Consider the following 56,092-nt stretch of genomic DNA (forward strand, 5'->3'; position numbering starts at 1 on the left):
TCGTTTCCTCACCTGGCAATTCGTGGACGTGATCCACGTACGGGAGCTTGGCTTCTACACCCCATTGGATGGTCGGGGCGATCTCCTCGGGGTGGTCGAATGTGGCGATGGCGAGGGCCACCCCGTCGGGCGCTTCGAAGGTCAGCGGCGTGCCGCATTCGGCGCAGAAACCGCGCAAAGCCGCGTTGGACGAGCGGAAGCGTTTGGGCTCACCGCGCGTCCAGTCCAGCCTTGCGCCGCGCACCGAGACCAGCGGCAGGTAGAAATTGCCGCTCGCCTTCTGGCACATGCGACAATGGCATACGGAAGCATCGCCGAGAGCTCCTTCGACGCGGAAGCGCACCGCGCCGCACTGGCAGCCGCCTGTATAGACCGGTCTGTTGTCGAGGCTCATCGCGCACTACTCCGGGGCATGGCAAACCGCCTCGACATTGTTGCCGTCGGGATCGAAAACAAAGGCGCCATAATAGTTCGGATGGTAGTGCGGGCGCAGGCCCGGCCCGCCATTGTCCTTGCCGCCGGCGGCAATCGCCGCGGCGTGAAAGGCATCGACCTCGGCGCGGCTGCGAGCGGTGAAGGCGACATGCTGATGATCCTTCGGCTTGTCCTTGCCGGCATGCAGCCAAAACACCGGCCGGTCGCGGCCGTAGCCGCCGACCTTGGCGCCGCCGGTATATTCCTGCGGCACCATGTAAAGCAGCGAGGCGCCGAGCGGCGCTATCGCCCTGTCGTAAAAAGCCTTCGACGCGTCGAAATCCGAAACGGTGATGCCGAGATGATCGATCATCTTTTTACCTCCCAGGTGGTGATGCGTTCGCCGGTGACGGGGTCCTTGCCGTCCTTCAACTGGATGCCTTGCGTCAGCAACTCGTCGCGGATGCGGTCGGCCTCGGCCCAGTTCTTGGCGGCGATCAGCGCGAGGCGTTTGGCGATCGCCTTGGCAATGGCGTCTTCATCCACCTTGGCTGTTGCGATGTCGAAGCCGAGGAACAGAAGCGATGCCTTCAGTGAAGCGGCAGCATCGTTGTCTTCGGCGGCTGCCTTGCCGCTACCTGCGTTGAAATCAACAGCATCACCAGCCAACTGCGTCAGCAACTGGAATGCGGCATAGGTGGCAAGGTCATCCGACAGCGCTTCGATCACATCCGCCGGCACCGGCTTTGCCGTCGGCGGCGCCAGATCGGCCGCCCGCTTCCATTTGCGCAGCGTATTCTCCGCCTCTTCCAGCTTGCGCACGGAAAAGTCGATCGGCTCGCGATAGTGCGTCATCAGCATCGCCAGCCTGAGCACCTCGCCCGGCCATTTGCGGCCGCCAAAGGTATCCGTTTCCAGCAATTCGGTGATCGAATAGAAATTGCCCAGGCTCTTGGACATCTTCTGGCCCTCGACCTGCAGGAAACCGTTGTGCATCCAAATCTTGGCCATCGTTTCGGTGCCGTGGGCGCAACGCGATTGCGCGATCTCGTTCTCGTGGTGCGGAAAGATCAGGTCGATACCACCGCCATGGATGTCGAACACCTCGCCGAGATAGGCGGCCGACATCGCCGAGCACTCGATGTGCCAGCCGGGCCGACCCCTGCCCCACGGGCTGTCCCAGCCCGGTTCCTCGGGCGAAGACAATTTCCACAGTACGAAATCCTGCGGGTTCTTCTTGTGCGAATCAACGGCGACGCGGGCGCCGGCCTGCTGCTCGTCGAGATTGCGCTTCGACAACTGCCCGTAGTCCGGCATGGAAGCGGTGTCGAACAGGACTTCTCCAGCCGCGACATAGGCATGGCCGCGTTCGATCAAGCGTTGAATCAAGAAGATCATGTCGACCTTGCCGTCGGGCCTGGGCTCGACGAACTCGGTGGCGCGCGGCTCGACCGTCGGTTCCAGGCAACCGAGCGCCGCAACGTCCTTGTGGAACTGACCGGCGGTCTTTTCGGTGACCCGCCTGATCGCTTCGTTCAGCGACAGCTTGCCAGAGGCAATCTCGCCGCCGAAATCGCGCAGTGCGCGGGCGTTGATCTTGTCGTCGACGTCCGTAATGTTGCGCACGTAAGTGACGTGCGCTTGCCCGTAGAGATGGCGCAGCAAACGGAACAGCACGTCGAAGACGATCACCGGCCGCGCATTGCCGATATGGGCGAAGTCGTAGACCGTCGGGCCGCAGACATACATGCGCACGTTGCGCGGATCGATCGGGAAGAAATCGTCCTTGCTCCGCGTTAGCGTATTGTAGAGGCGCAGGCTCTTCGATGCGTCAGACATACGTGCGTTCCCGGTGCGTTACTTTGGCATGATCTTTTGGGATCGTGCTCTGGATGGAGTCGGTTACGCCGAGGCGCAAATCGGGGTCCAGCCTGCTGGCCGGGGCGTTTGTCCAATCTGGGAGGAGATGAGGCGAAAACGTCCAGGACCAGCGCGAGGCTAGCCGATAATGCAAATGCCACAAATGGCGAAAGACGTTTTCATGGCCGGCTTTATCGCCTTGCCCGGTGTTGCCGTCAAGTCGCTACCTTCGCCAAAAATATCGTTGGCTCACAGGAATTGAGCCACTGAAACATTTTATTAAACAGGTCGGCACTGTGATGAAACATTCGCCGGCTAGATCAGCAAGCGTCACGATTTGGTCGGATTCGGCCAGCAAACGCAGACACGAAGACGTTACCAGGGAAGAGAACAATGCCTAAGCAAGAATCCAACCGCGCCAAGCAACCGGCGCTCGCCAGCCACTACCGGGCGATCGGCCCGGCAGCAATCGTCGCAGCTCTTCTGCACACCGCGAAGAAGAAGAAGCCGGCGCAGAAGATCGTTTCGCCGCGCGCTGCCTGAGAATGCCGTCGGGAAGGTTGAGGCGCTCACGGCGCACCCAGCAATAGTAGCTTTTGCTAAAATAAATTCATCTGACTGTCGTTCGCGCCGGACTTCTGGCGCCTGACCTTCTTAGGCTCAGGCTCGACGACGCCCTTCTCCTGAATCTCCGGCCCGGTATTGGCGACCTTGTTGACGAGGTCGGAAACCGGGATCGCTTCGAAGAAATCGGGCTGGGCGGGTCTCAGCAGATGGGCCACATCGCGCGGCTCGAGCGTGCTGCAATCCAGCCAGCGCGCGAAATCTTCGGGATGGATCACCACCGGGATGCGGTCGTGGATATGGGCAGTATCGGCATTGGCGTGGGCGGTCAGAATGGCGCCGGTGTCCATTTCCGAGCCGCCCGGCTCGGCATAGGTCTCAATCAGCCCGGCGAAGGCGACAAGCCCGCCACGCCTTGGCCGCACCCAATAGGGCTGCCCTCTTCTGCCACCGGTTTGGTGCCATTCGTAGAATCCCGAAGCCGGTACCAGGGCGCGGCGATGGCGCATGGCAGCGCGAAACGACGCCTTTTCCGAAGCCCCCTCAGAACGCGCGTTGAACAGCAGCGGGAAGTTACGCGTATCCTTGACCCAGGCCGGGATCAGGCCCCAGCGCACCAGCATCGAGCGGCGGTCGGGCAGGTTCGAGCCCGGCGCCTGCGGCAATCCGGCGAGCGCCATCAGCACCGGCTGCGTCGGCGCGATGTTGTAGCGGGCCGGAAACTCCTCAAGTTCCGCCAGGCTGAGAAAGGCGGCGGTCTGGTCCGGAGTGGCGGTCAAGGCAAAGCGTCCGCACATGAATTCAGCTCTCGAATTGGTGGCATGTGAAAGTGGCCATGGAACCCGCCTTTCGCAACCGCTAAAGCTGTTCGCCGACGGCCGGTCCACAACGGGCTATGCCAATCGAGCGATCCGAAGCCCATGGAAGCACGCAAGATCATTCCGGCAGTCTCGGTCTGCGTCGTGCGCGAGAACACGGTGCTGCTGGTCAAGCGGGCCAGGCCGCCCTCGCAAGGCCTCCATGCCTTTCCCGGCGGCAAGGTCGAAGCCGGCGAGACGCTGGAACAGGCAGCACGGCGCGAATTGCTGGAAGAGACCGGATTGCAGGCGCGCAGCTATCGGCCGCTGCGGGAAATCCACATCGACGGCAGCGGCGACGGGCATCCGGTCGACTACTGGCTGACGGTGTTTGGGGCCGATTATGCTGGCGGCGAGGCGGTGGCCAGCGACGACGCCGAGACCGCGGCTTTCTATACGCTGGCCGAAATGACAGCGATGCCGCTCGCCGATGCGGTGTTTGAAATTGCGGACGATCTACTCGGTCCCAACAAAGACGGCGGGACCTGAGCCAGAGAATCGCCTTGCAGGCGACAAATTGTTTCAGCACAAGGACTCATGAGCCGCACGTCTTCGTTTCTCGCCGCATGCCTCGCCGTCAGTGTGGTTGTCGGTGCGCGCCCGGCGATTGCCGCCGAAGCACCGTTCGAGCCCGGGCTGATGCGGCTGGCGGAAGTGCTCGGCTCGCTGCATTTCCTGCGTAATCTGTGTGGCGAGAAGGGCGATCGGTGGCGAGCCGAGATGGAAAAACTGATCGCATCGGAAAATCCGAACCCGGAGCGGCGCGCCCGCTTCATCGCCAGCTTCAACCGCGGCTACCGGTCGTTCGGCGGTACTTATACGCAATGCACCGCCTCGGCGACGGAAGCCATCAGCCGCTACATGAAGGAAGGCGAGACGCTGTCTCGCGACATCGCTTCGCGCTACGGAAACTGACGACGGCAGCTGCCGTTCCGGCAAACCGGCATCAACCGCCGGCGCTGTGGCGGCGGACGCGTTCGACACTTCTCCGCTTGCCTCGGGTGAGGTCTTGGTGCAAACCTGATGTTGCACTTTTGCAACTATGTTAACGAAACGTTAGCGCGCGAATGTGAAATTAACTCAAACTGAAGGTTTCCGTCCCCTTGGCCGGCCTAATCGGCTAAGTTTGAATCGGATCGGACGCAGGTTTGCTGGACGCGACGGAATTTGTAGAAGACGACCAAAAAAATGTCGTATTTACAAATACTTACTGCGCCTGCGTGTAAAAGGGACAACTCAAGCTTGATCCCTGTCCAACGGATCACCGCTTGAAAGGGTGGAAATCGCAATGGAACATGGCGTCAACGACATCGACGCGCTGGTCAGGGAAGAAAAGCGCCTGACCGCCGTGGAAAGCCACAGCGAAGCCTGGGCAGAAGGATTGTCGGCCGGGATCGAGCCGGAAATCATCGCCGAGGCAGCCCTCGAAACGGCATTCGGCGAAATGCTGCGCACCAATGGCGAGACCTCGGCGCTTGCCCTGCTCGATCGCATGCGTGAAAAGGTGATTGCCGGGGCCTTCGAGCCCGAAAGACTGCGGCACTGACCCCGGTTCTTTGACGACGGCGCGCCGCCGGACATCATGTCCGGGCACATGGATGGGCTGGAACCAGGGAGTAGCAGGCGGTGAATTTTTCGATATCAGGCAAGCCGCGCGGCCTGGTCCTCAGCATTTGGCTTACTGTTTCCTGCGCCACGATTCCCCTTGCACTGTTTCTTGCGAGCAGTCCCGCTCACGCCCTCAGCGAGATCAAGCGCGAAGACCTGCCTTCGCCGGTCACGCCGCCGCCCGACGGTGACATGTCGCCGCCTGGAAGTACCGTGCCGATGCCCGGCCCGCTCGGCACGACGCCACCACCGGCCAGCCAGCCGACGCCATCCGACGAGCCGGAACAAACCGAACCGAAAGGGCCGGCCAATGATGGCGGCGTGGCCAATCCGCATGTCGATCCCGACGCGCCTGTGCCCGAAGTCGTCTACGACCTCGCCAAGTTGCCGGAACCGGTCAGGCGCATGCACGATCTGATCGTCGAGGCGTGCAAAAGCGGCGACATCGAAAAGCTTCGGCCGCTGATCGGCACGGGAGACATGATGACCCAATTGTCGCTGGGCGACATGGAGGGCGACCCGATCGCCTTCCTGAAAGGCCTTTCCGGCGACACGGAAGGCCAGGAGATCCTCGCCATCCTGGAAGAGGTGCTCAATGCCGGTTTTGTCCATGTCGATGCCGGCACGCCGCAGGATCTCTATGTCTGGCCCTATTTCTTCGCCCTGCCACTGGACAAGCTCGATGCCAGGCAGCGGGTCGAGCTGTTCAAGATCGTCACCGCCAGCGACTATGACGACATGAAGCAGTTCGGTGCCTACATTTTCTACCGCGTCGGCATCACGCCGACCGGACAATGGACGTTCTTCGTCGCCGGCGATTGAGTGGCTAAGCATGGTCTCTTGGAGACAGGAGCTTAGCCCGCCAACGCCTCGGAAAACTCCACCGCCCTACCCTGGCCCGGCGCGACGATCTCGCCTTCCCACATCACGCGCCGGCCGCGAACGATGGTGCCGACCGGCCAGCCGGTCACCTGCCTGCCGTCATAAGGCGTCCAGCCGACCTTGGAGCCTTGCTGGGCGTTGGCGATGGTCTCGCGGCGCTTCAGATCGACGATGGTCAGATCGGCATCGTAGCCGGCGGCAATACGGCCTTTCCTGGCGATGCCAAAAATACGCTGCGGGCCGTGGCTGGTCAGGTCGACAAAGCGCTGCAACGTCAGCCGGCCGGCGTTGACATGATCCAACATGATCGGCACCAAAGTCTGCACCCCGGTCATGCCGGACGGCGACGCCGGATAAGGCTTTGCCTTCTCGGCCAGCGTGTGCGGCGCATGGTCGGAGCCGAGCACATCAACGATGCCTTGCGCAACGCCGTACCAGACCCCGTCGCGATGGCGCGTGGCGCGCACCGGCGGGTTCATCTGGATCAGGGTGCCCAACTGCGCATAATCATCGGCGCTCAGCGTCAGATGATGCGGCGTCGCCTCGCAGGTCGCGACATCCTTGTGCTGTTCGAGGAAGCCTATCTCCTCGGCGGTCGAGATGTGCAGCACATGGATCCGGGCGCGGACCTGGCGCGCGATTCGCACAAGGCGCTCCGTGCAGCGCAACGCAGCGATCTCGTCGCGCCACACCGGATGTGAGGACGGATCGCCGGCGATGCGCTCGCCAAGCCGCTCGCGCAGCCGGAACTCGTCCTCGGAGTGAAAGGCGGCGCGGCGGCGTGTGTTCCTCAGGATCGAGGCAACGCCTTCGTCGTCCTCGACCAGCAGGTCGCCGGTGGACGAGCCCATGAAAACTTTTATGCCGGCCGCACCAGGCAGCCGCTCGAGATCGCCAGCGTCTTTTGCATTGTCGCGGGTCCCGCCGACCCAGAAGGCAAAGTCGCAATGCATGCGGCCGGTGGCACGCCGTACCTTGTCGGCAAGGGTTGCCTCACTGGTGGTCAGCGGATTGGTGTTCGGCATCTCGAAGACGGCGGTGACGCCGCCGAGCACCGCTGCCCGCGAGCCCGTCTCCAGATCTTCCTTGTGCTCCAGGCCCGGCTCGCGGAAATGCACCTGGCTGTCGACGACGCCCGGCAGGATGTGCAGCCCACGGCACTCGATCGTCTCACCGGCCGACGCTTGGCGGAGGTCGCCGATGGCAGCGATGCGCCCACCATTGATGCCGACGTCGCGAAAACCCTGGCCGTCGTGATTGACCACGGTGCCGCCTGTCAGGATGAGATCGTAGATGAGGGCCATACGGATCCGGTCTCTTGCGGGGGAAGTGCCAGCGGCTTACGTAATGGCCGATAGTTTTGCAAGATCAGGCTCGTTTTCCCACCATGCCCTTTGCCTCGCTCAGAGATCGCGCACTCGTTTCCGTGTCCGGGCCGGATGCCGAGCACTTTTTACAGAACATCCTGACCACCGACCTCGACGTGCTCGGCAGCAGCGAAGCAAAGCCCGGCGCGCTGCTAACGCCGCAAGGCAAGATCCTTTTCGACTTCCTGATCTCGCGCGCCGACGAAAATGCTTTCCGACTTGAATGCCGTACCGAGACCGCCGATGATTTCATGCGACGGCTGACGCTCTACAAATTGCGCGCCAAAGTCGAAATTGCCAAGCTGGATCAGCCGGTTGTGGCCGTCGCATGGGGAAGCGATTCAACCACTTCGCAATTTGAATCAGCACCGTTTGCTGATGCGCGGTTTGTCGATACTGCCGTCAAGCGCTTCTATGATGACACCGCAGATGGCGGCGACCTTGCCGCATGGCAAGCCTTTCGCATCGCCCATGGCATTGCCGAAAGCGGTGCGGACTACCAACTCGGCGACGCTTTTCCGCATGACGTGCTGCTCGACGAGATCGGCGGTGTCGGCTTCAAGAAAGGCTGCTACGTCGGCCAGGAGGTCGTCTCGCGCATGCAGCATCGCGGCACTGCCAGGCGTCGGGTGTTGATTGTCTCGGCCGAACGCACCCTGCCCACTTCGCGCGCAGAGTTGACCGTGGAGGGGCGACCGGTCGGCACGCTTGGCTCGACCGCGGCCAGGACAGGCCTTGCCATTGCCCGCATTGACCGGGTCAAGGCAGCGCTCGACGCCGGCCTGCCGATCCTGGCGGAGGACGTCGCCGTGTCGCTCGCTATCCCGTCCTGGGCGAAATTCAGCTTTCCGCAGGAAGCCATCGGCGCGGAGGACGCCTGATGGCTGCCGATCGCGCCGGGGCGCCGCCGCGCGCCTGGCAGCGCATGCTGTCCGGCCGACGGCTCGATCTGCTCGATCCCTCGCCGCTCGACATCGAGATCTCCGATATTGCCCATGGCCTTGCCCGCGTCGCACGCTGGAACGGCCAGACCAGAGGCGAGCACGCCTTTTCGGTCGCCCAGCATTCGCTGCTGGTCGAAACGCTTGTCGGCGAGCTGATGCCGGATGCCGACGCCGACGCGCGGTTGGCGGCGCTGCTGCACGACGCGCCGGAATATGTCATCGGCGACATGATCTCGCCGTTCAAATCCGTGATGGGCGGCAGCTACAGGGATTGCGAGATCAGACTGCAGCGCGCCATCCATCTGCGCTTTTCACTGCCGGCCGAACTCGACGCGGGACTGCGCAAGGAGATCAAGCGAGCGGATCAGATCGCCGCTTATTTCGAAGCAACGCTGCTTGCGGGTTTTTCGACGGCAGAGGCGACGGAGTTCTTCGGGCGGCCGCGCGGCTTCAACGCCGAGCGCTTCGACGTCACGCCGCGCTCGGTGACTTGGGCGCAGAATGCCTTTCTCAAACGCTTTGCGGCGATCGAAAAGTCGCGACGCCAGACTGCCGTTCCAGCCGGCTGAAAACGGTAAATTAACCGGCAGGGACAACAGTGCCATGGTTAACCATGGTCCATAGGCTTGCCTCATGCCCGTTGCCGGTATCAAGGCTGGTTCGTCCGTCCGCCGACGGAGGGCCAAAGGCGTCGGTCAGCCGCGACCTATTGAAGACGAGCTACGCGAACAGAACGAGCGTTTTTCGGCAGCGGTCGAGAACATGTCGCATGGCCTGTGCATGTTCGATGCCGATGAACGGATGATCATCTGCAACAGGAACTACATCAGCATCTTTCGCCTCGACGCCGAAGTGGTGCGGCCCGGCATCCGGTTTTTCGACATCCTCCAGCACAGCGTGGATATCGGCATCGCCTCGCAAAGCGCTGAGCAACTCTATGCCATCCGCAAGCCCTATATCGACCAGGCAAAACCTTCCACCTATGAGGAAACGCTTGCAGACGGGCGTATCGTCAACATTTCGCACCGGCCGCTGGCGTCAGGCGGTTGGGTATCGATCTACGAGGACATCACCGAGCAACGGCGCGCCGAGCAGGAGTTGAAGGAGCAGCACCGCCGTTTCGACGCGGCACTTGCCAACATGTCGCAAGGCCTTTTGATGTACGATGCGGATGGCAAGCTGATCGTGCGCAACGAACGTTTCCTGGAACTTTATCATGTCAGGCCGGCCGACTTCCCGCTTGGCATGAGTCACCATGATGCGTTCAAGCGGCTGCTGGAACTGGGCATTTATACAAAGCTCGACCCCGACAACGAAATCTCGCAAATCGAAGCCTGCCTGCGGGCGGGGAAAACACACGTAACGCATCGCCATCTCGCTGACGGCAGAACGCTGCTGGTTGCGCGCCGGCCGATGAGCGGCGGCGGCTGGGTCGCGACGTTCGACGACGTCACCGAGCGCAGGCGCGTGGAAGAGCGCATGACCCATCTTGCGCACCACGACACACTGACCAACCTGCCCAATCGCTCGATGCTTCGCGAACGGCTCGACCAAGCCCTGAGTGAGACGAGAGACGGATCGCTGGCGATATTCTCGCTCGACCTCGATCACTTCAAGGCGGTCAACGACACTTGGGGCCATCCTTCCGGCGACTGGCTGCTGAAATGCGTGGCCGAACGGCTGCAACGGTGCCTGCGCAATGAAACGGACGTTGTCTCCCGCTTCGGCGGCGACGAATTCGTCATCATCCAGTTCAATCTCAAAAGCCCGGGCGACGCGGAAAAGCTGGCCAAACGCATCGTCGAGATCATCGGAAAGCCGTTTCGCGACAAAAGACACGACATGCGTGTCGGCATCAGTCTCGGCATCGCGCTGTTTCCGAATGACGGCAAGGACGCCGACACTTTGCTGAAAAATGCCGATATGGCGCTCTATCGGGCAAAGAGCGAAGGGCGCAACCTGTACCGCTTCTTCGAACCAGCCATGGACGCGATGGTGCGGGCACGCCGGGCGCTCGAAATCGATCTCAGGGCAGCGCTGTCGCGCCGGGAATTCGAGCTGGATTTCCAGCCGATCATGAACATCGCCTCCGGCGAAATCGTCGGTGCCGAAGCCTTGATGCGCTGGCGTTCGCCGGTGCGCGGCCTGGTACGGCCGGACGACTTCATTCCGGCCGCCGAGGAGACCGGGCTGATCGTGCCGCTTGGAGAATGGGCGCTGCGAAAAGCCTGCACGACCGCGGCAGGCTGGGCGGCTTGGCGCATCGCAGTCAATGTCTCCGCCGTGCAGATCAAAAGCGGTACCTTTGCCCGCAGCGTTATCTCGGCACTGGCGTTCTCGGGCGTGCCGGCCAACCGGCTTGAACTGGAAATCACCGAAACCGTGCTGATGGACGAGAGCGATCTGGTGCTCAAGACACTCAGGCAGCTACGCGATCTGGGCGTCCGCATCGCGCTGGACGATTTCGGCACCGGCTATTCGTCGCTGGGCTACCTCAGGCGCTTTCCCGTCGACAAGATCAAGATCGATCGCTCTTTCACCCGTGACATCGACAGTCGCGATACCGCGGCGATCGTGCGCACCATCATCGGGCTTGGCGCACAGCTGGGCATCACCGTCACCGCCGAAGGTGTCGAGACCGAAGCGCAGCTTGAATTCCTGCAAAAGGAGGGTTGTGTCGAGGCCCAGGGCTATTTGATCGGGGTGCCGTCAAAGGCGTCGGACATTAATCGGCTGCTGAAGTCGAGCGCGACGATCCGGCAGTCCGGCTAAGTGCGACAGTCTCGCGGAAGCGCGGGCAACCGCCTTAGATCTCCTTGAGATGACGCTCGATCCGCGTGTTAATTCCTTGATAGGAGAAGGCGGCATTCAGGTGTGGCGAACCAGGAGGTTCCCAACGGGTCAGAGATGTCCGCTCAATGCCTCCACCATATCCTTGTTCGTCGCCACGGGAACGATCTCGAATTCGACCAGATCCGCCCATTCGATGACCCACCGCTGCAGGAGCGTGACGTCATCGGCCTCCACCAGCAGGAAGCAGCGGCTCATATCCGCTGCGATCCAGCTGTGGTGCACGAGAAGCGCGTCCGGCTTCAGGCGGCCCTGGTCGCGGAAACGGCGGTAGATCTCCTTGCGGTCGCAGCCGCGAAAATCCTCGGTTACGAAGAACAGCATCTTTTTCCCCTCAGTTCGGATATTATCGCCCCGGCCGGTCCAGCCGCTCCAGGAACCACTGCGTCAGCCGCACCCAGACCTCGTCTTTTTCGCCGGAGTCTTCCCAGCCGTGGTCGAGGTTGGGGTTGTCGTTGACCTCGATGACGAAGACGCCGTCCCTGGTTTCCTTGAGGTCGACGCCGTAGAGGCCGTCGCCAATGCAGCGCGCCGCGCTCACCGCCGTCTCGACGACATGGGCCGGTGCTTCCTTCAGGGTGAAGGTCTTGATGCCGCCCTGGTCGGGTTTGCCGTTGGCCTTATGATTGACGATCTGCCAATGTTTCTTGGCCATCAGATAATGGACGGCGAACAAGGGCTGGCCGCCGAGGACACCGACACGCCAGTCATATTCCGTCGGAATGAATTTTTGCGCGATCAGGAGGTCGGAATCCTCCAGCCATTCGGTTGCGAGCGTCTTCAACTCTTCAAAGGTGCCGCATTTCTTGACGCCGCGCGAAAACGAGGAGTCCGGGATCTTCAGCACCAGCGGGAAGCCCAGCGTCTGTGCCGCAACTTCCAGGTCCGAGGTGCCGGCAATCATCACCGTCGGCGGCACCGGTACCTTGTTGTAGGTCATCAGCTCGTTGAGATAGACCTTGTTGGTGCAGCGGATCATCGACAGCGGATCGTCGATGACCGGCATGCCTTCCTGCTGGGCGCGGCGGGCAAAGCGGTAGGTGTGGTTGGAGATCGAAGTGGTCTCGCGGATGAACAGCGCGTCGTAGTTGGCGAGCTTGGCCAGATCCCGCTTGGTGATCGGCTCGATTTCGACGCCCATCTTTTCAGCGATCTTGGCCCAGTGGCGCAGCGACGAAATCTCCGACGGCGGCAGTTCCTCATGCGGATCGACCAGCGTTGCGAAAGTGTAGCGCGCCGGCGTGCGGCCCTTGGTGTCGCGCCACTCGCGGTTGGTGTAGGTCTCCAGGCACTGGAGAAAGTGCGTTTCCTCGTCCTCGGTCATCCTGGCCAGGGGATGGAAGCCAATCTTGCGGATCGAGGCCCATTCGGCGCTGTCCCTGATGTGGAGCTCGAGAGCCGGGGCACGGAACCAGTCGAACAGAAGTTTTGCGAAGCGGTCCCAGATCCTGGATGGTCCGATGCCGAAGAAGATGCAGACCTTCTGCGGAAAAGCGCCACCCAGGTCCTTGCGGCACTTGTTGAGTGCGAGTTCGAGTTCCGGCAACGCGTGCTCATAGAGCTTGCGTTCTGACAGGTCGATCATCGTTTCGACCGTCGGGATGACCTTATGGCCGCGCGAACCGGCAAGCAGCGACGCGTAATAGCCGCGGCTCTGGTAGCCATAATTGTTCGACAGGTTGATGACCTTCGGCCGCTGACCGCGAAACAGTGCCGGATGGGCAAGGTAGTCGCGATTGGTGATGATCTTGTGCGGCGTCGCCACCTGGTCGAGATCGTTCTGCCGGCCGGTAAGGATGACCCAGGTCATTGGCTGTCGCGCTTTCCGAGAGTGATGGCGGCGCGCAATCCGTCGCGGCCGAATTGCGCCATGTTCATGAAGATGCCGTAAGGCACGGGAATGTTGGCAGCATCGAGGATCGTCTCCTGCCGCTCGACCTCGACCCAAGGGTCGTGGATCAGGATATGATCGCCGTCGTCACCGATGGCCAATACCCAGTGCGGAACCTTCTTGCCGAACATCAGGAAGCCGCTGATCAGGACCAGCACCAGTTTTCCCTCTGCGATCGCGGTGCGAATGTCGTCAAGCCCGAATGAACGGTAATTCACCGGGATACCGTAAAGTTCCGCGCGGCGGCGAAAGTCGACCTGCGCCAGCTCCATGACCCGGCGCTTGTCCTCGCTGCGCACCGACTGCAGGAACAGCGCGCCGTAGAAGGAGACATAGATCTCAGCAGCAAGCCCGCTCTCATAACCGGCGACGGCCAGCCCGAACGGTTCGCAGCCGCCCGGCCCCGACATCATGAAAACGGTCGTCGCCTCACGCCACAGCCGGATTTCCATCACCGGGTCCGGCACGAAGCCGGGGCCGAAGTAAGCCATCGCCATCATCAGGCAGCATGGTCCGCAGGTGAATTCGCAAGTCTGCTGATAAAACGGCACTTCGGTGGCGACCGGAATGTCGCCGCGCAAGGTCTTTTCATAGCGCAGCGCCGTGGCGCCATCCTCGTAGTAGTCCGGTTCACGACCGATCTTGCGGTAGCCGCTCTGCTCGTAGATCTGGATGGCGCGCGGGTTGTCCTCGCGGACTTCCAAACGAAGCATCATGCGGCCATGCTCGAAAGCGGCGGCTTCAGCCTCTTCCAGCAGCAGGCGGCCAACGCCACGGCCGCCGAAAAATGGACCGACGGCGATCGAATAGAGTCGTGCGACGCCGCTGCCCTTGCGAAACAGCACGACCGCATAGCCGGCGACGTGGCCATCGTTCTCGCCAACCAGCAGTTCGGCGGTGTCGCGTTCGATCAGTTGGCGAAAGGAGCGGCGAGAAATGCGGTCGCTCGAGAAAACGGCTTTTTCGATGGCGGCGAGGTCATCGACGTCGGACGCGCGGGCCTTGCGAATCTCGGCAGGCATGCGGGCTCAGAAAACCTCGATTGGGTTGTGGAAACGGCCCTAGTCTAAACATCGGTCACACCAGCCGAAGCGCCAGCATTCAGCAAGCGCTATCGCACCTCGATTAGGGCCGAATTGTGACAGTTTTCAAGGCAGGCAGGTCGCGCAAAGGCTTTGAAACGACCTTCGTGTTTCGGCATCGGCGCGGCTCCGGAAAAACGAGATCCTGCTCAGCTTTTCAAGCCCGCCAGAAGCTGGCCATAGGCGCTCTTGGCCACCGCGGCTAGCTGCTCGCGCGGCAGCGATCCGACGACGGCACAGCCATAACCCTTGTCCAGCCAGTAGACGGCCTCAGGACCATTTTCCTCCGACCCATAAGTGCCCTTGGCCTTGGCCGCCGATTCGGCGATTACGAAGAGCGATATGCGCTCGCCCTTGTCGTCCTCGTAAAGCAGCATCGCGGCCTTGCCCTGGCCGGCAGGCAGCAGCCGGCCACCGACCAGTTGGAATCCCTGCGCCGCCAGATCTGGCGCGACGAGCTTCAAACCTACCTGGTTAGACAGCCAGTTCTGCAAATGATCCTTGTCGCTTGCCGGCACTTCCACAGCATGCCGCTTTTCAGCGGCATAGATGACGTGGGCGGCAATCGCCTCTTCGGCAAGCTGGTCCTCGGCCGTATTTTCCAGGCCGAGGCCGCCGATGCCGGCAAGATAGCCGCCAGCACCGCCAATCACCAGGATGGCGGCAGCGGCGGCCGCAAGCCACCAACGCGAGCGCGACGGCGACGCTCTGACCGCTGGCGCCTCGCCGAGCACCACTTTATTCAGCCGCACCGGGACGGGTTCGTCCAGCACGCCGTTAAAGGCCGCGCGCAATGCTGCCCGGTCGGCGGCGTAGCGTGCGCTCTTGGCCTTCATCTCGGCATTGGCGTCGAGCCATGCCTCATAGGCCGTCCGCTCGTCGCCCGGCAACTCGCCATCGAGCGCCATGTGAATGTCGCGTTCGGAGAAATCGCGCCGGCTCATTTCTCGACGATCCTTATCGATCGGCGGCGCGCGGTATCATCCAGCAGCGCGCGCAGTTCCTCACGCCCGCGCGCGATGCGCGACATCAAAGTGCCGGCGGGGACTCCAAGGATGTTGGCGGCTTCGGCATAGGAAAACCCTTCGATGGCGACCATCACAAGGGCCGCGCGCCGGTCTGGGCTGATCGCCTGCAGAGCCTCGACGATCTCGCGCGAGGCGATGCTCTCGACCTGCTCGGCGGGTGCTGCCTGCGCCTCGCTCGCCTCGAGCGGCAGCATCGCTGCCTCGCCGCGCCGGTTCACCTTGCGCATCTGGTCGATGAACAAATGATGCATGATCGTAAACAGCCACCTCCTGGGGCTTTCTCCTGTCTGCCAGTTGTCGAGCCGCACAAGTGCCCGCTCGAGACAATCCTGGACGAGATCGTCGGCGGAATCGCGGTCGCGCAACAGCGAGCGTGCATAGCGGCGCAGACGCGGTATTTCACCAAGGATTGCTGCCTTCTTTTCGTCCATGACCGCTGGTTCTGGAGCCCTGTCCGTGGTGATTGAACGCGCCTTCGCGGCGCGGCGCAAGCGGCCAGCGCGAAGCGGTCCGCCGCCCCGGTCACCCAAGCATCTGAATAACGCTGCCAGCGGCAGGTTTATTCCCGGCAGGATTGAGAGGCAAACAGAGTCCCTCCCATCGCGAGCGACGCGACAAAGACCCGATATCCCGCCTTGGCACGTGCCGGAAGGCGCAGCGATCCAGAATCGAGCCGTCGAGTTCCTTCGCACACCCTCTGGCCCGCCGCCGCAAGGGGGGAGATTGGCGGTTTCGGCGACAGCGCCTTTTCTGCATCCCTGGAAGATTGGCGAAGGCAGTAATAACAGCGATCTCCCCGCAAGTGGGGGAGATGTCCGGCAGGACAGAGGGGGGCGCTGTCCAGGGCGCTGTCCCGCCGACATTGCCATCGGCAGATCACGCAACATTTGATCAAAAGGAGCCAGAATCGGGATGGGGTTAACCTTGCGGCTCCTCCCCTCCCACACTACCCAGCATACGGGTCCGTACAGGGCGGTTCGGCTGGTTATGCGGCTTTGGCAGGAGCCATGGCCGCCGGGCTTTCGGAAACGGCGTTCGCCGCACCGGCTTCGGTCCCTGCCCCGAGACGGTTGCGGGCTTCACCCGCTCCCACTTCAGGCTTCAGGGAAGGCTAGCTCCAGCTGGATTTTCCGCCGCATGGCCAATGCGAGAACTCCGTCCTACTCGTCCTTCCAAACCGTTCGGGCCTTCGCCTCCGCGGCAAGCCCGGCGACTATTATGCCCTCTGCTGACTTCTGCACCGCGATCGGCGCGCCTCACGGCGGGCCCAGTCCGGAATCCCGGACACGGCACAGCTCTCCCAAGGTAAGATCGACCGCCTTCCCCGCACACCCGCCAGATTTACCACCCCGGCCCTTGATGACCTTGGACTTCGCGGTCAGTTGCCCGCTCGTCCGGCCGGGTAGGCCTCATATCCGGTTCTTGTCCATCGGGTCGTGGTTTTGCTCCACATTTCCTTCAGACCCCGCCTCACGACGACGCCCTTGTGCTTCGATAACCCTTCGCCGCCATCAGGCTGGGTAGAGGACTTGCACCTCCGAGCTGTCGATCATGCTCGGCACACACAAAAAACCCGCCTCGGCGGGCGGGTCATTGGAGCCAATTGGCACCATACCCAAATTATTACCATAGCTGCCGGCACAAAGCAAGAACAAAATACGTTGCGACCGGCAAAAAATGCGAATTCGCTTCGCCCTGTTCGCCTTTGAGGCCGCGTTCCTTCGCGCCCCCCTCTGCCCTGCCGGGCATCTCCCCCACAACTGGGGAGATTGGCAGCTTCGGCGACAGCGCCTTTTCTGCATCCTTGGAAAATTGAGGAAGGCCGTGACTCCAGCGATCTCCCCTGATCCCTTAGGCCTCCCTCGCGGCCCTTGTCAGCAGCCGCTGATAAAACAAGCCAATGCCGATGAGCACCGCGCCGAGGCCGATGAAGGACAGCGCCCGCAACACACCTTCCAGCTCCGACATGTCGAAGACGAAGACCTTGAGCACGGCGACCGAGATCAGCGCCGCCGACGCAATGCGCAGCACCTGCGACCTCAGCCAGACACCGGCGGTGAGCAGCACCACGCCGATGACCAGCCAGAGCGCCGAATAAGTATAGGTCTCGAGCTGGCCGAGGCCGCTCCACAGGCCGATGAACTCACCCTTGAACAGCCTCCTGACCGACAGCGTCGCATAGGCGAAGGCGAGCACCGCCGCCACAACCGCCAGCATGGCCGCATACCATTTCGGCCGCTTGTCGCGGGTATAGAGCGCCAGTGCGCCTGTCGCGACTGCCGGCAAGAGGTAGGCGAGCAACAGAAGGTTGAACACCGGAATGCTGCCGGTCGATTCATCCGTCAGCAACGGGTTCAGCGCCAGAAAATGCTGGAGGACGATGAACGCGACCGAGACCACGCCCGCTGCAATCGAGCCGTAGCGCAGCACCGAACTTGGCGAGCGCATGTCGATGGCGACCAGGATGGCACCGCCACCGATGGCGATCAGCGTGTAGATCGCCTGTTCGGCAAGCGTCGCAGCAGCGGTATCGATGACGCCGCCATGCATGGCATGGCGCACCAGCATGGCGACGGTGAGCAGGGCAAACAGCGCGGCGCCGGCCTCCATTCCGAGGCGCGGTCGGCCGTTGGTGGTTCGGGCAAGCTGCCAGGCGGCAAAGCCGAAGGCGAGCGCCGGCACGCCATATCCAAGCAGCAGCCAGTTGAACACCGGCGTCTTCGACAGGAACTCGGCACCGACGATGGTCGGGTCGAAGGCAGCGCGGCCGAGCACTGCAATCACCGCACCAACGGAAATCCAGCCAAGCACCGGATAGCTGCGCCAGCGCGTCGCCAGCGCCGGCACGACGGCGGCTGCTCCGAGCAGGATGGTTGTCCAGCCTGAACCGAAGGCCATGTGCAGCATCAGCAGGCCGGCAATCGCCGCGCCGCCGAGCGCGAAGGAGACGGCAGCGCCGCCGGTCAGCGGCGGCGCTTCGCCGCGCGCTATCCATTCGCCGCCGGCGACGAAGACGCCGACCAAAACGGCTGCGACCGCCGCATAAGCAAGATCACGGTCGAGATTGCCGAAGGCAGACCAGAGCGCCAGCAGGATGACCAGTGGCGCGACAGCGCTCCAGGCCGCCCATGCGGCGGCGCGCAGCCAGCCAGCGGCCGCAAAACGGCGCGCCGCCCAAAAGCCGGCGCCGATGAAGACCAGGCCGAGCGCGATGCCGACCCTGAGCATCAAGGCATCGGACGCCACGACCGGCATGCCGTCGACGCCAAGAGTGCCACCCGAAAAATCGGAAGCGATCGTGGTCGGCGGAATGATGCCGAAATAGACCAGTACCGTCGCCAGCCCGGCGGCGTGCAGCAGTGCAAGCGCCCGCGGCCGGTAGAGCGCCACCGCCACCAGGGCTGCGACAAGGGCGGCCCCCGGCAATGCACCGCGGATGGCGGCGAAGGCCGGATCGACAAACAGGGCCAGCGCCGAAAGGCCAACGAAGAAGCCCGGCGCGATCGACGGCCAGTCGAAGCCGCTGCCGGCGACCGCTTCGTCGCGGCGGCCAAGCCAGACGAAGGCGAGCACGGCCAGTGTCACCCCGTCGATAAAGAGGATGACGGCAAGGTTCGCCCCCGGCGCGTCGGTCATGTAGAAGATGGTCCAGATGCCCGTGGCGACGAAGGCTGCGGCCATCAAAAGCCTCCAGTCGCGGATGCGGGCAATGACGCAGGTGGCGGCGAGCACGATCGCCAGGTAGCCGAACAGCGCCCACGGATTGGGCGCCTGCGAGGCGACCAGCAGCGGCGTCACCATGGCACCGAGCAGGCCGACGCCGGCCAGCGCCTGACCGTGGACCAGGCTTGCCGCGATCGTCGCCACCCCGATGGCGCCGAGCAGCGTGAAAGCGAGCGTCGGGCCGATGAAGCCGTAAACGCTGTACGCGGCGTAGACGGTACCGAACAGGATGAAAGCGCCGGCCGCCGTCAGGATCGCCGGGATATAGGCACCGGCAGCGCCTTGCACCGGCACCCTGAAGCCGGTGCGCCGGATGAACTCGCCGCCGGCGACCAGCACCAGCCCGAGTGCCGCCGCCATGACAAGCCGCACGCGTGGCCCGAAAATGCCGGCCTCGATGGTGTAGCGGATCAGAAACAAGCCACCCAGCGCCAGCGCGATGCCGCCGACCCAGACCGCCCAGCGGGTACCGAGCGCCGTTTCGACGTCGGACTGGCGAGCTGCCTTCGCCGCTGCCGCCGGTTGCGCCGACTCCGGCGCGGACGGCGCCGTTGTATCGGCATCGGCCTCTGTAGCTGACACGACCGCTGCGGGCCGTGGCGATACGGCCATGTCGGCTGCAGCCGCAAGCGGGATTGCGGCATCCGCCGGTTTGCTGTCGTTTGCAGCCGGTTCCTTGGCTTGCGGCGGCAGCGCGGGCGTGCCCGAAAGCACAAGGCTGCGCAAGGCGCCAAGCTCGCGCTCGATCAGGCCGATGCGGCTCTGCTGGCGTGAAATGATGACGAACAGCGCGATGATGGCGACGAGGCCAATCAGGCTTTCAAACATGGCGGTTCCCCCAAACCAGGCCAGTTGTCACTGACATTCAATGTTCAGTGACATTCAAATGCGGCGGCCAAACGGCCGGTCCATTCAACGTGCCGCCAGATTGGCCGGAAAGATCGAGCATGTTTCGGTGCCGAAAGCCAGCAGCTTGCCGTTGGCGTCGTTCAGCGCCGCTTCCGAAACCGTCAGCGTGCGGCCCTTGTGCACCACTTTGCCGTCGCACACCACCTCGCCCGTCCTTGGCGTGATCGGCCGCGTCAAATTCACTTTGAACTCGGCCGTCGCATGGGCCTCGCCCACCTGCGAAATGGTGCCAAGGCCGAGCGGCGAAACGTTTTCGGGATCAGGTTCAACTTCGCTCATCTGGTGGTTTCCCCGGCGCTTGCCTTGCCGGATTCATGGCCGGGTGAATGATGCCTGCGCAAGGCGGCGAGAAACCCGGCGCGGGCGCCGGGAGGCTCGATGCCGCGCGGTTCGTAGACATGGCGGGTCAAAAAGAAGCCGGTCAGCCGGAAGGCGTCCTCGATCGCCGCCGGATCGGCGCGCAGCCCGGAGCCGCGCTGCAGGAAGGCAGGCAGCGCCAGCATCTTGTCGCGCCACGGCGCGCCCGCCGCCCGCGACACGGCGCGGCCGGATTTCGGCGAGACATAGGCAAGGTCCTGCCTGGTGCCGGTCGCCGCACACTGGCTGAGATCGAGGCCGAAACCGAGTTCGTCGAGTACCAGCAGCTCGAAGCGGGCCACCAGCTCGCCGGCGGCATCGGCATCGTCGAGATGAGCGATCATCACCGCAAGCGTCTCGTAAAGGCCGCCATGGGCGTCACGCTCAGGCAGAAGACGCAAATGCGCGGCCATCGTCTGCAGGCCGTAGACGGCAACGGCGCTGTCCATCAGCCGGGCGGCGTTCATCTCGATAGCCTCGACTTGGAAGGTGCCGAGATGCTCGTCGAGCCGCGCCCGCCACAACAGGTCGACGCGATTGCCGGGCTGCAAGACAGGCTGCTGTTTGCGCGAACGGCCGCCGCGCACGAGACCGAGATGGCGGCCATGCGCGCACGTCATCACCTCGAGAATGGCGCTGGTTTCGCCATGCTTGCGGGTGCCGAGAATGATTCCCTCGTCGCGCCATTCCATGACGAGAGCTTGTCACCGGTTGGATGGCGAAATCAAGATGTGCGACGTATCCGCCGCCAAACCAAAACGGCCCGTAGCGTATCGCTATGGGCCGTTTTTTGCGAGATCGTCGTTTGATCAGAACGAGCGCTGGAAGCGGAAGATGCCGCCGATTGTGTCGGCATCGTCGGCATCGAAATTGTCGTAATAATCGACTTCGGCGGTGATCGTGTAACCAGGAACGATGGTGTAGGCGACGTTGGCCGCAACGGCGAAGTCTTGGTCGTCGGTATAGGAGACCTGGGCGTTCAAAGACGTCTTCTTGTTGACGGCATAGCTGCCGCCGCCCCAGACGGCAAAGTTGCCAGTCCACGGCTTGTAGAAGTTCTTCGCGACGTTGTCGTCGCTGCCGTAGCCCGCCATCACGAACAGGGTCAGGTCAGTAATCGGCTTGACGTCGAGGCGAGCTTTGCCGGCCCATTCTTCCGACGTGCTGTTATAGGCGCCGACCGCAGTGATCGCACCCCAGTCGCCCTTGTATTTCACGCCGCCGACGACAAACGGAACGTAGCTGTCGATCGACTGGTCAGCGCCGGAGCCCGTTTCGACCGAGGCGACTGCCGTAAAGCCATTACCGCCATCGAAATAGTAACTGATCAGGTTGGTGTCCTTGGTGCCGTAAGGAATGATAGTGTCCTGGACGACGTTGCCGGCGTAACCGATGAACGAATCATAGACAGTTTCATCCTTACCGACGCGGAAACCTCCAAGCTGGATCCAGGCGAAGTTCAGGGTAACCGCCTTGTTGTCCTGCACGCTGAAATCAACACCGCTCACGGTGTGTTTGGTGTTGCCGAAGTTGAAACGGGTCTCGGTATAGGTCTTCAACGTGCCGAGCTCGGTCTCCTGGCCGGTCCACGTCTTCAGATTGAAGCGGGCATTCTTGTTCCAGGTCTGCTGCTCGTCACCGTCCATAAGGTCATGTGTCGTCGCGCCATCGAAAACGCGGCCGGCGTCGCCGAAGCTGGCGTCATAGCGGACATAGCCGCCGATGCGCAGGCAGATTTCGGTGCCGGGGACGTAGTAGTAGCCAGCGCCGTAGACGTCGCAGATCTTGACGTATTCGGCGGGTTCCGGCTCGGCGACCACAACAGCGTCGGCGGCGCGCGCACCGGAGACCGCGACGAATGCCGCGGCTGAGCCGAGAAGAAGGCTCTTGATATTCATTTTCTGACCTCTCCAGTCAAAGTTAAAAATGGCTTTGGATTCATGGGTTGAACGGCTGAACGCCTCACCCACGTCGAAAAAGGCGCGCACCGCACCCCCTCTTCAGGCGGCGAACATACTCATCCGCATTCCAGTCTCAATGACGATTCCAAAAATAATCAATGTTTGTATAACAGACTAAATTCATGTTGCACAAATATCACTTTATATTTTCTTCACAATTTGCCCCCGGCACAAACGACACACTGTCACAATTGTACAAAAATATACTTATGCCATTAGCCGGCAAACCGATACGAGTCCGACATACATTCCTTCTACGTGTTCTTTTTTTGGAATAGACTTCTAACGTTGGCAGCGAGATCAAGGCGACTTCGCCATCGCTGCGTTCTGTGCGGCAAGAACGACTTCTGCCACCAGATCCCGTTTGAGCATTTCAATGGGAATACGTCCGGCGAGGCCGGGCGCGGGGCCGATCAGCCACGACCAGGCATGCCGTGGATCGGGCATCGCGGATAACACTTCCTTGATACCCGGCGCCGGCCTGCCGTCGATGAACTGGGCCAGGGGAAATACATGTTTGCGGCCACCGGTGCGCAACGCAACGACGGTGCCGCTCCGCTGCCAGCGATGCAGGGTCGAGCGCGATATGCCGAGATTTTGCTGCAGGAACGTCGACCCGGCGACCCGACCGGCCCAGTCCTCGAGCCTCATCGAGTCGAGGTCGCCCGTTCCGGCCAGGTGTTGGATGTCTGCCCCTTGGCCTTCGTGCGCCGTCGACAGATGCGTCCGGGCACGGCGTTCCGCAGCTTCGGCTGCCAATATCCGCACGAAACGCGACGCCATGCCGGGTAATCTTTCCTGCATGGTGTCGATCGCACTGATGTCGGTCGGCGCAAGCAAAGCGACGGCGGCGGCAACGGCGCCGGCGACCCTGCCCGCTGCAACGACCGCATCGCTGTTCGTAACCTTGCCTTGCCGCGCCAGCACGCGCTCGATCTCAACAGCGACGGCGTTTGCAAACTCGATCTGACGGATGGGGTCGATGCGATTCCAAGTCCTGGTCATGTCCTAATCTGGCTGCTTGCCCGCCTGTTCCGGTTTGCTCGGAAGCGGGTCTTCGCACGCCTATAGGCAGGGTGTATGACGGAGAGACGACAAACGGTAACCATGCTCGATCGCAGTATCGGCAGGAGTTCCAGCCGGTCAGCTGGCCTGTTTTGCATGAAGTATCGGAAATTTCTCAGAAACCGCTCAGGATTTCCCGTCGCGCCGGTACCCCCAAGGAACGGGTCGGCCCGACATGGCCGGCGCATGGCCTCCCGGAATGATTCGGCCGGCTGTTCAATATGCAAGTCGACCAATCGGGCAGCCCGGCGACCGCTCAGAATCCTGAGGCGGCCAACAGGCCGCTCTGCGGATCGCCCAAACAGGCTCAGTGCGGAAATTCGAGCCCCATTTCACGGTAGCGCTCGGGATCGTCGCCCCAGTTCTCGCGCACCTTGACGAACAGGAAGAGGTGCACCTTCTGCTCGAGTATGCCTGCGATTTCCATGCGCGCGGCCTGGCCGATGGCGCGGATCGTCTCGCCCTTATGGCCGAGCACGATCTTCTTCTGGCTGTCACGCTCGACATAGATTGTCTGGTCGATGCGCACCGAGCCGTCCTTCTTCTCTTCCCATTTCTCGGTCTCGATGTGGGAGGAATAAGGCAGTTCCTGATGCAGCCTGAGATAGAGCTTTTCGCGGGTGATCTCGGCCGCGAGCTGGCGCATCGGCAGGTCGGAGATCTGGTCCTCCGGATAGTACCAGGGGCCGGCCGGCAAGGTCTCGGCGAGATAGTCGAGCAGGTCCTTGCAGCCGGACCCGGTCAGCGCCGAAACCATGAAGGTGCGCTTGAACGGCACCCTTTCGTTGGCTGCCGCCGACAATGCCAGCAACGTCTCGTGCTTGACCCGATCGACCTTGTTGAGGATCAACACCATCGGCTGCCGGACATCCTTCAGCCGCTCGAGGATGGCGTCGGCATCGCCCCGGATGCCGCGCTCGGCATCGATCAAGAGCAGCACGATATCGGCGTCCTTGGCACCGCCCCACGCTGTGGTCACCATCGCGGTGTCCAGCCGGCGCTTCGGCTTGAATATGCCCGGCGTGTCGACGAAGACGATCTGCGCGTTGTTGTGGGTGGCAATGCCGCGCACGATAGCGCGCGTGGTCTGCACCTTGTGCGTCACGATCGACACCTTGGCGCCGACCAATTGGTTGACCAGCGTCGATTTCCCCGCATTGGGCGCGCCGATCAGCGCGACGAAGCCGGAGCGGGTAGCGGGAGCTTCTGTTGCCGGAGCTTCGGTGGCGGTCATGCGGCACTCCCTTGATCGAGCCAGACGCCTTCCCGCTGCAGAAGTGCCGCGGCTGCAGCCTGCTCCGCCTCGCGCTTGGAGCGCCCGCTGCCGGTCGCCGGCGGATAGGCGCCGACCTTGACACTGACGGTGAACAGCGGATCGTGGTCCGGTCCCTCGCGGCTGTCGATTATGTAAACCGGCACTGCGCCTGCCGCCTGATGCGCCCATTCCTGGAGTTCGGTTTTCGCATCGCGACGGGCGGCGTCAATGGCTTGCGAGCGCGGCTGCCAGTATCTGTGGATGAAGGCACGGGCCGCTTCCAACCCTCCGTCGAGATAGAGCACGGCGATCAGCGATTCCAATGCATCGGCGCGCAGATTGACGCGCTTGCGCCCGTCGAGGCCGCGTACGTCCGAACCGGCGCGAATAAGTTCCGGCAGGCCGATCTCCTCGGCAATTTCCGCCAGGGCTTCAGCGTTGACCAGAGCGTTCAATCTCAGCGACAGCTCACCCTCGGCGGCGTCGGGAAATGCCGCCAGCAGCATATCGGCAACGACAAGGCCGAGAACGCGGTCGCCCAGGAATTCGAAACGTTCGTAGTCGATGCCGGCGTGACTGCCGCGAGCGCTGGCATGGGTCAGCGCCCGCTGCAGGCGCTGATGGTCGCCAAAACTGTGGCCGGTGCGCTCCCTGAGCGCCTCGGCGAGCGCATCGGCGGTCAGCCGTTTCGTCGCCGCCATGGCCCTAATTGACGAAATCGAACAGGCGCGAGGCGCGCATCAGTGACGGCCATTTCCAGATTTCGAGCGGGCTGGCGCTGCCGCCGATCGAGAAGAAAATGAGGTTGGCGCGGCCGACCAAATTCTCGTCCGGCACGAAGCCGACGGTGAAGCGGCTGTCCGACGAGTTGTCGCGATTGTCGCCCATCATGAAATAGTGACCGGGCGGCACCTTGAACTCTTTGGTATTGTCGCCGATCGAAGCCTGCGTCAGGTCGAGCGTGTCGTAGCTGACGCCGTTCGGCAGCGTCTCGCGATAGACATCGACCGGCCCGTTCTCCTCGGTGATGTCGCGGTTGTCGATCTGCCCGACCTTGACGCGCGGCACGCCCACGTCGTTGATGAAGAGCTGGCCATCCTTGACCTGGATCTTGTCGCCCGGCAGGCCGACGACGCGCTTGATATAATCGACAGAAGGATCCGGCGGAAACTTGAACACCACCACGTCGCCGCGCTTCGGCTCTGAGCCCCAGATGCGGCCCGAAAAGATGTTCGGCCCGAACGGCAGTGAATAGCGGGAGAAGCCGTAGGACCACTTGGTGACGAAGAGATAGTCGCCTTCGAGCAAAGTCGGCCGCATCGACCCGGACGGGATCGAGAACGGCTGGAACAGGAGCGTGCGGATGACCAGCGCAAGCAGCAGGGCCTGGACTATGACGCTGACGGTTTCGCCAAGTCCGCCGGATTTCTTCTGGGTTTTTTCAGCCACGCTCATGTCGTCCTCGATTGTGCGTTGGATGGTATAGAGTCTCGGCGCGCGCTGGGCAACGTCATGCCGGTGGTCAGATGCAATCAATGTGGCGCTTCTTCGACCGGCAACGCTTCAATGATCACAAAGGCTTGAGCGAGCGGAAAATCATCGGTGATGGTGAGGTGGATCACCGCGCGGTGCCCTTCAGGCAGAATTTCGTCCAGCCGCGCGGCCGCCCCATTGGTCAGCGCCATGGTCGGCTTGCCGCTGGCCAGGTTGACGACCCCCATGTCGCGCCAGAACACACCCTGCGCCATACCGGTACCCAATGCCTTGGCGCAGGCTTCCTTGGCAGCGAAACGCTTGGCGTAGGAGGCCACACGCGCCGCGCGGTTTTCGGAGCGCGCCTGTTCGATCTCGGTGTAGATGCGCTGGATGAAGCGCTGGCCATGGCGTTCCAGCGACTTCTCGATGCGTCTGATGTCGATGAGGTCGCTGCCGATACCGATAATCATTCGGCAGGAACTTCCGGCCCGGTTTTTCCAGCCTTTGCCGCTCTTTCGGCCAGCCGCTTGCGGCGCTGCTCGTGGAAGGTGACCATGCCCCAGCGGGTGATGCCGTAAAACAGCAGGCCGAAAACCAGGCCGAGCGGTATTGCGCCGATCGTCATCGGCTTCAGCACCGGTCCCCACAATTGCGCAAAGGAAAGATTATGCAGCATGTCGCCGAGATGCGCGGGCGGGCCATGCGCCGGCAGGTGTTCATGCAGGATCAGCTTGCCGACCTCCCAGGAGGCGGCCCATAGCAGCGGAAAGGTTAGGGGGTTGCCGAAGACCGTGCCGAGTGCTGCCGCGACCAGATTGCCGGCGATCAGCCAGCACAGGATGGCAGCAATGATGAAGTGAAAGCCAAGCGGGAAAAACGACGCGAATACGCCCGCCGCAACACCTGCGGCCACGGCATGCGGCGTGGCCCTAAGCCGCAGGATGCGCTTGGAAAAATACCGCAGCGAGCGCGAGAACGAGCGGCGCGGCCACAAATAAGTACGCACCCGCTCGAAAAAACCATCAGGCTTGCGCCGTCGAAAAAGCACTCTGTTCCTGTTCCTAGTTCCGTCAATAGCTTCACGCCGGCTTCTCCAGCCGGGCGCGACAGCCCCATGCTGCGCTCTGCGGTCGCCGAAAAGCAACTACGACTTTGATATAGCGATGCGCTGGCCGAAGAACAACGAGGCCGACGGCATCCGCTTGGTGGCCGGTCGCGCCGGCCCTGGGTGTCGCCGTTCTGAACAGGGCATGATCGCGGCGAATTTAAGGAGCGTCACTTAGGATCGATATTCGCTGACCTCGACGAGATTGCCGTCCGGATCGCGGAAATAGACCGACATCATCGCACCCCGAGCGCCGACACGCTCGACCGGGCCGACCGCTATCACCACACCATTGGCGGCGAGGTTGGCACATATCTCGGCGAGCGGCCGGGCAGCAATCAAGCAGAAATCTCCGGAGCCCTGCGTCGGCGCCTTCGCCTTCGGCTCGAAGGTGTGCCCGACCTCGTGCACATTGATCTTCTGCGTTCCAAACAGCAGCGCCGTTGGTCGGTCCGGCTCGTCGAGGCGCTTGAAGCCAAGCACGCGCTGATAGAAGGCGCAGGTATCGTCCACCGAACGAACCGTCAGCACGAAATGATCGATGCCGGCAATCACGGAAGCGCCTCTTGACTTGTTTTTATGCATGTCGTTGTCCCAAAACCGCCGCACACTTTTGGGCGACATGCATTAGATATTGCGGCTGCCCGGCTTGATCGCCGGTATGGCGGCGAGTTCGGGCGGCAGCCTGTCGGCCGGATAGGCCGGAACTTCGTATTCGGCGAGTGCGATCAGCGGCACGCCGACATCGGTCTTGCCGGCCGAACGGTCGATGATGCATGCGGCGGCAACGACTTCGGCGCCAAGGCCGCGCAGGCAGTCGATGGTCTCGCGGATCGACAGGCCGGTGGTGACGATGTCCTCGACAATGACGACGCGCGATCCCTTGGCGATCTCGAAACGGCGCAGCCTGAATTCGCCCCCTTCCCGCTCGACCCAGATCGCCGGCGCACCAAGATGGCGCGAGGTCTCATAGGCCGGGATCAGCCCGCCGATCGCCGGGCCGACGACGTAGTCGATCCTGCCGGGCACGTCAGTGCGAATCTTTTCGGCGAGCGCCTTGCACAAGCGCTCGGTCTTGTCGGCATGCATGAAAACACGCGCTTTCTGCAGAAAGACCGGGCTGCGCAGGCCCGACGTCAGGATGAAATGCCCTTCGAGAACGGCGCCGGCCTCGCGGAAAATGCCCAGCACTTCATCGGTGTTCATCGTTCACTCCATGTCCATGGTGAATGGTGAATGGTGAATGGTAGTGAGAGCACCCTCTTCACTATTCACTATTCACTATTCACTATTCACCCATTCACGCGCCTTGCATCGCTGACGCTCGAATTGTCCTTTAGCTGCGACAGCAGCCGGTTCAAGTGCTTGAGGTCCCACACTTCGAGATCGATCAGCATTTCGGTGAAATCGGGCGCGGTGCGCACCATCGACAGAGTGTGGATATTGGCGTCGTTGGATGCGACGACCTGTGCAATGTCGGCCAGCGAGCCCGGCGCGTTGATGGCGGTGACCGAGACGCGCGCCGGGAACCGCTCCTTGGTGCGCTCGTCAATATCCCAGCGCACGTCGATCCAGCGCTCGGGCTGGTCGTCAAAGGCCTGCAGCGCCGGCGACTGGATCGGATAGATGGTGATACCGGTTCCCGGCTGCACGATGCCGACGATGCGATCGCCTGGCACTGCCCCTTCCGGCGCGAAGCGCACCGGCAGATCGCCGCGCACACCGCGGATCGGCACCGCGTCGTCGCGCGGCTGGTTCTTGTCCTTGCGTGCGGCGCGGCCCGGAATCTGGAACAGCATGCCGGCGGCGTTGCGGATCTTCGACCAGCCCTCCTCGCGCTGCTTGGGCGCGACCAGCGTGACACGCTCGTCCTTGTAGTCGGGAAACACCGCCTTCATGACATCGGTGGAGGCAAGTTCGCCTCGGCCGACCGCGGCCAGCACATCCTCGATGTCCTTGCGCGCCAGCCGGTGCAGCACCGGCTTCAGGCTTTCCTTGGTGAAGGTCTTGCCGGAGCGTTCGAAGGCGCGCTCCAGAATGCGGATACCGAGACCTGAATATTGCTTGCGAATGGCGTTCTTGGTGGCGCGGCGGATGGCCGAGCGTGCCTTGCCGGTAACGACCACCGATTCCCACGCCGCCGGCGGGACCTGCGCCTTCGAGCGGATGATCTCGACCTCGTCGCCGTTCTTCAGCTCCGTCATCAGCGGCATGATGCGGCCATTGACCTTGGCGCCGACGCAAGTGTCGCCGACGTCGGTGTGGACGGCATAGGCAAAGTCGATCGGCGTGGCGCCGCGCGGCAGCGCGATCAGCATGCCCTTCGGCGTGAAGCAGAATACCTGGTCCTGAAACAGTTCCAGCTTGGTGTTTTCGAGGAAGTCCTCGGGATTGTCGCCTTCGGCAAGCTGCTCGATGGTGCGCCGCAGCCAGGCATAGGCATTGGTTTCCTTCGAGATCGCATGGGCGGCACCATTCATCTTGCCACCGGTATCCTTATAGATCGAATGAGCCGCGACGCCGTATTCGGCGATCTTGTTCATTTGATAGGTGCGGATCTGCAATTCGACGCGCTGGCGCGACGGGCCGACGATGGTAGTGTGGATCGAGCGGTAGTCGTTCTGCTTCGGCGTCGAGATGTAATCCTTGAAGCGGCCGGGCACCATCGACCAGGTGGTGTGGATGGCGCCGAGCGCGCGGTAACAGTCCTCGACCGTCTCGACAACGACGCGGAAGCCGAAAATGTCGGACAGCTGCTCGAACGACAGCGCCTTGGCCTCCATCTTGCGGAATACCGACCACGGCTTCTTCTGCCGGCTCTTGACCTCGGCCTTGATCGAATATTTGTCGAACAGCGTGGAGAGCGCCTTCTCGATCTCCGACAGCACGCCCTTGTTGCGCTCGAAGATTTCGGCCAGCCGTGCGGTGACGGCGCGGTAGGCTTCCGGATTGATGAAGCGGAAGGCAATCTCCTCCAGCTCCTCGCGCATGCCTTGCATACCCATGCGGCCGGCCAGCGGCGCGTAGATGTCCATCGTCTCTTCGGCGATGCGCAGGCGCTTGGCTTCCGGCACATGGTCGAGCGTGCGCATATTGTGCAGGCGGTCGGCGAGCTTGACCAGAAGCACGCGCACGTCTTCCGAGATCGCCAGCAACAGCTTGCGCAGGTTCTCCGCCTGCTCGGCCTTCTTCGAGACGAGGTCGAGCTTCTTCAGCTTGGTCAGGCCCTCGACCAGCTTGCCCATTTCCGGGCCGAACAATTCGTCGATCTCGGCCCTGGTCGCCGTGGTGTCCTCGATCGTGTCGTGCAGCAAGGCAACGGCGATCGTCGCCTCGTCCATGTGCATTTCGGTGAGGATGGCGGCGACTTCGAGCGGATGCGAGAAATACGGGTCGCCGGAGGCGCGTTTCTGGTGGCCATGCTTCTGCATGGCGTAAACATAGGCCTTGTTGAGCAGCGCCTCGTTGACGTCAGGCTTGTAGCGCTGCACGCGCTCGACAAGCTCATACTGACGCATCATGGCCGGGATCTCGCAATGCTGAAATGAATCATGCGCCGCACTGGCGTACGGCGCATGTCATAGATAGCCACGAAACTGCCGACGCGAAAGTGTCGGCAGTTGTCGCTAAGATCAATAATCGTCGCTTTTTTCCGGCGGCACCAGGCCTTCGATGCCGGCCAACAGGTCTTCTTCGGTCATGCGATCGAAGGTGACGTTGTCCTCGGCGTCGTCGGCATCGGTGGCTGCAACGGCGCTGCCGGTCTGGTCGGCAATCGCCTCGCCATCGGCTTCCGGCTCATCGACCTCGACATGCTTCTGCAGCGAATGGATGAGATCTTCCTTGAGGTCGTCCGGCGACAGCGTCTCTTCGGCGATTTCGCGGAGCGCAACGACCGGGTTCTTGTCGTTGTCGCGCGGTACGGTGATCTGCGCGCCCTGGCTGATCTGACGGGCGCGGTGGCCGGCCAAGAGCACCAGCTCGAAGCGGTTGTCGACCTTGTCGATGCAATCTTCAACGGTTACGCGGGCCATGAGTTGCCCCTTTCATGCCTGGATTTGATGGAAAACAGGCGCGGTCCATAACCTGAACGCTGCCAAAATACAAGCTTTTATGGCGGTGCGCAGCTCTGACGCGGGCCGCCTGCGACGACACAGCGCCGATCACAATTGCTTGCGGTGCGGCATGGTGCCTTGGATTGCCGTAAAACTGGCGTTATCTCGAACGATGAAGGCCAACAGGTCTATTATCAGACCGGCCGATAGTCGCCACGCATTTAGACGACCGCTTATTTCGAAAAAGGACATTTTCCATGTTCGATCCTCGTGAAAAAATCGCTCTCTTTATCGACGGTGCCAATCTCTACGCCACCTCGCGCGCGCTGGGCTTTGACATCGATTACCGCAAACTTCTGGCGAGCTTCCAGAAACGCGGCTATCTGCTGCGCGCTTATTACTACACCGCGCTGGTCGAGGATCAGGAATACTCCTCGATACGGCCGCTGATCGACTGGCTCGACTATAACGGCTTCAAGGTGGTGACCAAACCGGCCAAGGAATTCACCGACTCGACCGGCCGGCGCAAGATTAAGGGCAATATGGATATCGAGCTGACCGTCGATGCGCTCGAGCTTGCCGATGTCGTCGACCATTATGTCATCTTTTCGGGCGACGGCGATTTCCGCACGCTGGTCGAGGCGCTGCAGCGGCGCGGGCGCAAGGTGTCGATCGTCTCGACCATGGCTTCGCAGCCGCCGATGATCTCCGACGATCTGCGCCGCCAGGCCGACCATTTCATCGACTTGATGACGCTTAAGAATGAAGTCGGCCGCGATCCGTCGGAGCGGCCGGTGCGCCGGCCCGAACCGGCCGAAGTCGACGAGGAAGACTATTGACGGTCGTTGCCTTGACCGCGCCCCTGGTCGTCTCCCCCGAACCCGATCGCGATTGCCCGCTCTGCCCGCGGTTGCACGACTTCATCGCCGAGTGGCGACGGCGCGAGCCGTCCTGGTTCAACGCGCCGGTGCCGACCTTTTTGCCGCCGGAAGGCGAGGATGCAGTGCGTCTGCTGATCGTCGGGCTGGCGCCTGGACTGCGCGGGGCGAACCGGACGGGGCGCCCCTTCACCGGCGATTTTGCCGGCGACCTGCTCTACAACACGCTGATCGCGCACGGCTTTGCGCGCGGCGAATTCAAAGCGCGACCGGATGACGGGCTGGAGCTTGTCGGTACGGCGATTACCAATGCGGTGCGCTGCGTGCCGCCGGACAACAAGCCGGTTGGCGCCGAGATAGCGACCTGCCGGACGTTCCTGGTGCCGACGATCGCGCGATTTCCAAATCTGCGCGCTGTGCTGGCGCTTGGCTCGATCGCGCACCAGTCGACCGTGCGGGCGCTCGGCCAGCGCGTTGCCGCCTATCCGTTCCGGCATGGTGGGCAGCAGCAGGCCAATGGCATCACGCTGTTTTCCAGCTATCATTGCTCGCGCTACAACACCAATACCGGCGTGTTGACGGAAGCGATGTTCGTCAACGTCTTCAGTCAGATAGAAGCTTTTCTGAAGACATAGAGTCGGACGAGGCCCGCTGGCAAGCCCTAGATTCGGGCGATCGCGAACAACCAGGCCAGGAGATCCAGCAACCACAGAAACAGTGCAAGCTGCAGCGCGACGCGCAGGCGTTGGATGATCCGCCAATTGCTAGCCATGTCGGATTTGATGCGCAGCGCAAGCGCTCGGTGCATCCCGTCCAGGGTTGCGGGAGGGTGCCGATCGACGAAGTCCTGGAGCAGCTTCTCTGGATCGAAACGGAACGTATAGTTATAATACGGCCACACCATAATCGCGACCAGCAGCCCGATAAGAAAAAGCAATGTCAGCGCCAGCCAGTCCCAAGGCCCCACGCCATCCAGGAGCGCCCTGCCTCCGAGGAGAGAACTCGCGAACGCGGTTGCGAAGATCAGATTGCCGGCGCGCGTATTGAGACTTTCAACCACGCCCTGCTGGTGCTGGAGGCCACGCACCGCCTCCGCATAGACAAATGCCAGGCGGGGGTCGCCGCCGTCCGTCGCAGCAGGCGGGGCGTTGCTGTCATTGGTTGATGAAGGGCGCTCCGGCATCAAATGTACTTAGCACGGCGCCGCCTGCGATATGAATAGCCACATGGGGAACGCTTCGTCGCTCTGTCTTCGGGCCATCGAGGGTGTTTTGGTGGACAGGAATAGCGTCAATCCGACGCCGTCGCTTCAGGCGCTGCGGCAAACAATGCGGCCAGCGTCGCAGGTCCGCCCTGGAGAACATTCAGGTCGACGTCGCCGCTGATGCCGTCGACGCGGCCCCGGTTGTGATACTGCCAGTAGATCCAGTTGTCATGGCCCGGCCGCAGCGCCAGCGAACGCAGCCAGCGCGGGCGGCTGGCTAGCTGCCCGGCATAGGCTTGCGCCGCCTCGTCGGTCACATAGAGGATCGCCGTCTTGCCGAACGCCGCCTCGACCGGGCCGAGGAAGGCGGAGAGTTCGGCGCTCAGCTGTTCGGGAGTTGGCCGCTGCGGGCAATTGCCGCCGAACTCGATGTCTACCACCGGCGGCAGCAAAGGCTGATCGTGCGGCACCACCGAGATGAAGTTGCGTGCCTGATCGGCACCCGGTCTGCAGAAGGTGAAGAAATGATAGGCACCGACGGCAAGACCGGCGGCGCGGGCCGCGCGCAAATTGGCGGCGAAGGCATCGTCGACATGATCGCCGCCTTCCGTCGCCTTGATCACGGCGAAGGCGACATCGTCGGCGGCAACACGCCGCCAGTCGATCTGCCGCTGATGATGGGAGACGTCGATGCCCCTGACCGGATATTTGCGGCGGTCCGGAGAAAACGTCTGGAAGTAGGTATAGCCGCCGGCCAGAACGAGGCCCGCCACGAGCAGACCGGCCGCGCCCCATAAGACGATCCGGTTTTTCAAACGAGACCTATCCCTTTTGGTCCGCCCTGCCCGCCGCTATGGCTCCGGGCGTTCGTCGCTCGAAAAGCCAAATCGCTGGCTTTTCCTCCGCTTCGCGGACCGCTCCTCACCCTCGCTCCTTCAGCAGCCGGCCCTTCTCGCGCGACCAGTCGCGCTGCTTTTCGGTCTCGCGCTTGTCGTGCAGCTTCTTGCCGCGGCCAACGGCGAGCAGCAGCTTGGCACGGCCTTGGTCGTTGAAGTAGATCTTCAGCGGCACCAGCGTCATGCCTTCGCGGTCGACGCTTTGCGCCAGCTTGGCCATCTCGCGCTTGTTGAGCAGCAGTTTGCGGCGGCGGCGCGGCTCATGGTTGAAGCGGTTGGCCTGCAGATACTCCGGCAAATAGGAGTTGATCAGCCAGATCTCGCCGCCCTCGACCGAGGCGTAGCTGTCCTGGATATTGGCCTGGCCCTGGCGCAGCGATTTCACTTCCGTACCGGTCAGCACCAGGCCGGCCTCGATCGTGTCGAGCACCTCATAGGAAAACCGCGCCTTGCGGTTTTCCGCAACGGTCTTGTTGTTGGGATCGGCTTTTCTGACTTGATTCATGATGCGGAGAGGTGGCGCCTCATCCCTAGTTTATCAAGCCGGCGTGCTTCATCGCCGCGTCGATCTTCTCGGCGGTCGACGGCTCGACCGTCATTAGCGGCGAGCGCAGCACGTTCTCGACCTTGCCCAGCTTCGACAGCGCATATTTCGCGCCGGAAACGCCGGGCTCCATGAAAATCGCCTTGTGCAGCGGCAACAGACGGTCCTGCAGGTCGAGCGCCTTGGCGCAGTCGCCGGAAAGCGTTGCCTCCTGGAATTCAGCGCAAAGCCTGGGTGCGACATTTGCCGTCACCGAAATACAGCCGACGCCGCCATGCGCGTTGAAGCCGAGCGCCGAGGCGTCTTCGCCGGAGAGCTGGATGAAATCCTTGCCGCAGGTGGCGCGCTGCTCCGAAACCCGCTCGACCTTGCCGGTGGCATCCTTGACGCCGACGATGTTCTTGAAGTCGTGCACCAATTGCCCCATCGTCTCCGGGCTCATGTCGACCACCGAGCGCGGTGGAATGTTGTAGATGATGATCGGCAGGCTGGTCGCCTTGGCGACGGCGGCGAAATGCGCATAGAGGCCGCGCTGCGTCGGTCTGTTGTAATAGGGCGTGACGACAAGGGCCGCGTCGGCGCCCGCCTTCTCGGCATACTGGACCAGGCCGACCGCCTCGTCGGTGTTGTTGGAGCCGGCGCCGGCGACGACCGGAACCCGGCCCTTGGCGACCTCGATGCAAACCTTGACGACTTGGCGGTGCTCGTCATGCGACAGCGTCGGCGACTCGCCGGTGGTGCCGACCGGGACCACGCCCGTCGTGCCTTCGGCGATCTGCCAGGCGATGAACGCGCGAAAGGCTTTCTCGTCGAAACGGCCGCTCTTTTCGAACGGTGTGACGAGCGCGGTCAGCGAGCCTCTTAGCATGTCGTCCAACTCCTTGGGACTAGCGCATGACCCCGAAAATCGCAGTCGATTTCGGAAAGGATCATGCGCCAATTTAAATTGCTACAGCGTCCTTTGCGCGTCTGAGAAGACGCGCGGCGCTGTAGGTGTTTGTCGTGCGCGCCTTCTAGCCGAAAGCGAAGCGGCGCACCATAGTCTCGACATTGTTGCGCGGCAAGCATTGCGCCAGCAATTGCAATTCGAACGACCTCGATAGGGTTTTCTTTACGGGCCCTTCATCACAGACGAATAGGCTGCAGTTCATCTGTGCCAGCTGTAGCATCGAAGAAATAGGAAAAGACCAAATCCATGCCGACCAGGCGGCCTCATCTTTTCGCGCTTCTCGGCGCGATCGTTGTGCTGGTCCCCGGCGCGGCGATCGGCGGCAGCGTCGATGGGCAGGTCACGTCGGCGATCCCGATGACGGAGCCGCAGAACGATGCACTGAAGCAGTCCCCTTCGCCATCCGCCAGCGTCGCGGCGCTGAAGAGCGGTCTCGATGCGCTGGCGGCAAACGACATTCAGCGCGCGCGCCAGGTGCGCGAAGCGCTGCCGGCCAAATCGCTCGATCGGCACATCCTTGCCTGGGCGATTGCGCTCTATGGCAGCGACCAAGTGCCGAGCGGCGACATCGCCGATGCCGCGAAGATGCTGCCGAACTGGCCGGGCACGATCGCCTTGCGCAAGAACAGCGAGCGCGCGCTCTATCGCGAGAACCCCGCGCCACAGGTCGTGGTGCGGGCGTTCGACGGCAGCCAGCCGCTGACCTTCGAGGGCGTGGTGATCCTTGCCCGCTCCTATGTAGCGCTGGGCGATACCAAGGCGGCGCGCTCGGTGCTGTCGCCATTCTGGCGCACCGAAAAGCTCGAAGCCACGGACGAGGCGGCGGTCATCCGCGAGTTCGGCGCGCTGATCCCGGCCGCCGACCATCGCTTCCGCATGGAGCGCATGTTTTATGCCGATCGGGTCGCTTCGGCGCTGCGCGTCGCCGGTCTCGCCGGCGCCCAGCAATTGGCCGATGCCTGGGCGGCGGTCACCAAAGGCGACAAGAACGCGGCCAAGCTGCTGAAGGCGGTGCCGGCAGCGCAGCGGGCGGCCGGCTATCTGTTTGCCGAAGCCGAATATCTGCGCAAGCAACAGAAATTTTCCGATGCCGCCGCGCTGGTGCTGAAGGCGCCGGGCGACCGCGACGCGCTGGTCGATCCGGACGCCTGGTGGGTCGAACGCCGGGTGCTGTCGCGCGAGCTGGTCGACCAGGGCGACATGAAGACCGCCTACAGAATAGTCGCCGCGCATGCCGCCGAAAGTCCCGCCAATGCTGCCGAGGCGGAATTCCATGCAGGCTGGTACGCGCTGCGCGGCCTCAACGACCCGAGCACCGCCGCCAAGCATTTTGCGCAAATCGCGGAGCTCGCCCAAGGGCCGATGTCGCTGTCGCGCGCCTATTACTGGCTCGGCCGTGCCGCCGAGGTCGGCGGTCCCGGCAGTGCCAAGGATTATTTCAGCCGCGCCGCCAGCTACGGCACGACCTTTTACGGCCAGCTCGCCGGCGAGCGTGTCGGCCAGCGGACCCTCAATATCGTCTACCCGCAGCCAAGTGCCGCCGACCGCCGGAATTTTGCCACCCGCGAGGCTGTCAGCGCCATCGAGCGGCTGCAGCAGGCTGGCTATGACCGCTATGCCGAAACCCTCTACCGCGACCTTGCCGGGCAGTTGAGCAGCCCCGGCGAACTGGCGCTGCTTGCGATGCTGGCGGAAAGACAAGGCAACCATTTCATGGCGCTGAAGGTCGGCAAGATCGCCGGCGCACGTGGCATCGACGTCGGCGCGCTGTCGCATCCGCTCGGCGTCATTCCCGACACCGCCAACATTTCCGGCTCGGGCAAGGCGCTGGCCTATGCGATTGCCCGCCAGGAAAGCGAGTTCAACATCGGCGCCGTCTCCAGCGCCGGCGCGCGAGGACTGCTGCAGCTGATGCCAGGCACGGCCAAGCAATTGGCGAAGAAGGCCGGCATGACATTTTCTCAGGCCCGGCTGACCACCGATGCCGGCTACAATGCGACGCTGGGCGCTGCCTTTCTCGGCGAGCAGCTCGGCCGCTTCGACGGCTCCTACGTGCTGACCTTCGCCGGCTACAATGCCGGTCCCGCCCGCGCCGCCCAGTGGGTGGCGAAATACGGCGACCCGCACGGCAAGGACGTCGATGCAGTCGTCGACTGGATCGAGCGGATTCCCTATACGGAAACAAGAAGTTACGTTCAGCGCGTGATGGAGAATTACGAGGTCTACAAGATGCGTATCTCCGGCAAGTACGATATTGTCGGAGATCTGGTGAACGGCCGGGGTTAGCCTTTCCTTCCCCCCTTGTGGGAGAAGGTGGCCGAGCGAAGCTCGGTCGGATGAGGGTGCTCCAGCTTGGTTCCGACAGCGCTCCGTCCAACACCCCCCAACCGTCTCGGCGCTAACGCGCCGATCCACCTTCTCCCACAAGGAGAGAAGGAAGAGCCCCCGATTTGACCGCCCCTGCCCTCGCCTGTAGCAGTCGCAACGATCTGACAGCAGCACGGAATCGAGTGTACATGCCAAACGACGAAGGCTTCTCCGATTTCTTCTACGCCGCGCCGGACGGGCTGTCCCTGCACGCCCGCATCTACGGCGAAGCGAATTCCGGCCGCTGGCCAGTCGTTTGCCTGCCCGGCCTGACCCGCAATTGCCGTGACTTTCACGAATTGGCGCTTTATCTGTCGGCGCAAGCGAAGCGCAACGTCGTCGCCTTCGACTATCGCGGGCGCGGGCAGTCCGCCTACGATGCCGATATCGGCCATTACAATATCGGCATCGAGGCGGGCGATATCCTTGCCGGGCTGGCGGCGCTGAACATCGAGAAGGCAGCCTTCATTGGGACGTCGCGCGGCGGACTGATCATCCATGTGCTCGGGGCGATGCGGCCGCCAGTGCTGAAGGCCATCGTCTTCAACGACATCGGCCCGGTGATCGAGTCGCAAGGTCTCGCCCATATCCGCTCCTATCTCGACCTCGCGCCCAGGCCGAAGACGTACGCAGAGGTGGTCCGCGGCCTGCGCAGCACCCATGGCGCGGATTTTGCGGCGCTGACCGATGCGGATTGGGAGCGGATGGCATCAGCCCTCTACCGCGAGACCGAGGAGGGATTTCTGCCCGATTTCGATCCGAAACTGGTCGAGACGCTGGCGGGGCTCGATCCCAGCCGGCCGCTGGCCGATCTTTGGCCACAGTTCGACGCGCTGGCGGCCATCCCGATGCTCGTCATACGCGGCGCGAATTCGAAGCTGCTGTCCGCCGAAACGCTCGAGCAGATGCGGACGCGCCATACCGATATCGAGACGATCACCGCCGACGGCCAGGGCCATGCACCGTTTTTGGAGTCCGGGATCCTGCCGGGCAGGATCGCTGGTTTTTTCGATCGGGCGGAGCGGGCGGGGTGGTTAGAAGTAAAACTCAAGATCAAATAACCACCTTGAAAGCTTTACACGGACCCTATTTAGCGGTGACAGATTGTCGAAGTCGGTGCCCACGTTTCTTCCCTTCTCCCCCTGTGGGAGAAGGTGGATTGGCGCGTAGCGCCAAGACGGTTGAGGGGTGTTGGAAGAAATGAGGCGTTGGCGTTCCCTGGAACACCCCTCATCCGACCGAGCTGCGCTCGGCCACCTTCTCCCACAAGGGGAGAAGGGAGAGCCGTACGCGACCCAGATGGGCGACACTACCGGGATTTTGCTCTTTTCACCACGGTTTTCGGAGACTTTTCGCTCTTAGCCGGCTTATTCTTCTGCTCATCCATCGCTGAATGAGCAGACAAAGCGCTTGCGCCGCCACTGTCCGCGCCACTGCACCGCGGCGTCTCCAGCACAGTGACGCAGCCATCGAGGTCGTTGGTGGCCAGATGGGCGTAGCGCATGGTCATCGACAGCGTCTGGTGACCGAGCCACATCTGCACGCGCCTGATGTCGATGCCGCCCTGGACGAGACGCGAGGCGCAAGTATGGCGCAATATATGCGGCACGACCTGATCGTCGGCGCCAAGCCCGACTTCGGCCTTAGCATCGTTCCAGATGGCGCGAAACTGCGCCTGGCTGAGCTTGGTGAACGGGCCTTTGGGCCGGCGGCCCTCGGTGGCCGGCAGCTTGATCACCTCTTTTACCCGCTCGGTCATCGGAATGGTGCGGCTGCGGCCGGATTTGGTGATCCAGAAACTGACGCGGTGCTCCTGGATATCGTTCCAGATCAAACCCAGCGCTTCGCCGAGGCGGCAACCGGTGTCGACGAGAAAGACGGAAAGCCGATAAGCGTCCTCGCTGCGGCTCTTGATGGCAGCGAACAGCCGGGCCTCCTCGTCCCTTTCGAGGAAACGAATCCGTCCCGCCCGCTCCTTCTGGCGGCGGAACTCGGGCAGGCTGTGGATATCTCCCATCTTGTGAGCCTTGCGCAGCAGTTTGCTGAGGGCAGCCATCTTCCGATTGATGGTTGCGTTGCTGTTGCCGCGCTGGCGCAAGGTGCCGATAAGATTGTCGAGGGTGCTTTGGTCAAAGGCGCTGAAACGCTCCCCAAGGAGGATCTCGTCTATTTCGCCGATGAAGGAGCTGACATTGTATTTATGCCGCCCGTCATCCCAAAGTATGTCCCGGTATGCTGAAAAAAGTTCTCCGATCCTGTGCGACTTTACTTCTCGTATCTTGTTGTAACTGAATTTTATTTTTGCAGTTTGAGAAGAAAACATCGAAAAATGATCAGAGGTTCCTCCCTCTTGAATCGCATCGTTCGTCATTATTCGCCACACCCCCGAGTGGATAGGCCTAGACCTACCTGCTTGGCGGTGCCCTTTCAAGAGTTTTAAGCGTTGCGGCCGATTTCATCCACCAGTGGCGGATCCCAACGACATCGTTCCACAACCCTGTTCAGCTACCGAACCCCCTTTTCCTTCTGTTTGCGACCAGTCGCGAAAACAAAAACAGCCCGGGCGTTAAGGCGCCCGGGCTGGATTTCACTTGCCTTAAGTCCAGCCCTTAGAACGAGCGCTGGAAGCGGAGGAAGCCGCCAACGGCGTTTTTCTTGTCGCCCGGGATGCCGGTCCAGTTGTATTCATAACCGGGCAGCGAGTCGCTATCGATGTGGTGGCTGTTATGAGCCCAGTCCACTTCGGCCGTGATCGTCATGCCGGGAACGATATCGTAGGCGATATTGGCCGCGACGCCAGCTTCCTTGGCTTCGTCATACGACGCCTGCAGGTTGAACGAGGTCTTCTCGTTGATGGTGTAGGTGCCACCACCCCAGACTGCCCAGTTACCGCCCCACTGCTTGTAGAAGTTGCGCGGGAGATTGTCGTCAGAGCCGTAGCCGGCCATCAGGAACAGCGACAGGTTCTGCATCGGCGTCACGTCGAGGCGAACCTTGCCGGCCCATTCTTCCAGGCTGCTGTCATAGGCAACAACACCGCTGATGGAACCCCAGCCCTGCGTGTACTTCACGCCGCCAACGATATACGGAACATAGCTGTCGACCGAGTCGTGACCGAGAGTGGTGGCAGTATTGGCGCTGTTAAGGATAAAGCCTTCACCGGTTTCCAACGAAGCCACGGCCGAGAAGCCGTTGCCGGCATCGAAGTAGTACTGGACGACATTGGTGTCGAAGCCGCCGTAGGGAACGATCGTATCCTGGATGACGTTGCCGGCGTAGCCGGTGAACGTGTTGAAGGCTGTTTCGTCCTTACCGACGCGAAGACCACCGAGCTGGATCCAGGCGAAATTCAGCGAAACGCCCCTGCTACCAAACCTGGAAAAGTGCTCGTCGAACCCAGGCACGTCTTGATAACCGGTTCCCCAGTTGAAGCGGGTCTCGGTGTAGGTCTTCAAGGTGCCCATCTCGGTTTCCTGGCCGGTGTAGGTCCTCAGTGTGAAGCGAGCCTGCTTGTAATAGCCGTCGTTGACGTTGTCTTCACCATCCAAGGCATCCGACAGGTCCTGGTACCTGGCGCCGTCGAACGAGCCAGCCTGGCCCACGGAGATGTCATAGCGGACATAGCCGCCGATGCGCAGGCAGATTTCGGTGCCGGGGATGTAGTAGTAGCCAGCGCCGTAGACGTCGCAGATCTTGACGTATTCAGCGGGTTCCGGCTCGGCGACGACGACGGCGTCGGCGGCGCGCGCACCGGAAACTGCGATCAGTGCCGCAGCGGAGCCGAGAAGAAGGCTCTTGATGTTCATTTTCTGACCTCCAGTCAAAAGTTAAAAAACGGGTCTGGGTATTCTTTGCTGAAGGACAGCGTTCCCTGCCCCATCCCCACTACCGAAAAAGATGCGCACCGCGCCGCTCCTTCAAACCCGACATTACCCATGAGACGGCGGCGTTCAACCACGATCGTACCGGCAAAAGGTTTGTGTTGGCGCTATACCCCAGCGTTGTTGCACAAATGACACGATTTGGCCTCACTCCGAAAGCTCCCGTTAACCAACAGCCCTTCGCAAGCCGTAGCAAACGGCGGATTCCGGCGATGGTCGGCCTGAAATGTGACCATGGCCCGAGTCGCGAACCAGGGAATTGCCGCAGAATCGCCACATCGCCGGGCGGCGCTTTGGCGAAGGGTCGATTTTTCAAGGATAATAGCGCCAGCTTGTTGATTGTGCCGGCGCTTTTCTTTATCCACCGGCGCAACGGAGAGGTGGCCGAGTGGTCGAAGGCGCTCCCCTGCTAAGGGAGTAGAGGTCAAAAGCTTCTCGTGGGTTCGAATCCCATCCTCTCCGCCACCCTACGCCCTGCGGGCTTCGGGTGGCAGACCACCCGAAACCGCATTTTGGGCGTAGGGTGTCGCCCGAAGCTACGAAGTAGCGTAGGGGGACCATGTGGTACGTCTATTTTCTGCAACTCCGTAACGGCGATGTCTATGTCGGATCGATCAACGATCTTCGACGCCGTTTTGATTCGCACCGATCAGGCTATGTGACTTCGACTAAGGCTTATCTGGCTGCAATCTTGAAGGCCTACATCGGGGTTGAAACCGAGGCCAACGCACGGCAACTCGAGCGATATTTCAAGACCGGTTCGGGCAAGGCCTTTGCGAGTAAACGTTTTTGGCCGACAGAGCCTCGCTGACGGCCTTAGGACCTATCTATTTGAAATATAAATAAAAACGAACCCAACGAGTTGCTTTTCGCCGACCTCCGTCCCGATTCTGACTGGAGGTCAGAAAATGAACATCAAGAGCCTTCTTCTCGGCTCCGCTGCGGCACTGATCGCAGTTTCCGGTGCGCGCGCCGCCGACGCCGTCGTCGTCGCCGAGCCGGAACCCGCTGAATACGTCAAGATTTGCGACGTCTACGGCGCTGGCTATTTCTACATCCCCGGCACCGAAACCTGCCTGCGCATCGGCGGCTACGTCCGCTATGACATCGGCATCGGCGACGTCGGCTCATTCGACGGTGCAAAGACCACCGATCAGCAGGACGGCGACTCGCAGGATACCTACTACAAGCACGCCCGCTTCACGCTGAAGACCTGGACCGGCCAGGAAACCGAGCTCGGCACCTTGAAGACCTACACCGAGACGCGCTTCAACTGGGGTAACCACAACGATTACCTTGATGACAACTTCAATGGCGGTACGAGCGTTTCGCTGAACTTTGCCTGGGTCCAGCTCGGTGGTCTGCGCGTCGGCAAGGACGAATCGGCCTTCGATACCTTCATCGGCTACGCCGGCAACGTCATCCAGGATACGCTGGTCCCCTACGGCGGCTTCGACACCAATGTCGTCCAGTATTACTTCGATGCCGGCAACGGCTTCTCGGCCGTGGCTTCATTGGAAACCGGTTCGGGCAGTGCCGCCGCGGATCCTGGCATTTTCCAAGACAGCAACAGCGGCAATGATTCCATCGACAGCTATGTCCCGTATGTCGTCGGCGGTATCAAATACACACAGGGCTGGGGCTCGATCACCGGTGTCGCCGCCTATGACAGCACCTGGGAAGAGTGGGCCGGCAAGGTTCGCGTCGACGTTACGCCGATACAGAACCTGACGCTGTTCATCATGGCCGGCTACGGCTCTGACGACAACATCGACCGCAACTTCTACAAGCAATGGGGCGGCAACTGGGCAGTCTGGGGTGGTGGCACTTACACCATAAACGAGAAGACCTCGTTCAACCTCCAGGCGTCGGCTGACGATGACAAAAACTACGGCGTCGCCGCGAACATTGCCTACGATATCGTTCCCGGCTTCACGATCACTGCCGAAGTCGATTGGGCCCGCGACGGTCAGTTTGACAAAGCCTACGATCGCAACTGGACCAATGCCGACGACAAGGACAGCGTCGGCGGCATGCTCCGCTTCCAGCGCTCATTCTAACAGTCCGAGCTAGATTGAGATTGAACCCGGCGGGCAACCGCCGGGTTTTTCGTATCGGCGCGACGCAGCTGTCAACTCTCGATGCATAATGCAGGCTGCTGCTGAGCAGCCGATCGCAGGGCTGGTCGAATGCAATGCTCGCTCCGCACGCTTGTTCGTGCAAAGAAAAACTTGGGCCGATCTGAAGAGCTGGCCTACCGGATCAATGTATCTCGACAGCAAGTCACGATCGACCTCGGCCGATCGGGCGCATCCTACTTGTTCAAATTTCAGCCAGATCGCCCAAGGCGTCAATCAGCGGCTGAATTGCGCTCTCATACTTTTTCCAGCGTTTGACGGATGAACTATAGATCGGCTGCCGGACCTGCCAGCGGCTGGGGGTATTGACCGATCCGCTCCTCTCGAAAAAGCGCAGGCAGGAATCGTCCCAAGGCAAGCCGAGATGATCGATGAGACGGCGCGATTGCGTCTCCTGATCCGCAACCAGCGTCTCATAGCGGCTTTCGAAAATACGTCCGGGAAAGACCTTGTCCCAGTGCCGCATCAAGCGATCATATTCGCGGTAGTACAACCCGAGTGTCTCAAGGTCGGCGTTGTAGCCGTGGTCCTTGGTGAAATGCAAGACGAAGCAGGAGACGCAATTGTCGATGGCATCGCGCCGGCAATGAATGATGCGTGCGTTGGGAAAGAGAATTCCAATCACGCCGATAAACTCGAAGTTGTGCGGCATCTTGTCGACGATGCGGGGCTCGGCAGGCGCGTGCTGGCGCAGATAAGACAGGTATTCTTCGGCCAGTGCCCTCGACTGATCCCTCGTCATCGACATAATCGAACTGCGCAGGTCCTCATCCGACAGTATTCTAAAGCCCATCGAGTTCGCGATTCGCCGCAGCTTCGTAAGCTCCCCGGCGCCATGGACATCCGGATGGCTCGCGCAGATCTGCTCCGTCAGCGTCGTCCCCGACCGGGGCATGCCCAGCACAAACACAGGCACTTCAGACGGACTGCCGTGGCCAGCCTTGGCTTCCAATAGTGACGGGCTGAAAATCTCGATCATGGAATCGACGCTTCGGCGGTAGTACTCCAGGTCGAAATCGTGACCAGCGGCCTTTTTCGCCCTCTTGAAGTGATCTATCGCCTCTTCATAGCGCTGAAGATCGTTCAGCACTTTGCCTGCCGCGTGGTGAAGCTGCGATGCAGCAACGGGTTCGAGCCTGGGATTGGAGAGTTCGCGCAGGATAGAGTCGAGCTCGGCAGGTTTTTCGGTGAACTTTTGCGTGTCGACCAGGTAATTGTAGGCTGCCCCAACATCGACGCGACGTTCTATTGCCTGATCGAGATAGGCTCTGGCTTCGTCCATGCGGCCGAGGCTGGTGAGCGCACCAGCCAGACCAATCCGGACCATGGGATGGTCGCCGTTGATCTTTAGCGCCTTCTCGTAAAGGGGCAAAGCCATCTCGGCCTTGTCGAAGTTGACGTAGGCACGCGCCAGTCCGCAAAGCGCTTCCACCAGATCGGGTTTCAATTCGCAGGCGCGCTGCAGGTGCCTGATCGCAAGCAAGCTGTCGCCAAGCTTCAGACCGGCCTCTCCCAGGCTAAGGTGGAAATATGGATTCTGAGGCGTCTGGCTTACTGCCCGCGCAAAATATTTGAGAGCCAACTCGTCGTCGATACCGAGCCCCAACGTGCCGAGGATGTAGAGCGAAAGCGGGTGGTTGGGCGTGCGGGCGAGAACGCGATGGCATAATTCCTCCGCCTCCGGGAGCCGCTTGGCTTGCTGAAGTTCGAGCGCCTGTCGCAGCAGCATGTCGTCAGCTTGCGCGCGCGAGGGCGATTTCACTTTCGACGGCTGCACTTTCGGCGCCGAACGGGACTTTATGTGTTTGGACCAAGCGGGCGGCAGTCGGTTGCTCATCATGTCTCGCTAGCAAAATGGTCCGGGAGAATCCAGCCTGGCCTGAAGGGCTGGCCTATCCTGTCGGGCGCCCTCCTTGTTCAAAGTTCGGCTAGGTCGCCCAAGGCGTCAATCAGCGGCTGGATCTTGCTCTCATAATTTTTCCATTGCTTGATGGACGAGTTGTAGATGGGTTGCCGAACCTGCCAGCGACTGGCCGTGTTGACCGAACCGTCATTCTCGAAGAAGCGCAGGCAGGCATCGTCCCAGGGCAATCCAAGATGATCGATCAGACGGCGCGATTGTGCCTCCTGATCCGCAACCAGCGTCTCGTAGCGACTTTCGAAGATGCGTCCCGGAAAAACCTTGTCCCAATGTCGCATCAGGCGATCATATTCACGATAATACAGCCCGAGCGTCTGCAGGTCGGTGATGTAGCTGTGTCCCTTGGAGAAATTCAGGAAAAAGCATGAGAGGCAATTGTCGATGGCGTCGCGGCGACAGTGAATAATCCGCGCGTTGGGGAAAAGAAGGCCTATGAGACCGACCAGTTCGAAATTCTGGGGCATTTTGTCGACTATGCGAAGTGCGGTCGGCGCACGCTCACGAAGGTAGGACAGGTGCCCCTCGGTCAGCATCTTGGCTAGGTCGGGGGTGATCGGCACGATCGATTGGCCCAAGCCCTGTGCCGAAAGCCTCGTAAGGCCGACAGCATTTGCAGTTCGTCTTAGCTTGCTGAGTTCTCCTGCGCCGTGAACATCCGGGTGGCTCGCGCAAATCTGCTCGGTCAGGGTGGTCCCCGAGCGGGGCATGCCCAGTACAAACACGGGCACTTCCGATGGGCTTCCATAACCCGCCTTGGCAGCCAACATATCCGGGTTGAAGAACTCGATCGTGGAGTCGACCCAGCGGCGATAGGTTTCCAGATCGAACTTATAGCCGGCGACCTGTTTGGCTTTCTTGAAATGATCTATCGCGTCGTCGTAGCGCTTAAGGTCGTTCAGCACCTTGCCGGCAGCGTGATGAAGTGTCATCGCACTGTCCGGGTCAAGCTTTGGGTTGCCAAGCTCGCGCAAGATGGACTTAAGTTCCGCCGGCTCTTCAGTGAATTTGCGCGTGCGCACAAGCTCATTATAGGCGGCTGGCATGGCTATGCGACGTTCGATCGCCTCTTTCAGATAGATTTCGGCTTCGTCCATGCGGCCGAGACCGATGAGGGCGCTGGCCAATCCCGCCCGAACGCGAGGATGATCGCGGTTGATCTTGAGCGCTCTCTCGTAAAGCGGCAGAGCCATGTCAGCCTTGTCGAATTCGACGTAAGCGCGTCCCAACGCGCAAAGCGCTTCCAGCAAATCCGGCTTCAGCTTCAATGCTTGCTGAATATGCGTGATTGCGGGCGAATATTCGCTGACCTTCAGATAGGTTTCACCCAGACTAAGGTGGTAATAGGGGTTTCGAGGCTCCTCGCCGACGGCTCGCGCCAAATATCGCAATGCAATTTCATCGTCGAGCCCGATGAATAGCGTGCCCATGATATACAATGCCAAGGGATGGTTGGGCGTGCGCTCCAGCACGCGACGGCACAGTTCCTTAGCCTCGGCCAACCGCTTGGCCTGCTGAAAGTCATATGCCTGTTTCAGCAGCATGTCGTCAGCCTGCGCCCGCGACAATGGTTTGGCTTTCGGCGGTTCCACTTTCGGCGCCGAGCGGGACTTTATATGTTTGGACCAGGCGGGCGGCAGTCGGTTGCTCATCATGTCTCGCTAGCAAAATGATCCGGGAGAATCCAGCCTGACGTGCCCGCCTGCCGCGGAACTTGCGCAGGCCAAGCTGGCAGGCTAGCAAGAAGGCCCCCTTTCGAACGAGCCCTATCATGCGCCTGCGCCCTCCCCTTACGCCGCTCATCGACGCGCTTCCCTCCACGGTACCGTTTGTCGGCCCGGAGGCGCAGGAGCGTGATCGCGGCCGCGCCTTTCGCGCCCGCATCGGCGCCAATGAGAGCAGCTTTGGCCCTTCGCCGCGCGTCGTTACCCGTATGGCCGAGATTGCCGGCGACATGTGGATGTACTGCGACCCTGACAATCACGATTTGAAGGTAGCCGTGGCCCGGCATCTCGGTGTCGGCGCCGAAAACGTCGTCGTCGGCGAAGGCATAGACGGGCTGCTCAGCCTGGTTGCGCGCATGTATGTGGCGCCGGGCGATGCGGTGGTGACCTCGCTCGGCGCCTATCCGACCTTCAACTTTCATGTTGCCGGCGTCGGCGGCCGGCTGGTCGCAGTGCCCTACGAGAACGATCGGGAAAACCTCGACGGCCTGCTGGCGGCAGTGGCCAGGGAAAAGGCGCCACTGGTCTACCTGTCCAATCCGGACAATCCGATGGGCAGCTGGTGGGAAGCCGCCGAGCTCAGCCGCTTCATCGAAGCCTTGCCGGAGACCACAATGCTGGTGCTCGACGAAGCCTATGGCGAATTAGGGCCAGCCTCAGCGCTGCCGCCGATCGATGTGGCGCCGCCGAACGTCATCCGCATGCGCACCTTCTCCAAGGCCTATGGGCTGGCCGGCATACGCTGCGGCTATGCGGTGGCCGAGGCCCAGGTGATTCGGGACTTCGAGAAGATCCGCAACCACTATGGCGTCACCCGCATGGCGCAGATCGCCGGTGTCGAGGCGCTTGCCGATCAGGCTTGGCTGGATAGCGTGGTGGCGCGGGTCGCCGCCGGCCGCCGGCGTATCGCCGCAATAGCCGAAGCGAGCGGGCTGAAGCCGCTGGCTTCGGCGACCAATTTCGTCACCATCGACTGCGGCCGCGACGGCGCTTTCGCACTGAAAGTGCTACAGGCGCTGTTGTCACGCGACGTCTTCATCCGCAAGCCGATGGTGCCGGTTCTCGACCGCTGCATCCGGGTCAGTGTCGGCCTCGACCACGAGCTCGACATCTTTGCCGAGGAACTGCCTGGCGCACTGGCGGCAGCGCGGGGGAACTGAAGAGCGCAACGCCGGGATTCCAGTGCTGCCCGCTATTTCTCCCCGAGCAGACGCATGACGCGCTTCAAGGCGTCCGATAATTCGGCAGCCGCGCCATCGGCGAGGCCGGCCGTCAGCCGGGCGAGGTCGCGATCCGCCGCAGCCTGAAGCCTGGCGAGCTCAGCACTTCCGCGAGCGGTCAGCGACAGGATACGTCTGCGCCGATCGGCTGGGTCAGAGCGTGTCTCGGTCAGGCCAGCGGCGGCGAACCTCCTCAGGACGCGCGAGACATAGGCCGGATCGAGGCGGAGTTCGGCAGCGATTTCGAAGGCCGCCGGCCGGAGATCGAGGTGGAACGCCCGTGCAAGAAACCCTGCCTCACCGCCGCTATTGGCGACAGCGCGGGATCGGCCGCCCAATTCGAACAGCAGCCGCGCCTCGCCCAGCGTATAGACGCTGTGCGTCAAGGTCAGGTCGAGCAGCCCGATCAGGCGCGTGTAGAAGCGATTGAAGCCACGTATCTCCGCGACAAGGGCATTCCGATCGGCCGGCATGTCGACCTCCTTCGGACGGACCGCTCCGTCAGGGCCATGATCGCCTATTATTTGACTTAGTCAATCATCGGTGGAGGCGCCACCTATCTCGCAGTGCGAAATCTGGCGGATAGCGACCGGAGAGAAACCTTCGATGCACGTTGCGCGGTTGAATTTGCGCGGCGATGCGCCAGACTCGACTCAAAGGATGGAGAGCGCGATGACCGATCGTACGGTGCAGGTACGCATATACGGCAAGGTGCAAGGCGTCAGCTACCGGGTTTGGGTGCGGCGCGAGGCGTCGGCGCTTGGCCTTGCCGGGTGGGTGCGCAACGAAGTTGACGGCTCGGTGACAGCCTTGATCGCAGGGACCGGGGCGGCGGTCTCGACGATGATCGAACGGTTTTGGCAAGGGCCGCCAGGGGCAGCGGTTTCAAAGGTCGATGTCGAAGAGATCGAGGCTCGCGACACGTCGGCCGATTTCAGGATTGTTGCCTAGCAAGGCATGGTCCTGCTCATTCGCTTCCATCGCACAAAATTCTCCAGGGTGCAGATAGAGCAAATCTGAAGCCATTGCCCTGCCCGGACATGCCTCGGTCCTTGAATTAATTGAACGTTTGTTTTATTATCCGCGAAAAGGCGGCTTGTCATGGCGCGTACGACCGGTTCCGACGGAGAGAAGACCGAAGCTGCGGTCCGCGAGGCGGCGGTCAGCCTGATTGCGCGTCTCGGCTACGAGGCGATGTCGATGCGCCAGCTGGCGGCCGAGGTCGGCGTCCAGGCAGCGGCGCTGTACCGCTACTTCCCGACCAAGCAGGACCTTCTGTTCATGCTGATGCGTGAGCATATGGAAGGCTTGATCGAGGCGTGGCGCGCAACACGCCCTGTCGGCGCCGATCCGGCAGCGCGGCTTGCCGCTTATGTCGAAAACCACATCGCTTTCCATATCGAACGCCGCCACTCCACCCATGTCTCGAACATGGAGCTGCGCAGCCTGTCGCATGAAAAACTCACGCAGATCCTGCGCATGCGCACGGCCTACGAGAAGGAGCTGCGCGCCATCCTGCGCGACGGCGTCGAAGCGGGGTTATTCAGCATCGAAGACACCGGGCTCACCGCCATGGCGCTGATCCAGATGATGACCGGCGTCATCGTCTGGTTCCGGCCGGGCGAACGACTGTCGATCGCCGAAGTCACCGCTACATATCTAGCAATGACAATGCGCCTTGTTGGAGCAAAGAGCGATGGCGCGTCAACGAGCTACGACGCCGCGCCTCTAATCGGGCGCGCAAAGGACGCTCTAGCAACTTGATTTCGCGCATGATCCCGATTTTCGGGATCGTGCGCCGGGAGGAACGGCATGTACACGCAGACGCTCAACTTCGGGCTTGACGAAGACATCGAGGCGCTGCGCGACCTGGTGCGGCGCTTCGCGCAGGAAAAGATAGCACCGATCGCCGCCGAGATCGACCGCTCGAACGAATTCCCGGCACATCTGTGGGCGGAGCTCGGCGGGCTCGGCCTGCTCGGCATCACCGCCGATCCCGATTTCGGCGGCAGCGGCATGGGCTACCTCGCCCATGTCGTGGCGATGGAGGAGATTTCGCGCGCCTCGGCCTCGGTCGGCCTCTCCTACGGCGCCCATTCCAACCTCTGCGTCAACCAGATCAACCGCTGGGCAACGCAGGCGCAGAAGGAAAAATATCTGCCTTCGCTCTGCAGCGGCGAGAAGGTCGGCGCACTGGCGATGTCGGAATCGGGTGCCGGCTCCGATGTGGTGTCGCTGCGCCTGCGCGCCGAAAAGCGCAACGATCGCTATGTGCTGAACGGCACCAAAATGTGGATCACCAACGGGCCGGACGCCGAGACGCTGGTCGTCTACGCCAAGACCGATCCGGAACTCAATTCGCGCGGCATCACCGCTTTCATCGTCGAAAAGGCTTTTGCCGGTTTTTCCGTGGCGCAAAAGCTCGACAAGCTCGGCATGCGCGGCTCGAACACCGGCGAGCTGGTGTTCGAGAATGTCGAAGTGCCGTTCGACAATGTGCTGCACGAGGAAGGGCGCGGCGTCGAGGTGCTGATGTCGGGCCTCGACTACGAACGCGCCGTGCTGGCCGGCGGCCCGGTCGGGCTGATGGCAGCGTGCCTCGACGTGGCGATACCTTACGTGCATGAACGCAGGCAATTCGGTCAGCCGATCGGCGAATTCCAGCTGGTGCAAGGCAAGCTCGCCGACATGTATGCGACGATGAACGCGGCGCGCGCCTACGTCTATGCCGTGGCCGCCGCTTGCGATCGCGGTGAGACGGCCCGCAAGGATGCTGCCGGCTGTATTCTGTTCGCCGCCGAAAAGGCAACGCTGATGGCGCTCGACGCCATCCAGCTTTTGGGCGGCAACGGCTACATCAACGACTACCCGACCGGCCGGCTTTTGCGCGACGCCAAGCTCTACGAGATCGGCGCCGGCACCAGCGAAATCCGTCGCTGGCTGATCGGGCGGGAAATCATGGTGGAGGGCGCCTGATGGCGTCTTTTTGAGATTTTGCCAGAAGCCGCACGATGTGGCACACTTCCGAATATGTGCCACAACACAGGCGAGACGGACCATGGCTGGCAAAACGGGAAAGTCCGGATTTGACGAAGATCCGCAAGCACGGTTCGATGCCGGCGCTCGCCAACCACAGCTTCGTGCTCCGGCGAAACGCGAGCGTGTCAAGCTTGGCGAGGGCGGGCGCTTCGTCATTCCTGCCGCGATGCGCGAGGAGATGGGCGTGAAGCCTGGCGAGGACATGATCCTTCATGTCGAAAACGGCGAGCTGCGGGTAAGATCGTGGCTGCAGAATCTGCGACGCGTCCAGGCCGAATTGTCAGCGTTGAAACAGCCCGGTGAAAGCGTCGTCGACGAATTTCTGAAAGAGCGACGGGAAGAGCAGCGTCGAAGCGACAAGCGTCTCGACCGGCTTCACGCCGAAGGGACGACAGGAAAGCGGGCGAAATGAAGCCCTACGTCATGGACAGTTCGGCGGCGCTCGCAATCCTGCTCAACGAGCAAGGCACCGATAATGCTTTGGGGCTCGCGCCGGATGCACAATGCAGTTCGGTCAATGCGGCCGAAATCATCGCCAAGCTGATCGACAAGGGACGCAGCATGGAACAGGCCGCGGACGACCTCGCCAGTCTCGGCATGCCGATCGCCGCTTTCGACGACGCGATGGGCATCGCCGCCGGGCAGCTTCGCCAATTGACGCGGCATCGCGGCTTGTCGCTGGGCGATCGGGCTTGCCTGGCGCTGGCAATTCGCGAGAATGCCATTGCCGTCACCGCTGATCGCGATTGGGGCGACCTCGATGTCGGCTGCAAGATCGAGCTGATCCGGTAGCGCCATGGCCCCCCTCACCTCTCAGATGTCGTCCGCCTCCGATGCCTTCCGCGCCAATGCCGAGCGCATGCGGGCGCTGGTCGCCGATATTGCTGAAAAAGCCGCCGCCATCGACCGCGGTGGCTCGGAAGAGGCGCGTGAGCGGCACGTCTCCCGCGGCAAGCTCCTGCCGCGGCAACGCCTAGCCCAATTGCTCGATACAGGCTCGCCCTTCCTCGAAATCGGCCAGTTCGCGGCATGGTCGATGTATGGCGAGGACATCCCTTCGGCCGGCCTCATCGCCGGCATCGGCCGCGTCGAAGGCACCGAAGTGATGGTCGTCGTCAATGACGCCACGGTGAAGGGCGGCACCTATTATCCACTGACGGTGAAGAAGCATCTGCGTGCACAGGAGATCGCATTGCAGAACAATCTGCCTTGCGTCTATCTGGTCGACAGCGGCGGCGCCAATCTGCCCAACCAGGACGAGGTGTTTCCCGACCGCGATCATTTCGGCCGCATCTTCTACAACCAGGCCAACATGTCGGCCGCCGGCATTCCGCAGATCGCCTGCGTCATGGGTTCGTGCACGGCCGGCGGCGCCTATGTGCCTGCGATGTCGGACGAGACAATCATGGTGCGCAACCAGGCGACCATCTTTCTCGGCGGCCCGCCGCTGGTGAAGGCGGCCACGGGCGAGGACGTCACCGCCGAGGACCTCGGTGGCGCCGACGTGCACACAAGGCTTTCCGGCGTTGCCGACCACTATGCGCTCGACGACGAGCATGCGCTGGCCATATGCCGGCGTATCGTCAAAAACCTGAATCGGAACAAGACTGTAAGCCTTGCCTTACAGAAATCGATTCCGCCGCTTCACGATCCACATGAACTCTACGGCATCGTGCCGACGGATCTGCGCCAGCCCTACGACGTGCGCGAGGTAATCGCCCGCACCGTCGACGGTTCCGAGTTCGATGAGTTCAAGCAGAATTATGGCACCACGCTGGTCACCGGTTTCGCCCATCTCAGCGGCATGCCGGTCGGCATCGTCGCCAACAATGGCGTGCTGTTTTCAGAAAGCGCGCTAAAGGGCGCGCATTTCATCGAGTTGTGCTGCCAGCGCAAGATCCCGCTGATTTTCCTGCAGAACATCACCGGCTTCATGGTCGGGCGAAAATACGAGGCCGGCGGCATCGCCAAGGACGGCGCCAAGCTGGTGATGGCGGTCGCAACGGCCAAGGTGCCGAAGGTGACCGTGATCATCGGCGGCTCGTTCGGCGCCGGCAATTACGGCATGTGCGGACGCGCCTATTCGCCACGCTTCCTGTGGATGTGGCCGAATGCCCGCATTTCGGTGATGGGCGGCGAGCAGGCGGCAACGGTGCTTGCCGTGGTCAAGCGCGAAGGCATCGAGCGCAAGGGTGGGGAATGGAGCGCCGAGGAGGAAGCGAAATTCAAGAAGCCGATCCTGATGAAGTACGAGCACGAGGGACACCCGCTCTATTCGTCGGCAAGGCTCTGGGACGACGGCATCATCGACCCGGCCAAGACCCGCGAGGTGCTGGCGCTCAGCCTTTCGGCCGCGCTCAACGCCGAGATCGAGGAGACAAAATTCGGCGTGTTCAGGATGTGAGATGAGCGAAATCGGCCAGAGGATTCGCATTCAAACCGGCGACATCACGAAGCTGGCGGTCGATGCCATCGTCAACGCCGCCAATACCTCTCTTCTCGGAGGCGGCGGCGTCGACGGCGCTATCCACCGCGCGGCCGGCCCCGAGCTTGTGGCAGAATGCCGGACCTTGCATGGCTGCAAGGTCGGAGACGCAAAAATCACCAAGGGCTACAGGCTGCCCGCGCGCTACGTCATTCATACGGTCGGGCCGGTCTGGCAAGGTGGCAGCAAAGGAGAAGCCGAACTGCTCGCCTCCTGCTATCGCCGGTCGCTCGAAATCGCCGCCGCAAAGGACTGCCGGACGGTAGCGTTTCCAGCGATCTCGACCGGGGCCTACCGCTATCCGAAGGATCAGGCGACGCAAATTGCTGTCGGGACCGTGAGCGCCTTCATCGGCCAGAACATCGTTCCGGAAACCGTCATTTTCTGCTGCTTCGACGAGCCGACGACCGAATTGTATCAGCGGGTCGTTGCTGCACTCGGCAGGGTGTGACCCTGCGCGGGAGACAACCCACCACATCTCCAGACTATTTTTTGCTTCTCGATCTGGCCAGACGAAAGAATCACGGCTATTGATCATCGCAAATACCAATGGGGATTGGGCGAAGATGAGGCGGCGGGTTTTTCAGAGAACAACTGTGCATTTACTTGCAGGGTTGCTTATATTAGTGACCCCTGGCATCGGCGCAGCGGAGTCGCTGGCGGGAAGCAAGGGCGAGACCCGTTTCTATCCCTATTTGCCGCAGAGCCCGAAGGATCCGTGTACCAGGGCCTACAAGGCCTATGTAGCGGCCGGCGGCCATTCAGCCTATGCAACCACTCCGTATTCCCGGGTGCGTTCTCTGTACATCATCTGCGGCTCGCGCTTGAATGCACCGTCACAGCAAGCTGCCGAAGAATTGGCGTTGAAATCCTGTCAGGCCGCCCGCAACAGTTACAGAGTTACAACAGGCGGCGGCTGCGAAATCGCTGCCTCCAAGTAGGCGAATATATTTCAGTGTTTGGGGTTCAAATGGGTTTGGCAATGAAATCTTTATCAATCAAGCGAGCAACCATGTCGGTACTTGCACTGCTTGTGGCCTCTGCACCGAATGTCGGCGCCGCCGAATCGCTGGCGGGAAGCAAGGGCGACAGCCGCTTTCCGGTCTATTTTGCACCGGGTACAATCGGAGGCTGCGGCAAGAATTACAAGGACTATGTGGCGGCTGGCGGTCACTCGGCCTATGCGATGACGCCATTCAACTGGGCAACCGAATTCACTATTTGCGGTGCTTATCTGAATGCAACATCCCAGAAGGCTGCGGAGGCGCTGGCGTTGAAATCCTGCCAGTCCGCGCGCAGCAAGTACAAGGTCACGACTGCAGGGGCCTGCGCCATAGCTGCCTCCAAATAGACCGACACTCGTCGGCCTTCGACGTATTCAATGGGTGGGAAAAATGAAATCTATAGGCGTCAAACAAGCAGTCTTCTCGCTAATAACCGGGTTGCTTCTAATCTCGAGCCCCAATGTCGGCGCGGCGGAATCGCTGGCTGGAAGCAAGGGCGACGTCCGCTTCTACCCGTATTTTCCGGCGACCGCGGATCGGCCATGCACCAAGGCATATAAGGCCTATGTGGCGGCCAGCGGCCATTCAGCTT

General features: G+C 61.8%; 57 protein-coding genes and 1 tRNA gene (1 of these 58 running past the window's edge). 25 read left to right on the forward strand and 33 right to left on the reverse strand.

The features are described from left to right. The 3 genes in view from NKI52_RS16575 to cysS are tightly spaced (at most 6 nt apart) and all read right to left on the reverse strand, a layout consistent with a single transcriptional unit that may run on beyond the window. Positions 1-394, reverse strand: partial view of a GFA family protein gene (locus NKI52_RS16575; RefSeq protein ID WP_023677742.1) — the 5' portion only. 98 nt of this gene lie to the left of the window's left edge; the window shows 394 of its 492 coding nt (coding positions 1-394); its start codon is at positions 392-394; the stop codon falls past the left edge of the window. Positions 395-400: 6 nt separating this feature from the next. Further along, entirely contained in the window at positions 401-787 is a 387-nt protein-coding gene (locus NKI52_RS16580) for a VOC family protein (RefSeq protein ID WP_023677743.1), read from the reverse strand. After that, positions 784-2,253 (reverse strand): cysteine--tRNA ligase, encoded by a 1,470-nt coding sequence (gene cysS, locus NKI52_RS16585; protein ID WP_352698644.1) that lies wholly within the window; start codon positions 2,251-2,253, stop codon positions 784-786. The genes NKI52_RS16580 and cysS overlap by 4 nt, the downstream gene beginning before the upstream one ends. A gap of 414 nt (positions 2,254-2,667) precedes the next feature. Between cysS and NKI52_RS16590 the strand changes: the two genes are divergently transcribed. Further along, positions 2,668-2,817 (forward strand): hypothetical protein, encoded by a 150-nt coding sequence (locus NKI52_RS16590; protein WP_023677745.1) that lies wholly within the window; start codon positions 2,668-2,670, stop codon positions 2,815-2,817. Positions 2,818-2,873: 56 nt separating this feature from the next. On the opposite strand, the gene NKI52_RS16595 is transcribed toward NKI52_RS16590, so the two are convergent. Beyond that, positions 2,874-3,635, reverse strand: coding sequence for an SOS response-associated peptidase (locus NKI52_RS16595; RefSeq protein ID WP_023677746.1), 762 nt, complete (start codon positions 3,633-3,635; stop codon positions 2,874-2,876). Between the two features lie 123 nt (positions 3,636-3,758). On the opposite strand from NKI52_RS16595, the gene NKI52_RS16600 reads away from it, so the two are divergent. From NKI52_RS16600 to NKI52_RS16615, 4 genes are all read left to right on the forward strand, one after another. Further along, positions 3,759-4,184: an NUDIX hydrolase gene (locus NKI52_RS16600; protein WP_023677747.1), complete on the forward strand. Its 426-nt coding sequence runs from the start codon at positions 3,759-3,761 to the stop codon at positions 4,182-4,184. A gap of 48 nt (positions 4,185-4,232) precedes the next feature. Then, positions 4,233-4,610: a TIGR02301 family protein gene (locus NKI52_RS16605; protein ID WP_023677748.1), complete on the forward strand. Its 378-nt coding sequence runs from the start codon at positions 4,233-4,235 to the stop codon at positions 4,608-4,610. Positions 4,611-4,983: 373 nt separating this feature from the next. Then, on the forward strand, positions 4,984-5,241 hold the full coding sequence (locus tag NKI52_RS16610; protein ID WP_023677749.1) for a hypothetical protein: 258 nt from the start codon (positions 4,984-4,986) through the stop codon (positions 5,239-5,241). Positions 5,242-5,321: 80 nt separating this feature from the next. Further along, the gene (locus NKI52_RS16615) at positions 5,322-6,125 is read left to right on the forward strand and encodes a hypothetical protein (protein ID WP_352637873.1); all 804 of its coding nucleotides are present in this window, start codon (positions 5,322-5,324) and stop codon (positions 6,123-6,125) included. A gap of 32 nt (positions 6,126-6,157) precedes the next feature. Here the strand turns inward: NKI52_RS16615 and NKI52_RS16620 are convergent, their stop codons facing one another. Then, positions 6,158-7,489 (reverse strand): dihydroorotase, encoded by a 1,332-nt coding sequence (locus tag NKI52_RS16620; protein ID WP_352698646.1) that lies wholly within the window; start codon positions 7,487-7,489, stop codon positions 6,158-6,160. A gap of 83 nt (positions 7,490-7,572) precedes the next feature. Here NKI52_RS16620 and ygfZ point away from each other — a divergent pair, with 83 nt between their 5' ends. The 3 genes from ygfZ (at position 7,573) to NKI52_RS16635 (ending at position 11,268) form a co-directional block, all read left to right on the forward strand. Beyond that, positions 7,573-8,433, forward strand: a complete 861-nt coding sequence (ygfZ, locus tag NKI52_RS16625; protein WP_352698648.1) for a CAF17-like 4Fe-4S cluster assembly/insertion protein YgfZ — start codon at positions 7,573-7,575, stop codon at positions 8,431-8,433. After that, entirely contained in the window at positions 8,433-9,065 is a 633-nt protein-coding gene (locus tag NKI52_RS16630; protein WP_023719870.1) for a YfbR-like 5'-deoxynucleotidase, read from the forward strand. The genes ygfZ and NKI52_RS16630 overlap by 1 nt, the downstream gene beginning before the upstream one ends. Before the next feature lie 64 nt (positions 9,066-9,129). After that, entirely contained in the window at positions 9,130-11,268 is a 2,139-nt protein-coding gene (locus NKI52_RS16635; RefSeq protein ID WP_352698650.1) for a putative bifunctional diguanylate cyclase/phosphodiesterase, read from the forward strand. A gap of 129 nt (positions 11,269-11,397) precedes the next feature. Here NKI52_RS16635 and NKI52_RS16640 read toward each other — a convergent pair whose 3' ends face one another. From NKI52_RS16640 to rpoZ, 19 genes are all read right to left on the reverse strand, one after another. Beyond that, on the reverse strand, positions 11,398-11,670 hold the full coding sequence (locus NKI52_RS16640) for a DUF3303 domain-containing protein (protein ID WP_023719871.1): 273 nt from the start codon (positions 11,668-11,670) through the stop codon (positions 11,398-11,400). Positions 11,671-11,692: 22 nt separating this feature from the next. Then, complete coding sequence (locus tag NKI52_RS16645; protein WP_352448993.1) at positions 11,693-13,156, reverse strand: RimK family ATP-grasp domain-containing protein; 1,464 nt, start codon at positions 13,154-13,156, stop codon at positions 11,693-11,695. Next, entirely contained in the window at positions 13,153-14,259 is a 1,107-nt protein-coding gene (locus NKI52_RS16650; protein WP_352637868.1) for a peptidase C39 family protein, read from the reverse strand. Before NKI52_RS16650 ends, NKI52_RS16645 begins: the two co-directional genes overlap by 4 nt. A gap of 209 nt (positions 14,260-14,468) precedes the next feature. After that, the gene (locus NKI52_RS16655) at positions 14,469-15,263 is read right to left on the reverse strand and encodes an anti-sigma factor family protein (protein ID WP_352637867.1); all 795 of its coding nucleotides are present in this window, start codon (positions 15,261-15,263) and stop codon (positions 14,469-14,471) included. Then, entirely contained in the window at positions 15,260-15,778 is a 519-nt protein-coding gene (locus NKI52_RS16660; RefSeq protein ID WP_352622556.1) for a sigma-70 family RNA polymerase sigma factor, read from the reverse strand. The genes NKI52_RS16655 and NKI52_RS16660 overlap by 4 nt, the downstream gene beginning before the upstream one ends. A gap of 1,420 nt (positions 15,779-17,198) precedes the next feature. Beyond that, positions 17,199-19,898 carry a DUF2339 domain-containing protein gene (locus NKI52_RS16665; RefSeq protein WP_352698652.1) on the reverse strand — a complete coding sequence of 900 codons (2,700 nt, stop codon included), beginning with the start codon at positions 19,896-19,898 and terminating at the stop codon, positions 17,199-17,201. Between the two features lie 84 nt (positions 19,899-19,982). Next, positions 19,983-20,258 (reverse strand): PaaI family thioesterase, encoded by a 276-nt coding sequence (locus tag NKI52_RS16670; protein ID WP_352698654.1) that lies wholly within the window; start codon positions 20,256-20,258, stop codon positions 19,983-19,985. Continuing rightward, a complete protein-coding gene (gene recO / locus NKI52_RS16675; protein WP_352698656.1) occupies positions 20,255-21,028 on the reverse strand; it encodes a DNA repair protein RecO in 774 nt (257 codons plus the stop codon). The genes NKI52_RS16670 and recO overlap by 4 nt, the downstream gene beginning before the upstream one ends. A gap of 117 nt (positions 21,029-21,145) precedes the next feature. Next, positions 21,146-22,234, reverse strand: coding sequence for a porin (locus NKI52_RS16680; RefSeq protein WP_352698658.1), 1,089 nt, complete (start codon positions 22,232-22,234; stop codon positions 21,146-21,148). Positions 22,235-22,597: 363 nt separating this feature from the next. Continuing rightward, positions 22,598-23,302, reverse strand: coding sequence for an antitoxin Xre/MbcA/ParS-like domain-containing protein (locus NKI52_RS16685; protein ID WP_352454374.1), 705 nt, complete (start codon positions 23,300-23,302; stop codon positions 22,598-22,600). 367 nt (positions 23,303-23,669) lie between these two features. Then, positions 23,670-24,596 carry a GTPase Era gene (gene era / locus NKI52_RS16690; protein ID WP_023677765.1) on the reverse strand — a complete coding sequence of 309 codons (927 nt, stop codon included), beginning with the start codon at positions 24,594-24,596 and terminating at the stop codon, positions 23,670-23,672. Continuing rightward, complete coding sequence (rnc, locus tag NKI52_RS16695; protein WP_023677766.1) at positions 24,593-25,318, reverse strand: ribonuclease III; 726 nt, start codon at positions 25,316-25,318, stop codon at positions 24,593-24,595. Before rnc ends, era begins: the two co-directional genes overlap by 4 nt. Before the next feature lie 4 nt (positions 25,319-25,322). Beyond that, positions 25,323-26,072, reverse strand: a complete 750-nt coding sequence (gene lepB, locus NKI52_RS16700; RefSeq protein WP_023677767.1) for a signal peptidase I — start codon at positions 26,070-26,072, stop codon at positions 25,323-25,325. Positions 26,073-26,149: 77 nt separating this feature from the next. Further along, entirely contained in the window at positions 26,150-26,563 is a 414-nt protein-coding gene (gene acpS, locus NKI52_RS16705; protein ID WP_352647479.1) for a holo-ACP synthase, read from the reverse strand. Next, positions 26,560-27,141 carry a DUF2062 domain-containing protein gene (locus tag NKI52_RS16710; RefSeq protein ID WP_023677769.1) on the reverse strand — a complete coding sequence of 194 codons (582 nt, stop codon included), beginning with the start codon at positions 27,139-27,141 and terminating at the stop codon, positions 26,560-26,562. The genes acpS and NKI52_RS16710 overlap by 4 nt, the downstream gene beginning before the upstream one ends. A 231-nt stretch (positions 27,142-27,372) precedes the next feature. After that, the gene (locus tag NKI52_RS16715) at positions 27,373-27,783 is read right to left on the reverse strand and encodes a VOC family protein (RefSeq protein ID WP_352647481.1); all 411 of its coding nucleotides are present in this window, start codon (positions 27,781-27,783) and stop codon (positions 27,373-27,375) included. A gap of 42 nt (positions 27,784-27,825) precedes the next feature. Continuing rightward, entirely contained in the window at positions 27,826-28,404 is a 579-nt protein-coding gene (pyrE, locus tag NKI52_RS16720) for an orotate phosphoribosyltransferase (protein ID WP_352647483.1), read from the reverse strand. 86 nt (positions 28,405-28,490) lie between these two features. After that, positions 28,491-30,719, reverse strand: a complete 2,229-nt coding sequence (locus NKI52_RS16725) for a RelA/SpoT family protein (RefSeq protein WP_023677772.1) — start codon at positions 30,717-30,719, stop codon at positions 28,491-28,493. 111 nt (positions 30,720-30,830) lie between these two features. Then, the gene (gene rpoZ, locus NKI52_RS16730) at positions 30,831-31,232 is read right to left on the reverse strand and encodes a DNA-directed RNA polymerase subunit omega (RefSeq protein ID WP_023677773.1); all 402 of its coding nucleotides are present in this window, start codon (positions 31,230-31,232) and stop codon (positions 30,831-30,833) included. 278 nt (positions 31,233-31,510) lie between these two features. Here rpoZ and NKI52_RS16735 point away from each other — a divergent pair, with 278 nt between their 5' ends. After that, positions 31,511-32,092, forward strand: a complete 582-nt coding sequence (locus NKI52_RS16735) for a LabA-like NYN domain-containing protein (protein ID WP_023677774.1) — start codon at positions 31,511-31,513, stop codon at positions 32,090-32,092. After that, the gene (locus tag NKI52_RS16740) at positions 32,089-32,766 is read left to right on the forward strand and encodes a uracil-DNA glycosylase (protein ID WP_245274739.1); all 678 of its coding nucleotides are present in this window, start codon (positions 32,089-32,091) and stop codon (positions 32,764-32,766) included. The genes NKI52_RS16735 and NKI52_RS16740 overlap by 4 nt, the downstream gene beginning before the upstream one ends. Before the next feature lie 26 nt (positions 32,767-32,792). Here the strand turns inward: NKI52_RS16740 and NKI52_RS16745 are convergent, their stop codons facing one another. From NKI52_RS16745 to dapA, 4 genes are all read right to left on the reverse strand, one after another. Then, on the reverse strand, positions 32,793-33,314 hold the full coding sequence (locus NKI52_RS16745) for a hypothetical protein (RefSeq protein WP_352698662.1): 522 nt from the start codon (positions 33,312-33,314) through the stop codon (positions 32,793-32,795). A 107-nt stretch (positions 33,315-33,421) separates the two neighbouring features. Continuing rightward, positions 33,422-34,150, reverse strand: coding sequence for a GH25 family lysozyme (locus tag NKI52_RS16750; RefSeq protein WP_352698664.1), 729 nt, complete (start codon positions 34,148-34,150; stop codon positions 33,422-33,424). Between the two features lie 106 nt (positions 34,151-34,256). Continuing rightward, entirely contained in the window at positions 34,257-34,736 is a 480-nt protein-coding gene (smpB, locus tag NKI52_RS16755; RefSeq protein WP_023768487.1) for an SsrA-binding protein SmpB, read from the reverse strand. A gap of 25 nt (positions 34,737-34,761) precedes the next feature. Further along, positions 34,762-35,643 carry a 4-hydroxy-tetrahydrodipicolinate synthase gene (gene dapA, locus NKI52_RS16760; RefSeq protein ID WP_352449009.1) on the reverse strand — a complete coding sequence of 294 codons (882 nt, stop codon included), beginning with the start codon at positions 35,641-35,643 and terminating at the stop codon, positions 34,762-34,764. Positions 35,644-35,970: 327 nt separating this feature from the next. On the opposite strand from dapA, the gene NKI52_RS16765 reads away from it, so the two are divergent. Both NKI52_RS16765 and NKI52_RS16770 read left to right on the forward strand, forming a co-directional pair. Next, complete coding sequence (locus NKI52_RS16765; protein ID WP_352698666.1) at positions 35,971-38,010, forward strand: lytic transglycosylase domain-containing protein; 2,040 nt, start codon at positions 35,971-35,973, stop codon at positions 38,008-38,010. 230 nt (positions 38,011-38,240) lie between these two features. Continuing rightward, positions 38,241-39,152, forward strand: a complete 912-nt coding sequence (locus tag NKI52_RS16770; protein ID WP_352698668.1) for an alpha/beta fold hydrolase — start codon at positions 38,241-38,243, stop codon at positions 39,150-39,152. A 248-nt stretch (positions 39,153-39,400) separates the two neighbouring features. Here the strand turns inward: NKI52_RS16770 and NKI52_RS16775 are convergent, their stop codons facing one another. Next, positions 39,401-40,462, reverse strand: coding sequence for a tyrosine-type recombinase/integrase (locus NKI52_RS16775; RefSeq protein WP_352698670.1), 1,062 nt, complete (start codon positions 40,460-40,462; stop codon positions 39,401-39,403). Between the two features lie 238 nt (positions 40,463-40,700). Then, positions 40,701-41,897 carry a porin gene (locus NKI52_RS16780; protein WP_352622535.1) on the reverse strand — a complete coding sequence of 399 codons (1,197 nt, stop codon included), beginning with the start codon at positions 41,895-41,897 and terminating at the stop codon, positions 40,701-40,703. 449 nt (positions 41,898-42,346) lie between these two features. On the opposite strand from NKI52_RS16780, the gene NKI52_RS16785 reads away from it, so the two are divergent. The 3 genes from NKI52_RS16785 (at position 42,347) to NKI52_RS16795 (ending at position 44,032) form a co-directional block, all read left to right on the forward strand. Then, positions 42,347-42,437, forward strand: a tRNA-Ser gene (locus NKI52_RS16785). A 94-nt stretch (positions 42,438-42,531) separates the two neighbouring features. Continuing rightward, a complete protein-coding gene (locus NKI52_RS16790; protein ID WP_352622533.1) occupies positions 42,532-42,783 on the forward strand; it encodes a GIY-YIG nuclease family protein in 252 nt (83 codons plus the stop codon). Between the two features lie 97 nt (positions 42,784-42,880). Further along, positions 42,881-44,032: a porin gene (locus tag NKI52_RS16795; RefSeq protein ID WP_352622531.1), complete on the forward strand. Its 1,152-nt coding sequence runs from the start codon at positions 42,881-42,883 to the stop codon at positions 44,030-44,032. Positions 44,033-44,294: 262 nt separating this feature from the next. Here the strand turns inward: NKI52_RS16795 and NKI52_RS16800 are convergent, their stop codons facing one another. Both NKI52_RS16800 and NKI52_RS16805 read right to left on the reverse strand, forming a co-directional pair. Next, entirely contained in the window at positions 44,295-45,947 is a 1,653-nt protein-coding gene (locus tag NKI52_RS16800) for a tetratricopeptide repeat-containing sulfotransferase family protein (RefSeq protein WP_352622529.1), read from the reverse strand. Positions 45,948-46,027: 80 nt separating this feature from the next. After that, positions 46,028-47,680: a tetratricopeptide repeat-containing sulfotransferase family protein gene (locus NKI52_RS16805; protein WP_352622527.1), complete on the reverse strand. Its 1,653-nt coding sequence runs from the start codon at positions 47,678-47,680 to the stop codon at positions 46,028-46,030. A gap of 119 nt (positions 47,681-47,799) precedes the next feature. On the opposite strand from NKI52_RS16805, the gene NKI52_RS16810 reads away from it, so the two are divergent. Further along, positions 47,800-48,912, forward strand: a complete 1,113-nt coding sequence (locus NKI52_RS16810; protein WP_352698672.1) for a pyridoxal phosphate-dependent aminotransferase — start codon at positions 47,800-47,802, stop codon at positions 48,910-48,912. Between the two features lie 32 nt (positions 48,913-48,944). Here the strand turns inward: NKI52_RS16810 and NKI52_RS16815 are convergent, their stop codons facing one another. Further along, complete coding sequence (locus tag NKI52_RS16815; RefSeq protein ID WP_352698674.1) at positions 48,945-49,445, reverse strand: MarR family winged helix-turn-helix transcriptional regulator; 501 nt, start codon at positions 49,443-49,445, stop codon at positions 48,945-48,947. A gap of 199 nt (positions 49,446-49,644) precedes the next feature. Between NKI52_RS16815 and NKI52_RS16820 the strand changes: the two genes are divergently transcribed. The 9 genes from NKI52_RS16820 to NKI52_RS16860 all read left to right on the forward strand — a co-directional run bounded on the left by NKI52_RS16820 (position 49,645) and on the right by NKI52_RS16860 (position 55,847). Then, complete coding sequence (locus tag NKI52_RS16820; protein ID WP_023677791.1) at positions 49,645-49,923, forward strand: acylphosphatase; 279 nt, start codon at positions 49,645-49,647, stop codon at positions 49,921-49,923. Positions 49,924-50,073: 150 nt separating this feature from the next. Further along, complete coding sequence (locus NKI52_RS16825) at positions 50,074-50,736, forward strand: TetR/AcrR family transcriptional regulator (RefSeq protein ID WP_352645838.1); 663 nt, start codon at positions 50,074-50,076, stop codon at positions 50,734-50,736. A gap of 48 nt (positions 50,737-50,784) precedes the next feature. Next, positions 50,785-51,948: an isovaleryl-CoA dehydrogenase gene (locus NKI52_RS16830; RefSeq protein WP_352679828.1), complete on the forward strand. Its 1,164-nt coding sequence runs from the start codon at positions 50,785-50,787 to the stop codon at positions 51,946-51,948. Between the two features lie 82 nt (positions 51,949-52,030). Then, complete coding sequence (locus NKI52_RS16835; RefSeq protein ID WP_023677794.1) at positions 52,031-52,423, forward strand: AbrB/MazE/SpoVT family DNA-binding domain-containing protein; 393 nt, start codon at positions 52,031-52,033, stop codon at positions 52,421-52,423. Continuing rightward, positions 52,420-52,803: a type II toxin-antitoxin system VapC family toxin gene (locus tag NKI52_RS16840; protein WP_352698676.1), complete on the forward strand. Its 384-nt coding sequence runs from the start codon at positions 52,420-52,422 to the stop codon at positions 52,801-52,803. The genes NKI52_RS16835 and NKI52_RS16840 overlap by 4 nt, the downstream gene beginning before the upstream one ends. A gap of 4 nt (positions 52,804-52,807) precedes the next feature. Then, positions 52,808-54,415: a carboxyl transferase domain-containing protein gene (locus tag NKI52_RS16845; RefSeq protein ID WP_352698678.1), complete on the forward strand. Its 1,608-nt coding sequence runs from the start codon at positions 52,808-52,810 to the stop codon at positions 54,413-54,415. A gap of 1 nt (position 54,416) precedes the next feature. Continuing rightward, a complete protein-coding gene (locus tag NKI52_RS16850) occupies positions 54,417-54,947 on the forward strand; it encodes an O-acetyl-ADP-ribose deacetylase (RefSeq protein WP_352449023.1) in 531 nt (176 codons plus the stop codon). A 115-nt stretch (positions 54,948-55,062) separates the two neighbouring features. Then, positions 55,063-55,437 (forward strand): hypothetical protein, encoded by a 375-nt coding sequence (locus NKI52_RS16855; RefSeq protein WP_352698789.1) that lies wholly within the window; start codon positions 55,063-55,065, stop codon positions 55,435-55,437. Positions 55,438-55,466: 29 nt separating this feature from the next. Next, a complete protein-coding gene (locus tag NKI52_RS16860) occupies positions 55,467-55,847 on the forward strand; it encodes a hypothetical protein (RefSeq protein WP_245274740.1) in 381 nt (126 codons plus the stop codon). Positions 55,848-56,092 lie beyond the last annotated feature (245 nt).

This window comes from Mesorhizobium sp. M0590, assembly GCF_040320905.1.
Classification (GTDB): Bacteria; Pseudomonadota; Alphaproteobacteria; order Rhizobiales; family Rhizobiaceae; genus Mesorhizobium.

Coding starts and splice junctions, on each gene's coding strand:
- recO (WP_352698656.1), bottom strand. CDS start 21,028: ATGGAATGGCGCGACGAGGGAATCATTCTCGGCACCCGCAAGCATGGC.
- NKI52_RS16745 (WP_352698662.1), bottom strand. CDS start 33,314: ATGCCGGAGCGCCCTTCATCAACCAATGACAGCAACGCCCCGCCTGCT.
- NKI52_RS16645 (WP_352448993.1), bottom strand. CDS start 13,156: ATGACCTGGGTCATCCTTACCGGCCGGCAGAACGATCTCGACCAGGTG.
- NKI52_RS16590 (WP_023677745.1), top strand. CDS start 2,668: ATGCCTAAGCAAGAATCCAACCGCGCCAAGCAACCGGCGCTCGCCAGC.
- NKI52_RS16580 (WP_023677743.1), bottom strand. CDS start 787: ATGATCGATCATCTCGGCATCACCGTTTCGGATTTCGACGCGTCGAAG.
- NKI52_RS16805 (WP_352622527.1), bottom strand. CDS start 47,680: ATGAGCAACCGACTGCCGCCCGCCTGGTCCAAACATATAAAGTCCCGC.
- NKI52_RS16680 (WP_352698658.1), bottom strand. CDS start 22,234: ATGAATATCAAGAGCCTTCTTCTCGGCTCAGCCGCGGCATTCGTCGCG.
- acpS (WP_352647479.1), bottom strand. CDS start 26,563: ATGATTATCGGTATCGGCAGCGACCTCATCGACATCAGACGCATCGAG.
- NKI52_RS16770 (WP_352698668.1), top strand. CDS start 38,241: ATGCCAAACGACGAAGGCTTCTCCGATTTCTTCTACGCCGCGCCGGAC.
- NKI52_RS16800 (WP_352622529.1), bottom strand. CDS start 45,947: ATGAGCAACCGACTGCCGCCCGCTTGGTCCAAACACATAAAGTCCCGT.
- smpB (WP_023768487.1), bottom strand. CDS start 34,736: ATGAATCAAGTCAGAAAAGCCGATCCCAACAACAAGACCGTTGCGGAA.
- NKI52_RS16810 (WP_352698672.1), top strand. CDS start 47,800: ATGCGCCTGCGCCCTCCCCTTACGCCGCTCATCGACGCGCTTCCCTCC.
- NKI52_RS16610 (WP_023677749.1), top strand. CDS start 4,984: ATGGAACATGGCGTCAACGACATCGACGCGCTGGTCAGGGAAGAAAAG.
- NKI52_RS16840 (WP_352698676.1), top strand. CDS start 52,420: ATGAAGCCCTACGTCATGGACAGTTCGGCGGCGCTCGCAATCCTGCTC.
- pyrE (WP_352647483.1), bottom strand. CDS start 28,404: ATGAACACCGATGAAGTGCTGGGCATTTTCCGCGAGGCCGGCGCCGTT.
- NKI52_RS16830 (WP_352679828.1), top strand. CDS start 50,785: ATGTACACGCAGACGCTCAACTTCGGGCTTGACGAAGACATCGAGGCG.
- NKI52_RS16620 (WP_352698646.1), bottom strand. CDS start 7,489: ATGGCCCTCATCTACGATCTCATCCTGACAGGCGGCACCGTGGTCAAT.
- NKI52_RS16685 (WP_352454374.1), bottom strand. CDS start 23,302: ATGACCAGGACTTGGAATCGCATCGACCCCATCCGTCAGATCGAGTTT.
- NKI52_RS16845 (WP_352698678.1), top strand. CDS start 52,808: ATGGCCCCCCTCACCTCTCAGATGTCGTCCGCCTCCGATGCCTTCCGC.
- ygfZ (WP_352698648.1), top strand. CDS start 7,573: ATGCCCTTTGCCTCGCTCAGAGATCGCGCACTCGTTTCCGTGTCCGGG.
- NKI52_RS16630 (WP_023719870.1), top strand. CDS start 8,433: ATGGCTGCCGATCGCGCCGGGGCGCCGCCGCGCGCCTGGCAGCGCATG.
- NKI52_RS16655 (WP_352637867.1), bottom strand. CDS start 15,263: ATGAGCCGGCGCGATTTCTCCGAACGCGACATTCACATGGCGCTCGAT.
- cysS (WP_352698644.1), bottom strand. CDS start 2,253: ATGTCTGACGCATCGAAGAGCCTGCGCCTCTACAATACGCTAACGCGG.
- NKI52_RS16635 (WP_352698650.1), top strand. CDS start 9,130: ATGCCCGTTGCCGGTATCAAGGCTGGTTCGTCCGTCCGCCGACGGAGG.
- rpoZ (WP_023677773.1), bottom strand. CDS start 31,232: ATGGCCCGCGTAACCGTTGAAGATTGCATCGACAAGGTCGACAACCGC.
- NKI52_RS16815 (WP_352698674.1), bottom strand. CDS start 49,445: ATGCCGGCCGATCGGAATGCCCTTGTCGCGGAGATACGTGGCTTCAAT.
- NKI52_RS16775 (WP_352698670.1), bottom strand. CDS start 40,462: ATGACGAACGATGCGATTCAAGAGGGAGGAACCTCTGATCATTTTTCG.
- NKI52_RS16665 (WP_352698652.1), bottom strand. CDS start 19,898: ATGTTTGAAAGCCTGATTGGCCTCGTCGCCATCATCGCGCTGTTCGTC.
- rnc (WP_023677766.1), bottom strand. CDS start 25,318: ATGGCGGCGACGAAACGGCTGACCGCCGATGCGCTCGCCGAGGCGCTC.
- NKI52_RS16725 (WP_023677772.1), bottom strand. CDS start 30,719: ATGATGCGTCAGTATGAGCTTGTCGAGCGCGTGCAGCGCTACAAGCCT.
- NKI52_RS16795 (WP_352622531.1), top strand. CDS start 42,881: ATGAACATCAAGAGCCTTCTTCTCGGCTCCGCTGCGGCACTGATCGCA.
- NKI52_RS16850 (WP_352449023.1), top strand. CDS start 54,417: ATGAGCGAAATCGGCCAGAGGATTCGCATTCAAACCGGCGACATCACG.
- NKI52_RS16820 (WP_023677791.1), top strand. CDS start 49,645: ATGACCGATCGTACGGTGCAGGTACGCATATACGGCAAGGTGCAAGGC.
- NKI52_RS16670 (WP_352698654.1), bottom strand. CDS start 20,258: ATGAGCGAAGTTGAACCTGATCCCGAAAACGTTTCGCCGCTCGGCCTT.
- dapA (WP_352449009.1), bottom strand. CDS start 35,643: ATGCTAAGAGGCTCGCTGACCGCGCTCGTCACACCGTTCGAAAAGAGC.
- NKI52_RS16735 (WP_023677774.1), top strand. CDS start 31,511: ATGTTCGATCCTCGTGAAAAAATCGCTCTCTTTATCGACGGTGCCAAT.
- NKI52_RS16595 (WP_023677746.1), bottom strand. CDS start 3,635: ATGTGCGGACGCTTTGCCTTGACCGCCACTCCGGACCAGACCGCCGCC.
- NKI52_RS16780 (WP_352622535.1), bottom strand. CDS start 41,897: ATGAACATCAAGAGCCTTCTTCTCGGCTCCGCTGCGGCACTGATCGCA.
- lepB (WP_023677767.1), bottom strand. CDS start 26,072: ATGAGCGTGGCTGAAAAAACCCAGAAGAAATCCGGCGGACTTGGCGAA.
- NKI52_RS16790 (WP_352622533.1), top strand. CDS start 42,532: ATGTGGTACGTCTATTTTCTGCAACTCCGTAACGGCGATGTCTATGTC.
- NKI52_RS16855 (WP_352698789.1), top strand. CDS start 55,063: ATGAGGCGGCGGGTTTTTCAGAGAACAACTGTGCATTTACTTGCAGGG.
- NKI52_RS16860 (WP_245274740.1), top strand. CDS start 55,467: ATGGGTTTGGCAATGAAATCTTTATCAATCAAGCGAGCAACCATGTCG.
- NKI52_RS16715 (WP_352647481.1), bottom strand. CDS start 27,783: ATGCATAAAAACAAGTCAAGAGGCGCTTCCGTGATTGCCGGCATCGAT.
- NKI52_RS16650 (WP_352637868.1), bottom strand. CDS start 14,259: ATGCCTGCCGAGATTCGCAAGGCCCGCGCGTCCGACGTCGATGACCTC.
- NKI52_RS16600 (WP_023677747.1), top strand. CDS start 3,759: ATGGAAGCACGCAAGATCATTCCGGCAGTCTCGGTCTGCGTCGTGCGC.
- era (WP_023677765.1), bottom strand. CDS start 24,596: ATGACCGCCACCGAAGCTCCGGCAACAGAAGCTCCCGCTACCCGCTCC.
- NKI52_RS16660 (WP_352622556.1), bottom strand. CDS start 15,778: ATGGACGAAAAGAAGGCAGCAATCCTTGGTGAAATACCGCGTCTGCGC.
- NKI52_RS16825 (WP_352645838.1), top strand. CDS start 50,074: ATGGCGCGTACGACCGGTTCCGACGGAGAGAAGACCGAAGCTGCGGTC.
- NKI52_RS16765 (WP_352698666.1), top strand. CDS start 35,971: ATGCCGACCAGGCGGCCTCATCTTTTCGCGCTTCTCGGCGCGATCGTT.
- NKI52_RS16835 (WP_023677794.1), top strand. CDS start 52,031: ATGGCTGGCAAAACGGGAAAGTCCGGATTTGACGAAGATCCGCAAGCA.
- NKI52_RS16605 (WP_023677748.1), top strand. CDS start 4,233: ATGAGCCGCACGTCTTCGTTTCTCGCCGCATGCCTCGCCGTCAGTGTG.
- NKI52_RS16640 (WP_023719871.1), bottom strand. CDS start 11,670: ATGCTGTTCTTCGTAACCGAGGATTTTCGCGGCTGCGACCGCAAGGAG.